The organism is Streptacidiphilus jeojiensis (assembly GCF_042510965.1).
Lineage (GTDB): Bacteria > Actinomycetota > Actinomycetes > Streptomycetales > Streptomycetaceae > Streptacidiphilus > Streptacidiphilus jeojiensis.
The window spans coordinates 56,124-113,394 of the sequence record NZ_JBEUKS010000016.1 but is presented as its reverse complement, the minus strand read 5'-3'; the positions used below and the strand labels follow the sequence as shown (position 1 = coordinate 113,394).

The following is a 57,271-nucleotide window of genomic DNA, read 5'->3' as shown; positions in this document are numbered from 1 at the left end:
CTCAGCACCGGTGACCCCCGCGCCGCCCGCCGTACCGGCCGCGCCGAAGGTCGCGGCGCCGCGGATCCCGGTGCCCCCGGCCCGGCCGCTGCCGGGCGCGCGTCCGACGGAGCGTTCCTCCGGTGAGGAGCCGGAGCCCGCGGCGCTTCCGGCGGCCGACCCCGACCTGCTGGTCGGGATGGTCCCGGACACCGCCCTGGACGGGGCCCGCTACGGAACCATGACCCTGCTCGCTGCCTCGGTCCGTGGTGACCGGGCCCGGCGCCGCGGCGAGGTCCGCGGCGACCGGCTGCTGACGCTGCGCTTCGGTGAGGGCAGTGAGGCGCTGTTGCTGGTGGTCATGGCGACCCCGCCCCCCGAGGAGAGCCCCTCGCTCGCCGACGACGCCTGCCGCCAGCTCGCCGCCTCGGTCGGCCGCAGCCGCGGCGAACTGCTGGCCGATCTCCGGGTGGGCGCGCAGGAGCGGCTGCGGTACGGGCTGCAGCGGCTCACCGCCCGGGCCGCGGTCCGGCTGCAGCGGGTGCCGCAGTCGGGCTCGTCCACCGAACTCAGCGGCACCGGCGGATCGTTGCACGCGCTGCTGGCCCCGCTGGACCCGACCAGCAGGCTGCGGGCGGGTTTCGGCCTCGGCCCCGGCGGCCTGCTGCTGCTCGGCGACGACGCCTGGTACGACGCCTACGCCGGACGCCGGCTGGTCGGCTCGCAGCAGCCGGCCGGGGCCGGCGCAGAGAAGCCCTCGGGGGCGCCGCGCAGCCCGGACCGTTTCCGCTTCCGGGTGGTGGTGCCGGAGCCCGGCGATGTGCTGCTGCTCTGCAGCGAGGGCCTGGACCGGCCGCTGCGCGAGGAGCCTGCGGTGTCCGACTTCCTCGCCGACCACTGGGCGCACCCGCATCCGCCGGGCCAGGTCGACTTCCTGCGGCAGATCCAGGTGCGCGCCGAGGGCTACACGGCGGACCGCACCGCGGCGGCGATCTGGGAGGACTGACCCGGCGGGCCGGGGGCGGGCGCGGTCAGTCCTCGGCCCGCCCGGGTACGGCGTCGGCGGGCACGGCGTCGGCCGGCACCGCGTCCGCGGGCTCGACGGCGACGGGCTCGACCGGGACGGGCTCGGCCGCGGGCTTGGCGAATTCCACGGCCGGAGCGGGAGGCACCGGAGCGGTCCCGTAGACCGGGGCCTGCATCGCCGCTGCCATCGAGTAGGGGTGTCCCGTCCCCGGTCCCTGCATGATCCGCACCTGCTGACGGCTGGTCACCCGACGCACCATCAGGATGCCGAGCACGGCGGCCGCGATCCGCAGCGCCCCGATCACGAACGCCCAGACGAACCATGCGGTGGAGACCGGGACGCTGATGTCGTCGCCCAGTTCGTTGCTGTGCCGCATCAGCATGGCCAGCGGGGCGTAGGGCAGTGCGAAGACCAGCTGGCTCAGGGCGAAGGTCAGCCACCAGAAGGTCACCAGCAGGGTGCGCGGCCGGCGCACCGGCTGCTCGGCCAGCGGCTCGGAGGCCCGCCAGATGTCCCCGGCCACCAGCCGGGGGAGCACCAGGTAGGCGAGCGGGACGAACCAGCCGCCGATCGCCCAGCCGGGGCGCAGCCGCTGCCGGCCCGGGGCCAGCACCGCGGAGAGCCTGGCGGACCTGAAGAACCAGATGATGAAGGTGACGGCGGTGCCGAGGACCAGCAGCAGTTCCAGCACCAGGAGCAGTGCGGCCCCGCCGTCGGTGGCGGTGGCCGCGTCCAGGTGGCTGCCGGAGCCGTCGGTGGCTATCGAGTGCGACAGCGCGAGGCCGTAGCCGTCCAGGCCGACGAAGAGCAGCGACACCAGCAGGCCGACGGCGAACAGGATCTGTACGGCCAGTGCCAGCCCGGTCGGCGCCGTGGGCACGGTGTAGGCGACCGGGTAGTAGGCCGAGGGCGGCTGGGCGCCGCCCCAGCCGCAGGCGGAGCACCGTCCGTAGGGGTCGAGATACGGGGACGAACAGGACGGACAGGGCAAGGTGACTCCACCTGGGAAAGGCCCGCTCATCGGCGGCGGGGCGGCTGATGCTACCGAGCGGCCGGGTGGCCGTCCATCGGCCCGCCCGGCCCGCTGCGGCGGCGTCACCGCAGGTGGAGCGAGTCGTCCAGGTATTCGCCGATGTGCGCCAGCGCCGCCTCCCGGCCGGCCCCGGGCACTCCGGTGACCACGGGCGTGCCGAAGCCGTCCAGCAGGGCGCCGAGCCGTACCGCGAAGCGCTCCGGATCGACGGCCCGGAACTCGCCGGCGGCGATGCCCTGGCGCAGCAGTGCCACCAGGTCCGTCCGCCAGGCGGCCTCGATCACGGCCTGCCCGGTGCGCATCGCCTCGACGGCGAGCGAGCGGCCCCAGACCTCCACCCACAGGGCCCAGCGCGGGTCGCCGATGCCGGTCGGCAGGTAGAGGGCGACGTAGTCGTCCAGCCGCCGGGCCGCCGGTGCGTCCGAGCGGAGCGCGGTGCGGCGGCGCTCGCCCAGTTCGGACTCGCTCCAGCCCAGGGTCTCCAGCAGCAGTTGGTCCTTGCTGCCGAAGTAGTAGAGGAGGTGTCCCGCGCTCATGCCCAGGCGCCGTCCGAGTCCGGCCATGGTCAGCGCGGCCAGCCCCTGCCCGGCGATGGCGTCCATCGCCGCGGCGAACACCTCCTCGCGCGGCGGCGCGGGGCGTCGGCCCTGCTCCCGGTCTGGCACGCCGGTCCCTCCGATGGCGTTGGAATGTCGTTCTAACCCAGTAAAGCAGCCGGACCGGAGCCGGACCGGCGCGCCCGTTCGAAATCATTCCGGCTCCGGGCGCATGGGATCGACCTGCCCGGGTACACGACCGCCCGAAGTCAGTCCTGATCAGTGAGCGATCGACCGCATGGAAGCCGTTCATGCCGGTCACATCCCAGGGAGGAGCACCATGAACAGCAGTACCAAGGTCATGACGAGGAGCACCGCCGCTGCCCCGCAGCGGTCCGCGGAACCCGTCGCGGACGTGGCACTGCCTGCCTTCGCCGACCCCGCCGCTGTCGTCCACCCCGCCGCTCTCCTCGACCCGTCCGGTGTCAGTCCCACCGACGCCCGGGCCATGTCCAAGGTGATGTTCGCCCGGCTGGCGACGCTGGAGGAGGGCACGCACGAGTACCAGTACGTGCGCAACACCCTGGTGGAGCTGAACATGGCGCTGGTCCACTTCGCCGCCGCGCGGTTCCGCACCCGCAGCGAGCCGATGGAGGACATCGTCCAGGTCGGCACGATCGGCCTGATCAAGGCCATCGACCGGTTCGACCCGGCCCGCGGGGTCGAGTTCCCCACCTTCGCCCTGCCGACCGTGCTCGGCGAGATCAAGCGCTTCTTCCGGGACACCAGCTGGGCCGTGCACGTGCCGCGCCGGCTGCAGGAGCTCCGGCTCGCCCTGGCCCGGGCCGGCGACGACCTCGCCCAGGCGCTGGACCGCTCCCCGACCGCGGCCGAGCTGGCCGCGCACCTCGACATCACCGAGGAGGAGGTCTGCGAGGGACTGGTCGCCAGCAACGCCTACTCGGTGAGCTCCCTGGACGCCCAGCCCGGCGAGGACGAGACCGAGGGCTCCTTCGCGGACCGGGTCGGCACCCTCGACCCCGGCTTGGAGGGCATCGAGAACCTGGAGTCGCTCAAGCCGCTGATGGCCGGGCTCAGCGAGCGCGAGCGGATCCTGCTGTCGCTGCGATTCGGAGCCGAACTGACGCAGTCCCAGATCGGCGCGGAGCTGGGCATCTCGCAGATGCACGTCTCCCGGCTGCTGACCCGGGCCCTGGACAAGCTGCGGGCGCACCTGCTCGTCGAGGAGTGACCGTGCCCGAGCTCGGAGCGGACGCGATCCCGCGCTTCGCCGTGCACCTGCGCGAGGTCGGAGCCGTCCCGGTGCTGGCCCTCACCGGCGAGTTGGACCACGACACCGCCCCGGCCCTGCGGGAGCGGCTGGCGGAGGCCCTGGCGCGGGCCGGACGGGCGGGGCGTCGTCCGACCGTGGTGGTGGACTGCTCCGAGCTGGCCTTCTGCGACTCCACCGGGCTCAATGTGCTGCTGGCGGCCCGACTGCAGGCCGACGGTCAGGGCGTGGTCATCCGGCTGGCCGCGCTGCGCGGCCATGTGGTCCGGATGTTCGACATCACCGGCGCCGGGACGGTGTTCAGCATCCATCCCGATCTCGACGACGCGCTGGCGGCCGCGTGATGGGCCAGGACACGGTCAGGCGCACCCCGGTCCTGCCACCCGGCGGCCAGATCCGGCGGCTGGCCCTGACCGGCACCGCGGGGCCGGTCGGACGGGCCCGCGACTTCTCCCGCAAGGCGCTGACCGACTGGGAGTGGCTGCCGGGGCGGACCGAGGAGCAGCAGGCGGTGGCCGAGGACGTGCTGCTGCTGGTCTCGGAACTGGTCACCAACGCCTGCCTGCACGCCGGCGGGCCGACCGAGCTGGCGCTGCGCTGCACCGGGGAGCGGCTGCGGGTGGAGGTCTCCGACCTCAGCCCGCAACAGCCCCACCCGCGCACCCCGCACCAGGCGGCCCGCCCCGGCGGCCACGGCCTGCACATCGTCACCCGGCTGGCCGAGGTCTGGGGCAGCGCCCCGTCCGAGCGCGGCAAGACGGTCTGGCTGGAGGTCCGGGCGGCCCGCTGAGGTTCAGGCCCGGGGCTGCTGCTGGGTGATGCAGTGGATGCCGCCCCCGTTGGCGAAGATCTCCCGGGCGTCGACCAACTCGACCTTCCGGTCCGGGAAGTGACGGGCGAACAGCTCGGCGGCGGCCTGGTCGCGGGGGTCGTCGAAGGCGCAGAGGACGACGGCGCCGTTGCAGAGGTAGTGGTTGATGTAGGAGTAGTCGACGGGTTCGCCGTCCTCCTCGAAGAGCACGGTGGGGGCCAGGAGTTCGACCACCTCCAGCCGGCGGCCGCGGGCGTCGGTGGAGGCGCGGAGCAGGTCGGCGATCTGCCGGGTCACCTCGTGGTCGGGGTGGGCCGGGTCGGGCTGGCTGTGCACCACGACGGTGCCGGGCTTGAGGAAGGCGGCGACGATGTCGATGTGGCCGCGGGTGCCGAAGCGCTGGTAGTCGCGGGTCAGGCCGCGCGGCACCCAGATCGCCTTGGTGGTGCCCAGGTGGGCGTGGATCTCCGCCTCCACCTGCTCCTTGGTCCAGTCCGCGTTGCGGCCCTCGCCGAGCTGCACGGTCTCGGTGAGCAGGACGGTGCCCTCGCCGTCGACGTGGATGCCGCCGCCCTCGTTGATCAGGCGGGAGGCGAAGCGGCGGACCCCGGCCAGGGCGCTGACCTCCTCGGCGATGTGCTGGTCGTGCTCCCAGCTGGCCCACTCCTGGGCGCCCCAGCCGTTGAAGACCCAGTCGGCGGCGGCCAGGCCGCCCTTGCCGTCGGTGAGGAAGGTGGGGCCGATGTCGCGCATCCAGGCGTCGTCCAGCGGCCGTTCGACGATCTCGACCTCGGCGGAGACGTAGCCGCGGGCGGCCTCGGTCTCGCCGAGGGCGACCACCAGCGTCACCGGCTCGTAGCGGACCACGGTGTTGGCGACGGCGGCCCAGGCCTCCCGGGCGGCGTGCAGGTCGTCACCGGTGAAGGTCTCGTTGGGGGTGGGGAAGGCCATCCAGGTGCGGTCGTGCGGCTGCCACTCGGCGGGCATCGAGTAGCCCAGCTCGGCCGGGGTCTGCGGGTCGGGGATCTGATGGTTCGTCATGGTGCTTGTCCTTAGAGGAAGTAGAGGCGGCTGAGGGAGACCGAGTCGGCCGGTACGGACTGCAGCAGCTCGCCGTCCAGGGAGACCAGCCCGGTGGCCGGGTCGACGTCGACGGTGCCGGTGCGGCCGTTGCGCAGCATGTCGCGCGGGCCGATGCCACGGGTGTTGCGGACCGCGACGCGCCGGCGCCGGGTCGGCATGGCGTCGCCGTTGTCGACGGCCGCCTGGGCGACGAAGGCCACCGAGATGTCGGCGGCGGTCGCCCCGTGCGCCCCGAACTGCGGGCCCAGCACCAGCGGTTCGCAGCGGTCGGTGGAGGCGTTGGGGTCGCCGGTGACCCCGTAGGCGGGGAAGCCGGACTTCAGCACCAGCTGCGGCTTGGCGCCGAAGTGGTCGGCACGCCAGAGCACCAGGTCGGCGAGCTTGCCGACCTCGATGGAGCCGATCTCGTGGGCCAGGCCGTGGGCGATGGCGGGGTTGATGGTGAGCTTGGCGATGTAGCGCAGCACCCGCTCGTTGTCGTCGCCGCCGCTGCTCTCACCGAACGAACCTGCACCGTCCATGGGGCCCAGCTCGTACTTCATCTTCCCGGCCAGGGCGAAGGTCCGGCGCACCGTCTCGCCGGCCCGGCCCATGCCCTGGGCGTCGGAGGAGGTGATGCCGATGACGCCCAGGTCGTGCAGCACGTCCTCGGCGCCCATGGTCCCGGCCCGGATCCGGTCGCGGGCCATCGCGGCGTCGCCGGGCAGGTCGACCTTGAGGTCGTGCGCGGAGACGATCATGCCGAAGTGCTCGCCCAGCGCGTCCCGGCCGAAGGGCAGGGTCGGGTTGGTGGAGGAGCCGATGACGTTGGGGACGCCGGCCATCTTCAGCACGTTGGGGACGTGTCCGCCGCCGCAGCCCTCGATGTGGAAGGCGTGGATGGTCCGGCCCGCCAGCACGGCCAGGGTGTCCTCCACGGACAGGCACTCGTTCAGCCCGTCGGTGTGCAGGGCCACCTGGACGTCGTGCTCCTCGGCGACCCGGAGCGCGGTGTCCAGCGCGCGGGTGTGGGCGCCCATGTCCTCGTGCACCTTGAAGCCGGAGGCGCCGCCCTCGGCCAGGGCCTCGACCAGCGGTGCGCCGTCCGAGGAGGAGCCGCGGGCCAGGAAGCCGATGTTCACCGGCCAGGCGTCGAAGGCGTTGAAGGCGTGCCGCAGCGCCCAGGGCGAGTTGACGCCGACGCCCCAGACCGGGCCGAACTCCTGGCCGATGATCGTGGTGACGCCGGAGGCCAGCGAGGCCTCCATGATCCGCGGCGACAGCAGGTGCACATGGGTGTCGATGGCCCCGGCCGTGGCGATCATGCCCTCGCCGGAGACGATGGTGGTGCCGGTGCCGACCACGACGTCCACCCCGTCCAGGGTGTCCGGGTTCCCGGCCCGGCCGATGGAGCAGATCCGGCCCTCGCGGATGCCGATGCTGGTCTTGCGGATGCCCTGCACGGCGTCGATGACCAGGACGTTGCTGATCACCACGTCGCAGGTGTCGCGGACGGCGGCGGCCTTGAGGTGCAGGCCGTCCCTGGCCGTCTTGCCGAAGCCGGCCAGGAACTCCTCGCCGGGCTGCTGGGAGTCGGACTCGACCCGGACGATCAGACCGGAGTCGCCCAGCCGGACCCGGTCGCCGGTGCGCGGGCCGTGCACGGCGATGTAGTCGGCGGGGGAGATGGTGCTGCTGGGCCCCGGGCGGCCGTGGCAGCCGTGGGCGTCGAAACCGCTGGCGGTCACTGGCCGTCCTCCTGGTACTGGGTCAGATATCCGGTGGCGCGGGCCTTCTCCAGTGCCGCCTCCCTGGCGCCGGGGGCGTCCAGCGGGCCGTCCACCAGGCCGGCGAAGCCGATGGCCACCCGGGCGCCGCCGATCGGCAGCAGTTCCACCTCGACGGTCGCCCCGGCGTCGAAGCGCACCGTGGAGCCGGCCGGTACCGCCAGTCGGGTGCCGTAGGCAGCGGCGCGGTCGAAGGCGAGCCGCGGATTGGCCTCGAAGAAGTGGAAGTGCGAGGTGACGCTGATCGGCACCGGCGAGGTGTTGCGCACCGGCAGCCGTACCGGAGCTTCGGGGGCCTGGTAGCCCTCGCCGGTGCCGGGCAGTGCGGCCCCGGGGGCGTCCGGGCCCAGCGATCCGGCGCCGCGGAACGGGTCGTCGATCACGCAGAGCCTGGTCCCGTCGTCGAAGACCGCCTCCACCTGCAGCGTGGTCACCACGTCCGGAACGCCGGGCAGCACGTCGTCGGCGGTCAGCACGGACCGGCCGGCCTCGACCGCCTCGGCCAGCCGCCGGCCGTCACGGGCGGCCTCGCAGACGGTGTCGGCGATCAGCGCGGTGGCCTCCGGCACATTCAGCCGCACCCCGCGCGCCCGCCGCGCTCGGGCCAGCTCGGCGGCGGTGAAGAGCAGCAGCCGGTCCCGCTCGGTCGGTGTCAGTCGCACAGTGCCTCGTCCCGGTCTTTAGAACGCCGTTCAAACCCTCGCTGGCATTGAACCCCGACCGACTGGTCGATGTCCAGCAAGGAGCCGGGACGCGCCGGACTCCGATTCCGGCATTGCCGCTGATACCTTCATCCGACAGGATGAAGCCCAGATAAACGTGACGTTTTTCCGCAGTCGCCGGCCAGGGGCCGCCGACCTCCGGGAGTCACGGAACCGACGACCGGCAGGGAGAGCAATGGCGTCCGCACCCCAGTCGCCGCGCCTGCCCACGGAGCTTCCGGGACTCACCTTCCTCTCCTCGTCCGGCGGTCTGATGGCAGCGAGCCTGCAGGGCGATTCGGAGTCCGGTGAGGCCACCCCCGCCTGGCTGGCGCCGGCCATGGCCGCCAACGGGATCGGCTCCTTCGACTGGGACCTGCACAGCGACATCGTCGACGGCGACGACCGAGCCTGCCTGATCCTCGGCATCCCGCTCGACGACGGCACCGGGCACCGACCCCCGCCGCTGAACTCCGAGTCCTTCCTGGCCATGCTGCACCCCGAGGACGCCCCGATCGTGCGGCGCCGGGTGGCCAGGGCGGTGGAGACGCTGGGCCAGTGCGGCGCCTACTACCGCACCGTCTTCGCCGACGGCGAGATGCACGCGGTGCGCTTCCGCGGCCGGGTCCTGGCCGACGAGCGCGGCAGGCCCTCGCACATGGTCGGCTTCGTCTGGGACGCCACCGCCGAGCTGCACAAACGCGTGCGCGCCGACCATCTGGCGGTGCTCCGCGAGGAGCGCACCCGCTTCATCAAGGAGGCCGCCCGGGCCCTGTCCGAGGCCACCAGCATGAACGACGTGGCCCGGGTCTTCACCGAGCTGCCGCTGCCGGGCATCCCCCCGGACGGGCTGATCCTGGCCGTGCTGGAGAACGGCCGGATCCAGATCCTGCGCTCCACCGGCTACGACCCGGACACCGCGCCGCCGCCGCACAACCACGTCCCGCTGGACGCCGACCACCCGGCGGCGCTGGCGCTGCGCACCCGCACCCCGGTGTTCATCTCCAGCCGGCCGGAGTACCAGCAGCGCTTCCCCGGCGCCTGGGCGCCGATGGTGCAGCACACCAGGCACAGCGCCTGGGCCTTCCTGCCGCTGATCGCCAGCGGCCGACCGCTGGGCGTCTGCCTGGTCAGCTTCGCCGAGGACCGCGAGCTGGACTCCGAGGACCGGACCCTGCTCAGCACCCTGGGCGGCATGGTCGCCCAGTCGCTGGCCCGGGCCCGGCTGCACGACGCCGAGCACGAGCTGGCCGCGGGCCTGCAGCGGGTGCTGCTGCCGCGCCGGGTGCCGCCGCTGCCCGGGTTCAGCACCGCGGTGCGCTACCTCCCGGCCGGGACCGGGCTGCAGATCGGCGGCGACTGGTACGACGTGGTGCCGCTGCCCGGCGGCCACGTAGGGCTGGTCATCGGCGACGTGCAGGGGCACGACGTGCACGCCGCCGGGGTGATGGGCCAGCTGCGGATCGCTCTGCGCGCCTACGCCGCCGAGGGCCACCCGCCGGCCGCGGTGATGGCCCGCGCCTCACGCTTCCTCGCCGACCTGGACACCGGGCACTTCGCGACCTGCCTCTACGCCGAGGTCAACGTCGACTACGGCGCCGTCTACGCGGTGCGCGCCGGGCACCTGGACCCGCTGGTGCGCCGCGCCGACGGCAGCGCCGCGGTCCAGCCGGTGGCCGGCGGGCTGCCGCTGGGCATCGACCCGGAGAGCGCCTACCCGGTCACCCGGTTCACCCTGGACCCCGGGGAGATGCTGCTGCTCTGCACCGACGGACTGGTGGAGACCCGCACCATCGACATCGACGAGGGCATGGAGCGGCTGCGCCGTACCATCGCCGGTCCGCACCCGGAGGGGCCCGCGGCCCTGGAGGCGCTGGCCGACCGGCTGGAGGAGCAGGCTGCCGACAGCCATGACCGGGACGACGACATCGCCCTGCTGCTGCTCCGCTGGGAGGGCCCGGCCGAAAGCCGCCCCCGGCAGCTGCGGCGCCGGATCCAGCAGGCCGACCTGGCCCAGATCTCCGAGGTGCGCGGCGAGCTGCGGGACGCGGTCCGGCGCTGGGGCGTCGGCGACCTGGCCGACACCGTGGAACTGCTGACCTCGGAGCTGGTCACCAACGCCCTGGTGCACACCGACCGGGACGCGGTGCTGACCGCCCGCCTCTACCAGGAGGGCGGCCCGGAGGGGTCGGCCCGGCTCCGGGTCGAGGTGGACGACGAGTCGGACCTGTGGCCCCGCCGCCGCACGCCCGGGGAGCAGGCCTCCTCCGGGCGCGGGCTGATGCTGGTCGAGGCGCTCTCCGACGCCTGGGGCGTCGACCCCCGGGGCAGCGGCAAGCGGATGTGGTTCGAGCTGATCCACCGTCAGCCGAAGGCCGCCGACCCGGAACCTCAGCCGTAGAGCTGTTCCAGGTCCTTGAGCTTCTGCTCCAGCGAGTCCAGCCGGGGCAGGGTGAGCGTGTCGTCCTCCGCCGAGAGGTCGAAGGTCCGCTCCTCCGGCCTGGGCCGCACCGGCAGCTCGACCACCGGCGGGACCGGGGTCGCGGGGGTCTCCGTCTCCAGCGGGTCGTTGTCGGCTATGACGGGCTCCGCGGCCGGGGAACGCTCACCCGCGGCCGTACGCGGGCCGGCCGGGGCCGGCAGCTCCGCCTGCGCGCGCAGCCCGCGGGACCAGCCGCGGCTGCTCAGCGCCCGCAGCTCGGCCCGCTCGTGCCGGGAGGCCCGGCGCTGCTCGTGCCGCTCGATCTCGCGCTGCCGCTTGTCGTCGCGGACCTCGTCGACCGCCTCGTCCAGGCTGCGCACGTTCTCCAGCAGCATCAGCGACCAGGCGGCGTAGGTCTCCCGGGGCGCCCGCAGCCAGCGCACGATGCGGATCTGCGGCAGCGGACGCGGCACCAGGCCCTGCTCGCGCAGCGCCGCCCGGCGGGTCTGCTTCAGCGCGCGGTCGAACAGCACCGCGGCCGAGAGCGACATCCCGGCGAAGAACTGCGGTGCGCCGTGGTGGTCCACCCCGCGCGGCGCGTGCACCCAGTTGAACCAGGCGGAGGCGGCCGCGAACAGCCACACCAGGATGCGCGAGCCCAGCGCCGCGTCGCCGTGGCTGGCCTCGCGCACCGCCAGCACCGAGCAGAAGCACGCCGCCCCGTCCAGGCCGAACGGCACCAGGTACTCCCAGCCGCCGGACAACCCCAGGTTCTGCACGCCGAAGCCGACCAGTCCGTGGAAGGACAGCGCGGCGGCCACCGCGGCGCAGCAGAACAGCAGCACGTAGGAGGCCGAGCCGTACAGGGCCTCCTTCTTGCGCCGCCGTTCCTCGCTGCGCTCCCACGAGTCGGTGCTCGCACGGGAAGCGGAGCCGCGCGACCGCAGCAGGGTCGCCAGCCCCGCGATGAGAAGCAGGCCCGTGACGGCAGCGACGCCCCACCCCAGCGTTGTGTCGGAAACTCTCATGCCCCTGCCCAAACCTCGGAGCTCAAACGTCCACGACCCCGGCCGGTGCCGAAGTGGGAACCATCCTGGCTCAAACCTCCGGGGCGCATGATGCTTTTGGGATGGATACACCGGAAGGGTGTATCCATCGTTGGTGTACACACCGGGTAGGGTGGCCGGATGTCCCCCGTGTCCACCCGCTCCCGCCTGCGGCTTCGCCCCTCCGAAGGGTCCGGGGCCGGGCGTCGCGGACCGGAGCGGCGACTCGGAACGCCGGCACTGCTGCTGCCTCCTGTGGTAGTGGCGTTGACGCTGGGCCTGTGGGGCATCGGCCGGGACCGCAGTCTCTGGGGCGACGAGGCGGTCAGCCTGGAGGTCGCGCACCGCAGCACCGGACAGATCTGGGCGCTGGTCCACCAGGTCGACGCCGTGCACGCGCTGTACTACCTGCTGCTGCACGGCATGTTCCAGCTCCACGACGGCGGCCCGGCGCTGCTGCGGCTGCCCTCGGTGCTGGGCACGGCGGCAGCGGCGGCCGGGGTCGCCCTGATCGGACGCCGGCTGGCCGGGCCCCGGGCCGGGCTCGCCGCCGGACTGGCCCTGCCGGTCTTCCCCGCGGTCCAGCAGTACGCGCAGGAGGGCCGCTCCTATGCGCTGGTCATGGCCGCGGTGGTGTTCAGCGGTCTGCTGCTGCTCCGGGCGGTGGAACGCCCCGGCCCCGGCCGCTGGGCCGGCTATGCGGCAGCGGCCCTGCTCACCTGCCTGCTGCACGAGTACGCGGCCCTGGCCATCGCCGCCCACGCGGTGACGCTGGTAGCGGCGCGGGTGCCGCGCCGGGTGTGGGCCGGTTGGGTGGCGGCCATGGTGGCGGTACTGGCCGGGCTGGCGCCGCTGGCCGTGGCCGGGGCGGAGCAGGCTCAGCAGGTCGCCTGGATCACCGCCCCGAGCACCGGGACGGTCCTCTTCGCCGCCGGGATGTGCCTGCTCGGCGGGCTCTGCGCGCTGGTGCCGCAGCGGCAGTCCGGCGCCGTCAGCCTGCGCGGCTTCGCGCTGCCGCTGCTCCTGCTGCCGCAGGCGGTGCTGCTGGGCGTCTCGCTGGTGCACCCGGTCTACCTGGACCGCTACGTCCTGTTCGAGTACGCGGGTCTGGCCCTGCTGGTGGGCTCGGCGCTGGACGCGCTCGGGCGGCGGCTGCCCCGGCTCGGCTGGCGCGCGCTGCTGGCCGTACCGCTGGCGCTGCTCCTGCTGCTGCCGGTGGAGACGCAGCTGCGGACCCCGCAGAGCCGGTCCGACGACCTGCAGGGCACCGCCAGGGCGGTCGCCGCGCTCGCCGAGCCGGGGGACGGGGTGCTCTTCATGCCGACCTCGCGGCGCCAGTCCGAGCTGGCGTTCCCGCAGGACTACGCGGGGCTGACCGATCTGGCGCTGTCCGCCCCGGTGGCCGGTTCGGCGACGCTGGGCGGCGTCGAGCTGACGCCGCAGCAGATCACGGACCGGATGGCGGACTTCACCCGGATCATCACCGTCCGCACCAAGGGCAAGGGGCCCTCGCCGACCGCGGCGGCCCGGGACCGGGCCAAGCAGGCGGAGCTGACCTCGGGGTTCCAGAAGTGCACCAGCCTGGAGGTCAAGGGCGTCGAGATCAGCCTCTACGCCCGGCCCGGCGCCTGCCCGTCCCGCTGATCGGCCGCTGCGCCGGGACCGCCGTCCTCGGCCAGCCACACCGGCACGCCCCCGAAGGTCCGGACCAGCCGGGCCGCCTCGGCCCGCAGCAGCACGGCCTCCGGGCTGGGGGAGACCTCGGCCAGCGAGGCCAGCGCGGGGGCGATGCCGATGGCGAAGCCGATCAGCTCGCGCAGCCGCAGCGACTCGGCGAAGCCGTGCCTGGCCCCGGCGAGGTTGCCGTCCTGCTGGGCGATGGAGGCGAGGTGCCGCCAGGTGTAGGACAGCAGCAGGTCGTCCCGCTGCTGCTCGGCCCCGGCGTGGGCGCGGCGGTAGGCGGTGCGGGCGGCGGCCGGGTCCTTCAGCAGGTTCTCGGCGACCAGGCCGCGGCGGAAGTCCAGCAGCGGACGGCCCGGCGCGTCCGGCGGGAGCATCGCGGAGGCCCGGCCGAGGGCCATCTGGGCCTCGTCCAGCCGGTCGTGCACCCGCAGCAGGGTCGCGCAGTAGGCGAGGTAGCCGCGGGCGCAGGCTGCGGCGGCCCGGGTGCCGTCGACCCGCGCGCCCGCCTCGGCCAGCCGCAGCGCGCTCTCGGCCTCGCCCCAGCCGCGGTTCTCGAAGAGCGAGCGCTCGATCAGCAGCTCGGCCCGGTCCAGCGCGGCCTCCGGGGAGTGCGCGGCGGCGGGCTCCAGCAGCGCGGCGGCCGGCTCCCAGCAGCCGCGGGAGCGCAGCAGCCAGACCGTGGCGCCGCCGTCGGGCGTGGCGGCCCCTGGAGCCGAGTCGTCGGGGACCGATCCGTCGGGGTTCGGGATCGCTGCCGTTCGCTGGTCCGACGCGCCTCGGTTGACCGACAAGGACGGCTCCCCTCCGTGCTGCTGGGCCGGTGGTGACGGAATTGCAACACGCAGTCGACCACCCGCGCCAGATCAATCACAGATCCAGTTCGAACTGACGTGGCGTCAGTTCGAGCCGCCGGTGCGGAGCAGTTCCCGCGCCGCGGAGTTCACCGGCTGCGGAACGCCCTCCAGATCCAGCTCGAACAGGGCCACCAGCAGCTGGTCCGCCCGGTTGCGGGACTCTTGGTTGTAGCCGGCCAGGGTGAACATCACCGGCTGCAGCTCGTCGGCGTGCAGGGTGTTCAGCCACAGGCACTCGACCGCGCGCAGGTCGGCCGGCTCGGTCCAGGTGTCGACCTGGGCCACGACCGTGGTCCCGAGCAGGCACACCCCTTCGCGGTCCTGCGAGTCGGACACCTCCAGGGTGCCGAAGCCCAGCCACTCCAGGTAGCGGGCCGCGGCCAGGATCGCGTCGTCCGAGTTCCGCACCGGATGCGGGACGAACGGCGGCCGCGAGGGCGCCGGGCGGCGGCCCACCGGGGGCTGCGCCGCGGGCGGCTGCCCCGGCTGCGGGCCGGACGGGTACGGGCCGGCCACGGGCTGTCCCGAGGGGTGCTGCACCGCGGGGCGCTGGACCGTCGGCGGCTTGGGCGGCGCGATCGGCACCGGCCTGCGGTCGGTGTCCACCGGCAGGCGCACAGTGGCCCCGCAGGAGCAGGTGAACTCGGGCTGCGGCCACTGCTCGGACCGTCCGCAGGACGGGCAGCGCATGCTCAGCCAGGAGTCCTCCCAGGAGCGGAACCGCACCTGGACCGGCACCCCGCCGCGCAGCAGCGGCACCTTGAGGCTGGCCCCGCAGGGGCACGGGAAGACGGACGGCTCGTAGGCGTGCTCCCGACGGCAGGACGGGCAGCGCACCGGGCGGGCAGCGGGCTGTGGCGCCCCCTGGCTGTCGGGCTGCGGCGTGGCGGGCATGACTAACCGTCCGTTCCGGTCGGGGCGGGCTGCGCCCTAACATCCTCGCTGATCCAAACGGGTTCGGGGAGGCCCTTTATCGGACGGGACGGTGCGGATCGCGGGTGATCAACCGCCGATGGCCGACATCGGACGGTCCGGCTGCCGGAAGTCGGCGCTGCCGATGGCGTGGCCGGGGCCCTTGCCGGCGATCGACTCGCGCCAGGCGGCCTCGACCGCGTCGTCGTCGGCACCGCCCCTGAGCAGGGCCCGCAGATCGGACTCGGTGGCCGCGAACAGGCAGTTGCGCAGCTGGCCGTCGGCGGTGAGCCGGACCCGGTCGCAGCCGCCGCAGAACGGCCGGGTCACGCTGGCGATCACGCCGATGACCGCGTCGGTCCCGACCACCCGCCACTCCTCGGCGGGCGCGTTGCCCTCGCGGGGCAGCGGCGCCAGCTCGAAGCGCTCGCCGAGCCGGGCCAGGATCTCGTCGGCGGTGACCATCCTGGCCCGGTCCCAGGCGCCCTGGGCGTCCAGCGGCATGGACTCGATGAAGCGCATCCGGTAGCCGTGCTCGACGGCGAAGGCGGCCAGCTCGGCGATCTCGTCGTCGTTGACGCCGCGCACCGGTACCGCGTTGACCTTCACCGGCGCCAGCCCCGCCACCTGGGCCGCGGCCAGGCCGAGCAGCACGTCCTGGAGCCGGTCGCGGCGGGTGATCGCGGCGAAGCGCTCCGGCCGCAGCGTGTCCAGGCTGACGTTGACCCGCCGCAGACCGGCCTCACGCAGGGCGGCGGCGCTGCGGGCCAGGCCGACGCCGTTGGTGGTGATCGACAGCTCCGGGGCGTTCGGCAGCGCGGCCAGCCGGGCGACCAGGCCCGGCAGCCCGCGCCGCAGCAGCGGCTCGCCGCCGGTGAGCCGGACCGTGCGGATGCCCAGCCGGCTGGTCGCCAGGGCGACCAGCCGCACCAACTCGTCGTCGGTCAGCAGTTCCGGTCGCGGCAGCCAGTCCAGGCCCTGCTCCGGCATGCAGTAGGTGCAGCGCAGGTTGCACCGGTCGGTGAGGGACACCCGCAGATCGGTGTGGACCCGGCCTAGACGGTCCGTCAGGGGGGAGGCGGTGGTGCAGGGCATTGGCCCAGTAGAACGGCCGCACCGGGCAACGGTCCAGCGGGTGAAGCCCCGGTGAACGGGGGAGGGGGCGGCGGCAGGGCTGTAGTTTCGTCCAACGCGGGGTCCGGGTCCCTCCCGGCAGACTGGACGCATGTCCTCCACACCTGTCGCCCTGCTGCTGGCCGCCGGCGAGGGACGCAGGTTGGGGCTGGGCCCCAAGGCGCTGCTGCCCTACCGGGGGCGTCCGCTGGTCGAGCATGCGCTCGCGGTGCTGCGGGCCGCGGGCTGCGAGCGGATCGTGGTGGTGCTGGGGGCGGGGGCCGGGGAGGTCCTGGCGACGGCCGAGCTGGGGGCCTGCACGGTCGTGCGCAACGAGGACTGGCGCACCGGGATGGGGTCCTCGCTGCGCGCCGGGCTGGGCGCGCTGCCTGCGGATGCGCCGGCGGTGCTGGTCTCACTGGTGGACACGCCCGGGCTGACGCCTGCGGCGGTGGCGCGGGTGCTCGCTGCGGAGGGGTTCGCCGCGGCGGCGTACGAGGGGCGGCGGGGGCATCCGGTGCGGATCCCTGCGGGGTACTGGGGGGAGGCGGCGCGGGGTGCGGTGGGGGACGCGGGGGCGCGAGCGCTGTTCGCTGCGCGGGCCTCGGAGCTTCTGTTGGTGGAGTGTGGGGACGTTGCTTCGGGGGACGACGTCGACACTGTTGACCAATGGGAGCGGTGGCGGGGTTAGCGCAGAGATCTGCTCGGTGCGTGGTTGATCGCGCAGTTCCCCGCGCCCCTGGCTGATTGCAACTGAGCCAGTTGCAGCCCCATAGGGGCGCGGGGAACTGCGCGAACAGCCATCTACGGTCAGTCAGCTGTCCCCAGAGCCTGACCCAAGCGCACGGCGATCTCCCGCATCTGCGGGATGAGCCCGCCGCTACGGGCTTCCAGCGCCTGCACCCGGGCCTCGGGCCCCGAGATGGAGAGCGCCGTGGGCGTGGGGGCGCCGGGGACCAGGACGGCGATGCAGCGGACGCCGATCTCCTGTTCCTGGTCGTCGACGGCGTAGCCTCCGGCCCGGACCGCGTCGAACTGGGCGAGCAGCCGGGCCGGGTCGGTGACGGTGTGTTCGGTGTGGGCGGGCAGCGCCGCGCTGCCGAGCACACCCGCCGCCTCCTCCCGGGGCAGCTGCGCCAGCAGGATCTTGCCGACGGCGGTGCAGTGCGGCTGCACCCTGCGGCCGACCTCGGTGAACATCCGCATGGAGTGCCGGGAGGGCACCTGCCCGACGTAGACGACCTCGCCGGCCTCCAGTACCGCGAGGTTCGCCGTCTCGCCGGTGGCCTCCATCAGTTCGGCCAGGTAGGGCCGGGCCCAGCTGCCCAGCAGCCGCCCCGCGGTCTCGCCGAGGCGGATCAGCCGGGGGCCGAGGGTGTACCGGCGGGCGGTGTCCTGGCGGACGTACCCCTGCTGGACCAGGGTGCGGACCAGGCGGTGGATGGTGGGCATCGGCAGTCCCGAGGCGGCCGCCAGATCGCTCAGCGTGCTCACCCCGCCCGAGTCGGCGAGCACCTCGAGCAACTGGAAGGCGCGCTCGACGGACTGGACGCCTCCGGAGCGGTCTGCCGGAGCGTCGATCGATGCGGGGGATGCCGCCACAGGACTACCTTCCAGGGCAGGGGTACGGTGTGCCGCGATCAACATCAACAAAGTGTTGAAATTCTGTATCGCGGAAACTAGCCTCCACCTTACAGAAGACCGAGGGTGCCGAGCACGCCTTTCGATCATCATCCTGAAGGAGCATTGGACCATGGCAGGACCGCAGGAAGCCGAACCCGCCTCCATCGTCGTCGCCGGCCTCCCGGTCGACCGGGGTGAGGAGGTGCTGACGCCGGAGGCGCTCGCCTTCGTCGCCGACCTGTCCCGCCGCTTCGGGCCGCGCCGCCGCGAACTGCTGGCGCTGCGCAAGGAGCGCCGCGCCCGGATCGCCGCCGAGGGCACCCTGGACTTCCTCCCCGAGACCGCCGCCGTCCGCAGCGGCAACTGGAAGGTCGCCGCCGCGCCCCGGGCCCTTCAGGACCGCCGGGTCGAGATCACCGGCCCCACCGACCGCAAGATGGTCGTCAACGCCCTCAACTCCGGTGCCAAGGTCTGGCTCGCCGACTTCGAGGACGCCACCGCGCCGACCTGGAGCAATGTCGTCGAGGGGCAGATCAACCTGATCGACGCCTTCGAGCGCCGGATCGACTTCAGCACCGGCGCCGGCAAGAGCTACGCGCTGCGCCCCGACGCCGAACTCGCCACCGTCGTGGTCCGCCCGCGCGGCTGGCACCTGGACGAGGCGCACCTGCTGGTGGACGGCGAGCCGGTGGCCGGCGCCTTCGTCGACTTCGGGCTGTACTTCTTCCACAACGCCGCCCGGCTGCTGGCCCGCGGCGCGGAGGACCCCAACTCGGGCCCGTACTTCTACCTCCCCAAGACCGAGAGCCACCTGGAGGCCCGGCTCTGGAACGAGGTCTTCACCCACGCCCAGGAGGCGCTGGGCATCCCGCACGGCACCGTCAAGGCCACCGTCCTGATCGAGACGATCACCGCGGCCTTCGAGATGGACGAGATCCTCTACGAGCTGCGCGACCACGCCGCCGGGCTGAACGCCGGCCGCTGGGACTACCTCTTCTCGATCATCAAGAACCTGCGCGACGCCGGTGAGCAGTACATCCTCCCGGACCGCAACTCCGTCGGCATGACCTCGCCGTTCATGCGCGCCTACGCCCAACTGCTGGTCCAGACCTGCCACAAGCGCGGCGCCCACGCCATCGGCGGGATGGCCGCGTTCATCCCCTCCCGCCGCGACCCGGCCGTCAACGCGGCCGCGATGGAGAAGGTCACTGCGGACAAGGAGCGCGAGGCCGGCAACGGCTTCGACGGCTCCTGGGTGGCCCACCCCGACCTGGTGCCGATCTGCCGGACCGCGTTCGACGCGGTGCTCGGCGACCGGCCCAACCAGAAGGACGTCCAGCCGGCCGGCACCGTCACCGCCGCCGAACTGCTGGACATCGCCGGTGCGGACGGGGAGTGCACGGCCGTCGGACTGCACAACGCGGTCCAGGTCGGCATCCGCTACATCGAGGCCTGGCTGGGCGGGTTGGGGGCGGTCGCCATCTTCAACATGATGGAGGACGCCGCGACCGCGGAGATCTCCCGCTCGCAGATCTGGCAGTGGATCTACAACGGGGTGGTGCTGGACGACACCGGCGTCAAGGTCACCCCGGAGCTGGTCCGCGAGCTGGTCGCCACCGAACTCGCGGAGCTGCGCAGCGAGTTGGGCGACGAGGCGTACCAGGCCGGCCGCTGGACCGAGGCCGCCGGGCTGTTCGAGCAGGTGGCGCTGGCGGAGGAGTTCCCCGACTTCCTGACCCTGCCCGGCTACGCCCTGTTGGGCTGAGCGGGGCAGCAACGACCGGCGGCGGTGACCGGGAACAAACCTGGGGAGGTCCTTCCTGGTCACCGCCGCCTGATTGCCTGTCGGCACGACCTGTCAGCGGCAGTTGGGCCGCCGGCCGTGGTTGGCCTTGCGCCTGCGCCAGCTGCGCTTGCGGGTCTTCTTCGACATGACGCCTCCCGAGGATCGTGTCCTACGGGGCAGATGATGGACCGTCAGAACAGTTGTGGCTAGGGCAGGGGCTTCTTTGGCTGCGGACCGTAGTGGGCTGGTCGCGCAGTTCCCCGCGCCCCTAACCCCCAGGGGCGCGGGGAACTGCGCGACAAACCATGCAGGTGCCGCACGCTACCGCCGGGGGTCCAGCACCAGCTTCCCCACGGTCCGCCGAGCGCGCAGCTCACTGTGGGCCCGGGCCGCCTCCGACATCGGGTACGCCTCGCCCACCAGCGGGTTGAGCTCGCCCGCGGCAACCATCCGCAGCAGCTCCGCCATCGGCTCGGCATGCAGCGCGGGCTTGCCCACACAGTGCATCAGCCAGAAGCCGACCACGGCGGTCGAGTGCGCCATCAGCTTCCCCGCGGCGACTGCCGTGGGCTCGGTGCGCGAGGCCATGCCGTAGGTCACCAGGCGTCCGAACGGCGCCAGCGCGGCCAGCGACGCGTCGAACACCGGGCCGCCGGTCATCTCCAGCACCAGGTCGACCTTGGCGCCCCCGTTGGCCTCGACCAGGCGCTCCTTCAGCCCCTCGGCCTCGGCCTCCACCGCGACGTCCGCGCCGAGCTCCAGGGCCAGCTCCCGCTTCTCCTTGCTGGACGCGGTGGCGATGATCCGTCCGGCCCCGAAGCGCCGGGCCAGCTGCACCGCCAGCGAGCCGGTGCCGCCCGCCGCCGCGTGCACCACCACGGTCTCGCCGGGGGCCATCCGTCCGGCCGTCCGCAGCAGGTGCCAGGCCGTCAGGCCCTGGACGACCAGCGCCAGTGCGGCCCCGTCGGACACTCCGTCGGGCACCTCGGTCGCCATGTTCTCCCAGGCCACGGCTTTCTCGGCGTAGCCGCCGGTGGCGGTGAGCGCGACCACCCTGCGGCCGTCGGCGGTCAGACCGACCACCTCGCCGCCGGGCACCATCGGCAGGGTGCTGCGGGAGAGGTAGGAGTCCTCCACCGAGTGGGTGTCCGCGTAGTTCACGCCGACCGCGGCGACGTCGATGAGCAGCTGCCCCGGCTTGGCCACAGGATCGGGCAGCTCGACCGGCCGCAGTACCTCGGGGCCGCCGAACTCGGTGATCTGGATCGCCCGCATACCTGACTCCTTACCAGTGGGTAACACCTTGGAGTCCCAACATACCGGCTGGTATGTCATCCGGGTACGCCGCGGCCCCGGATCCTCGCCGTGGATCCGGGGCCGCGGTCCCCGGCGGCGCGCAGGGCGCTGCCGGGGAGCCCGGGTGCCACACCGTCCAGCGGCACCCGGAGTTCAGGGGGGTTCTGCACCGGCTCAGGTGCGGGAGGCCAGCTCCTTGGCCGCGTCGGCGGCCGCCTTGGCGATCCGGTCCTCGTTGACCGTGGTCAGGAGGCCGTTCTCGACCACCGGGCGGCCGTTGACCAGGAGCAGGGTCAGCGGCGGCAGCGCGCCCAGGGTGAGCGCGGCGACCGGGTCGGCGATCGAGGAGTGCATCACCCCGTCGATCTTCCACAGCGCCAGGTCGGCCAGCTTGCCGACCTCGATGGAGCCGATCTCGTTCTGCCGGCCCAGCACCCGGGCGCCGCCCATGGTGCCGAGGCGCAGCGCCTTGCGCCCGGTCAGCGCGTCGGGGCGGCCGTGCAGCCGGTTGATCAGCAGCGCGTTGCGCAGCTCCGTACCCAGCTCGCCGGACTCGTTGGAGGCGGTGCCGTCCACGCCCAGGCCGACCGGGACGCCGGCCGCGAGCATGTCCGGGACCCGGGCGATGCCGGCCGCCAGGCGGGCGTTGGAGGACGGGCAGTGCGCCACCCCGGTGCCGGTCTCGGCGAACTTGGCGATGTCCGAGTCGTTCATGTGGACGCAGTGCGCCATCCAGACGTCCTCGCCCAGCCAGCCGGTGGACTCGAAGTAGTCGGTCGGGCCCATGCCGAACAGCTCCTTGCAGAACTGCTCCTCCTCGGCCGTCTCCGAGCCGTGGGTGTGCAGCCGTACGCCCTTGCGGCGGGCCAGCAGCGCGGCCTCGCGCATCAGCTCGGTGGAGACCGAGAACGGCGAACAGGGCGCGATGGCGATCTGCAGCATCGAGTCGAAGGAGGCGTCGTGGTAGCGGTCCACCGCCGCCTCCGAGGCGATCAGGATCTCCTCGGTCTGCTCCACCGCGTGGTCCGGGGGCAGGCCGCCGTCCTTCTTGCTGCGGTCCATCGAGCCGCGCAGCGCGGTGAAGCGCATGCCCAGCTCGGCCACCGCCTCGATCTCGGCGCCGAGGATGTCGCCGCCGTCCTTGGGGAAGACGTAGTGGTGGTCGCTGGCCGTGGTGCAGCCGGACTTCAGCAGGGCCGCGGTCGAGCCCTGGGCGGCGGCGTGGACCAGGCGGTCGTCGATCCGGGCCCAGGTCGGGTAGAGCGCGACCAGCCAGTCGAACAGGATGTTGTCCTGCGCCAGCCCGCGGGTGATCCACTGGTAGAAGTGGTGGTGGGTGTTGACCAGGCCCGGGGTGACCAGGTGGCCCTCGGCGTTGATCCGGCGCACCACGCCCTGCAGCCACTGCGGGGCGGGGCCCTCGCCGACCGACTCGATGCGGTTGCCGGCGATCACCACGTGCCCGCGGGTGTACTCGTTGTCGGCGGCGTCCACGGTGGCGATGGCCGCGTTCTCGATGACGATGCGCTCGTCGGAGGACGGGGGAATGGTTGTCATCTGCTGTCTCAGCTCCTCGGCGATGGCGGTGCGGGCTCCGGGTCCCACAAGAACCGCCGTCGGGTGGGGCTGCCCAGGGCGGGACGGCGGGAGAATCCCTGGGGTGGTGCTGGAGGAAGGCTATGCCACCGGGATGACCGGGGTCACGCCCTCGCGGTGCACCGTACCCTCGATCAGACCGTACGGGCGGTCCGCGGCGAAGTAGACCTCGTTGTTGTTCTTGAGGCCGAACGGCTCCAGGTCCACCAGGAAGTGGTGCTTGTTGGGCAGCTCCAGGCGGACCTCGTCCACCTCGGCGCGGTTGTTCAGGACCCGGCTGCCCATCGCGTACAGGGTCTGCTGCAGCGAGTAGGAGTAGGTCTCGGCGAAGGCCTCCAGCAGGTGGCGGCGTACGTGGGTGTACGAGCGCTCCCAGTTGGGCTGGGTCTCCTCGCCGCTCCAGGAGTGCGCCCAACGGGCCGTCACCTGGGTGGCCAGGATCCGGTCGTAGGCCTCCTTGAGGGTGGTGTACTTGTCCTTGATGTAGCCCCAGAACTCCGAGTTGGTGGAGTTCATGACGGTCAGTTCCTTGAGGCCGGTGATGACCTCGAAGCGGTCGCCGTCGTAGGTGATCTGCGCGGTGCGGATCTCGCCGCCGTTGCGGACGAAGGAGTGGCCGACCTCCTCGGACCCTATGAAGCGCGCCGAGTTGTCCGGCGTGCGGATCCGGTCCCAGGTGTACTCCTCGATCCGGATCCGGGCCCGGCGGATCGGCTCGTTGTTGTCGACGAAGTGCCGGGCCAGGTGGATGCCGAAGGCCTCGGCCGACTCGATGCCGTGCTCCTTGGCGAACGCGTACACCGTGTTCTTGGTGGTGTCGGTCGGCAGGCAGTTGGCGTTGGAACCGGTGAGGTGGACGTCGTCCAGGTCGCCGGAGAGGGCGACCGAGACGTTCAGGTCCTTGATCTCGTGGCGGGTCGTGTCCCGGTAGATGCGGACGACACGGGTCTCCGCCTTTCCGTACTGGTTCTGGCCAAGAACGTGAGCCATGGGATCTCTAGCTTCCTCGGTAGACGGAGTACCCGTACGGGTTGAGCAGCAGGGGTACGTGGTAGTGGGCCTGGGCCGGGTCGACGTCGAAGACGATGGAGACCTCGGGGAAGAAGGGGCCCTCGGTGGTGAAGTTCAGCCGCAGCACCGTCCCCGCCGCCGTGTCCGGGACCGGCAGGTCCTTGCAGCGGCCGTCGGCGTCGGTGCTGGAGCCGCCGAGGACGGTCCAGCCGCCCCCGGCCCCCCGCTGGGCCAGCTCGACCGGGACGCCCTCGGCGGGGCGGCCGGTGCTGGTGTTCAGCACATGGGTGGAGATGGACGTCATGATGCTCCGTCAGTCCTCGGTGAGAAGGCGGTCGATACGGATGTCGTTGATCTTCCGCAGCTCGCCGCGGACGGTCTCGCGCTCGGTCGCCGCGTCGTTGCCGTAGCGCTCGCGCAGGGCGCCGAGCATCGTCCCGGCGGTGCGGCCGGTGGCGCAGATCAGGAAGACATGGCCGAACTTCGCCTCGTAGTCGGCGTTGGCCTGCGCCAGCTCGTCCAGCAGGGTGCGCTCGGCGCCCTGGACGCCGGACTGCTCGCGCTCGGAGGTCGCGTCCCCGGCCTTGGGCTGCCCGATCCGGGCGTGCCCCGCCATCGCGTCGCTCAGGTCGGCGGCGCTGAGCCCGGCCATCGCCGCGGCGTTGGCGGCGTGCACGGCTTCGGGGTCGGCCCAGGGGCCGGCGGCGCGGACCAGCTTCGCCCAGGTGGGGCTGGTGCAGATCTCGTCGAGCCCGGCTTCGAGCCGGGAGAGCGCGGAGGTGGACAGGGCCACGGATGACCTCCTACGAGGGGGGTGTCACCAAAAGCTAGGTCCACCACCGCCGTACGTCAACAGTTTGTTGAAAAAGTGTTGCGCGTCGGCGTTCAGGCGTCCTTCGTGGTCGCCTGCTGCCGGTTGAGGTAGTTGTAGACCGTGAAGCGGCTGACGCCGAGCGCCGCCGCGACGGTCTCCACGCCGTGCCGGATGGTGAAGGCGCCGCGCTCCTCCAGCTGTGCCACCACCCGCTGCTTGCTGGCGCGGTCCAGCGCGGTCAGCTCGACGCCGCCGAACTGCCGGCGCACCTCGCCGAGCAGCCGGTCCAGCGCGCTCTCCAGTCCGGGCAGTCGCACGGCGACGGCCGGCTGCTCCTCCCATTCCAGCAGCACGTCGTCCGGCCGGGCCTCGGCCGGGCTGACCGCGGTGGCGCCGACGGCGTCCAGGAGCGGCTTGATGGCCTGTGCCAGCGGGTGCTCCTCGCGGCTCATGCGCCGTCCTCCTCTCGCTCGGCTATCGGCCGGCCGGCCTCGTCCAGAGTGCTGACCTGGAGCGAGATCCGGGTGGCGCCGCTGGCCAGGGTCTCCCGGAGCAGCCGCTCCACGGCCGCGAGGGCGGCCGTGGCCTCCCCCTCCGCACTGGTGCCGAACGGGCCGACGTCGACCGTCAGTCCCGCCTCGTCCACGGCGCGACGGGCGGCCTTGGCATGGTCGGGGAAGCCGTCGAGTTCGAACGGCTCTGTCGTGAACTCCACCTTCAATCGCACGGGCGCAGCGTATCCGACCGCTGTGCGGTCGGGCGGAGTGCCGATCGGCCATTTTCAACATTTTGTTGCGGCGACCCTTGACAGTGCCTCGCGGCCTCGTGCGATAGTTCCATCAAGCAGAAACGAGCTTCCGTATCGTGGAATTGAATGGGTGACCGCATGACCGCCGCCGCGCAGAAGCAGCACAACTGGCTCGACCAGCGCTGGACCGTGAACCTGTCGATCCTCTTCACCGAGCTCCCGCTGTTCGAGCGCCCCGCCGCGGCGGCGGCAGCCGGCTTCGACGCCGCCGAACTCTGGTGGACCCTGGACGGCCCCACCCCGCCCGACAGCGACCTGGACGCGCTGCGCCGCGCCTTCACCGATGCCGGCGTGCAGCTCACCGGGCTCAACTTCGACGCCGGGAACATGGCCGCGGGCTCCAAGGGCCTGCTCTCCCGACCGGCCGAGTCCCAGCAGTTCCGCGACAACATCGCGGTCGCGGTCGGCCTCGCCGACTCGCTCGGCTGCCGCTCGCTGAACGCCCTCTACGGCAACCGGGTGGAGGGGGTGGACCTCAAGGTCCAGGACGAACTGGCGCTGGAGAACCTCACCCTGGCCGCGCACGCCGCGCACGGCATCGGCGCGACCCTGCTGGTCGAGGCGCTGAACGCGCCGGAGGCGCCACTGTACGGGCTGCTCTCCAGCAAGGACGCGGTCGCGGTGGTGGACCAGGTCAACGCGGTCACCGGACTCGACAACACCCGCTTCCTCTGCGACCTCTACCACCTGGCCCGCAACGGCGAGGACCTGCTCGCGGTCATCGACACCTACGCCGACCGCATCGGCCACGTACAGGTGGCCGACGCCCCGGCCCGCAACTTCCCGGGCTCCGGCGAACTGGACTTCCCGTCCCTGCTGAGCCGTCTCGACGGCGTGGGCTACACCGGCTACGTCGGCCTGGAGTACAAGGCCGGACCGGAGCAGGACCCCTTCGCCTGGCTGCCCCGGGACCTGCGCACCAGTGCACGGGCGTAGGTGGCTTGTCGCGCAGTTCCCCGCGCCCCTAGGGGGCTGCAACTTTCCCTCGCGTCATTGACCACCGCCAAGGGGCGCGGGGAACTGCGCGGCCAACCATCGCAGACCCGTACCCTCCCACTCCCCTCAACTTGCACCCCCTGAGGAGCACCACATGACAGCCCGCACCATCGCGTTCATCGGCCTCGGGATCATGGGCAGCCCGATGGCTGCCAACCTGGTCAAGGCCGGGCACACGGTCACCGGGTACAACCTGACCCAGCCGGCCATCGACAAGCTCGTGGCCGACGGCGGTCGCGCAGCGACCAGCATTGCCGAGGCCGTCGCCGAGGCCGAGGTGGTCATCACCATGGTCCCCGCCGACCCGCAGGTCGAGCAGGTGATCCTGGGCGAGGGCGGTGTCCTGGAGAACGCCAAGCCCGGCACCCTGGTCATCGACATGAGCAGCATCACCCCGCAGACCTCCATCAAGGTTGCCGAGGCCGCCGCCGCGAAGGGGATCCGCACCTTGGACGCCCCGGTGTCCGGTGGCGAGGCCGGTGCGATCGAGGCGGTTCTCTCGATCATGGTCGGCGGCGGCGCCGCCGACTTCGCCGAGGCCAAGCCGCTGTTCGACGCGCTGGGCACCACGGTCATCCACGTCGGCCCGGCCGGCGCCGGACAGACCGTCAAGGCCGCCAACCAGCTGATCGTCGCGGTCAACATCCAGGTCGTGGCCGAGGCCGTGGTCTTCCTGGAGAACGCCGGCGTCGACCTCCAGGCCGCGCTGGACGTGCTCGCGGGCGGCCTCGCCGGTTCCACCGTGCTGAACCGCAAGAAGGCCAACATGGTCGACCGCCAGTTTGCCCCGGGCTTCCGGATCGACCTGCACCACAAGGACATGGGCATCGTCACCGCCGCCGCCCGCGCCGTCGAGGCGCCGCTGCCGGTCGGCTCCCTGGTCGCCCAGCTGGTCGCCTCGGCCCGGGCCAACGGCGACGGCTCGCTGGACCACTCGGCACTGCTGCGCGGCGTCGAGCGCCTCGCCGGACGGAAGGTCAACTGACATGGCCCGTATGACTGCCGCCCAGGCGGCTGTTGAGATCCTCAAGGCCGAGGGTGTCACCCACATGTTCGGTCTGCCGGGTGCGGCGATCAACCCGTTCTACTCCGCGATGCGGACCAACGGCGGGCTGACCCACATCCTGGCCCGCCACGTCGAGGGCGCCTCGCACATGGCGGAGGGCTACACCCGGGCCAAGGCCGGCAACATCGGCGTCTGCATCGGCACCAGCGGCCCGGCCGGCACCGACATGATCACCGGTCTCTACTCGGCCAGCGCGGACTCCATCCCGATCCTGTGCATCACCGGGCAGGCGCCGGTCTCGAAGCTCCACAAGGAGGACTTCCAGGCCGTCGACATCACCTCGATCGCCAAGCCGCTGACCAAGATGGCGATGACCGTGCTGGAGCCGGCCCAGGTGCCCGGCGCGTTCCAGCAGGCCTTCCACCTGATGCGCTCGGGCCGTCCCGGCCCGGTCCTGATCGACCTGCCGATCGACGTCCAGATGGCCGAGATCGAGTTCGACATCGAGACCTACCAGCCGCTGCCGGTCTACAAGCCGTCCGCGAGCCGCGCCCAGATCGAGAAGGCGCTGGACCTGCTGCAGGCCTCGGAGAAGCCGCTGATCGTCTCCGGCGGCGGCGTCATCAACGCGGACGCGGCCGACCTGCTGGTCGAGTTCGCCGAGCTGACCGGCGTCCCGGTGGTCCCGACCCTGATGGGCTGGGGCAGCATCCCGGACGACCACGAGCTGACGGCCGGCATGGTCGGCCTGCAGACCTCGCACCGCTACGGCAACGCGACCATGCTGGCCTCGGACTTCGTCCTGGGCATCGGCAACCGCTGGGCCAACCGCCACACCGGCGGCATCGACACCTACACGGCCGGACGCACCTTCGTCCACGTCGACATCGAGCCGACCCAGATCGGGAGGGTCTTCGCCCCCGACTTCGGCATCGTCTCCGACGCCAGGGCCGCGCTGGAGCTCTTCGTAGAGGTGGCGCGCGAGCGCAAGGCGGCCGGACAGCTCAAGGACCGCAGCGGGTGGGCGGCGAGCTGCCAGGAGCGCAAGGGCGAGCTGCTGCGCAAGACCGACTTCGAGAACGTCCCGGTCAAGCCGCAGCGGGTGTACCAGGAGATGAACCTGGCCTTCGGCCGGGACACCCGCTACGTCACCACCATCGGCCTCTCGCAGATCCAGGCCGCGCAGATGCTGCACGTCTACGGGCCGCGCAACTGGATCAACGCCGGCCAGGCCGGGCCGCTGGGCTGGACCCTGCCGGCCGCGCTGGGTGTCGCCACCGCCGACCCCGAGGGCACGGTCGTCGCGCTCTCCGGCGACTACGACTTCCAGTTCATGATCGAGGAGTTGGCGGTGGGGGCGCAGTTCCAGATCCCCTACGTCCACGTCGTCGTCAACAACGCCTACCTGGGCCTGATCCGCCAGGCGCAGCGCAACTTCGACATGGACTACCACGTCCAGCTGTCCTTCGAGAACGTCAACGCCCCCGAGGTCAACGGCTACGGCGTGGACCACGTCAAGGTCGCCGAGGGCCTGGGCTGCAAGGCGATCCGGGTCTTCGACCCGAGCGAGCTCGGTGCCGCGTTCGAGCAGGCCAAGAAGCTGATGGCCGAGTTCAGGGTGCCGGTGGTCGTCGAGGTCATCCTGGAGCGCGTCACCAATGTGTCGATGTCGGGCAGCGACATCGACAAGGTGAACGAGTTCGAGCCGATCGCCGAACGCGCCTCGGACGCCCCCAGCGCCCTGCTCAACACCCTGGGCTAGCCCCCACCGACTCCCCCCGCGCCGGTAGATCCATTCCGGTCGTGCCCGCCGACGCGGGGGGCTCCAAGCTTCCTCTCGGCGGCGTGACCCATCCCATGATGGAATCCGGTCGTGCCCGCGCCGCCGGGAGGAGACCCACCATGTATGGCGCAAACCGGAAGATTGAGGACGCGATGACCCAGCAGCAGGAGACCACCGGTCATGTGGTCGTCGCACCCGACAAGTTCAAGGGCAGCCTGACCGCTGCCGAAGCCGCCGAGCACATCGCCGCAGGCATCCTGCGGACCGCGCCCGGCACCGACGTCCGCACCCTCCCTGTCGCCGACGGCGGCGAGGGTACGGTGCTGGCCGCGCTCGCGGCGGGCTACCGCCGCGTCGCACTGACGGTCAGCGGCCCGACCGGCGAGCCGGTCGAGGCGGCCATAGCCGTCCGCGAGGACACCGCCGTGGTGGAGGCCGCGCAGGCCAGCGGGCTGACGCTGCTCCCCGGCGGGGTTCCGGCGCCGCTGACGGCGAGCAGCTACGGCACCGGGCAGTTGGTCGCCCGGGCGCTGGACCTCGGCTGCACCCGGATCGTCCTCGGCCTGGGCGGAGTCGCCTGCACCGACGGCGGCGCCGGCCTGGTCCAGGCTCTCGGCGCGACGCTGCAGGACGCCGACGGCACCGACCTCCCCCCTGGCGGCGCCGCCCTGAGCCGGCTGCACCACCTCGACCTCGGACCCGTCGCGGGAGCGCTCCGCGGGGTCGAGGTGGTGATCGCCAGCGACGTCGACAACCCGCTGCTCGGCGAGCGCGGCGCCCCCGCCGTCTACGGCCCGCAGAAGGGCGCGGGCCCGGCGGACGTGGCCGAGCTGGACGCGGCCCTCGCGCACTGGGCCGACGCCGTCGCCAAGGCCACCGGCACCGAACTGCGCGAGGCCCCGGGGGCCGGCGCCGCCGGCGGACTGGGCTTCGGCGCGATGACGCTGCTGGGGGCCCGCATGCGGCCCGGGATCGAGCTGCTGCTCGATCTGCTGGGCTTCGACCGGGCCGTGCGGGGAGCCGGCCTGGTCGTGACCGGTGAGGGATGCCTGGACGTGCAGACACTGCACGGCAAGGCCCCCGCCGGGGTCGCCGCGGCGGCCGCAGGGGCGGGGGTCCCGGTGGTCGCCGTGGCAGGCCGACTCGAACTCGACGCGCCCGCCTGGCGCGGCGCCGGCTTCGCCGCCGCCTACGAACTCGCGGCGCTGGCCGGTCCGGGGGCGACGGCGGCCGAGAGCATCGCCCGTGCCGCCGAGCTGGCCGAGCTGGCGGGGGAGCAGATCGCTCAACGCTTCCTGCTCTGATCGCCGGGCGATGTGGAGATTCGAACGTTGACGTTTTGTTGAAGCCGCCCGTAGTCTCCCCCTACCACCTGAGCCGCAGCATCCGTTCCGCGCCGCAGCACCGATCCCGGAGGTTGAGTTGACCCAGGTCTTCCGATCCCGTCGCGCCGTCCTCCCCGAGGGCGAGCAGGCCGCCGATGTCGTGGTCCGCGAGGGGAAGATCGTCGAGGTGCTGCCCTACGGGCAGGCCGACGGTGGCCAGATCGACGGTGCCCGGACCGACCTGGTCGACCTGGGCGACCTGGCCCTGCTGCCCGGTCTGGTCGACAGCCACGTGCACGTCAACGAGCCGGGGCGGACCGAGTGGGAGGGCTTCGCCACCGCCACCCGCGCGGCCGCCGCCGGCGGCGTGACCACCATCGTCGACATGCCGCTGAACTCCATCCCGCCGACCACCACGGTCGCCAACCTGGAGGCCAAGCGCAAGGTCGCCGACGGCCAGACCTTCGTCGACGTCGGCCTCTGGGGCGGTGCGATCCCCGGCAACACCGCGGATCTCGAACCGCTGTACCGGGCCGGGGTGTTCGGCTTCAAGAGCTTCCTCGCCCCGTCCGGGGTGGACGAGTTCCCGCATCTGACGGGCGGTCAACTCGAAGAGGCCCTCGCCGAGCAGGCCCGGATCGGCGCCCTGGCCATCATCCACGCCGAGGACCCCGCCGTCCTGGATGCCGCACCGCAGCAGCCCGGCCCGCACTACTCGGACTTCCTGGCCTCCCGGCCGGACGACGCCGAGGCCACCGCGGTGGCCGGCCTGCTGGCCGCCGCCCGGCGCACCGGCGCCCGGGTGCACATCCTGCACGTCTCCTCGGCCGCCGTGCTGCCGCTGCTGCGGCAGGCCCGCGCCGACGGCGTCCAGGTCACCGCCGAGACCTGCCCGCATTACCTCACACTGGCCGCCGAGCAGGTCCCGGACGGCGACACCGCCTTCAAGTGCTGCCCGCCGATCCGCGACGAGTCCAACCGCGACCTGCTCTGGCAGGCCCTGGCGGACGGGGAGTTCGCGGCGGTGGTGTCCGACCACTCGCCGTCCACGCCGGACCTCAAGCACCTCGCCCGCTACGGCGGCAACGGCGACTTCGCCGCCGCCTGGGGCGGCATCGCCTCGCTCCAGCTCGGCCTGCCGGCCATCTGGACCGAGGCCCGCCGCCGCGGCTTCGCCCTGGCCGACGTGGTGCGCTGGATGAGCTCCGGCCCGGCGGCCCTGGTCGGGCTGTGTACGAAGGGGGCCATCGCCCCCGGCAAGGACGCCGACCTGGTCGCCTTCGACCCCGACGCCGCCTTCACCGTCGACCCCGAGGGCCTGCACCACCGCAACCCCGTAACCCCGTACGCAGGCCGTTCGCTGACTGGCGCCGTCCGTACCACCTGGCTTCGCGGCCAGGTCGTGGACGTCGACGCTGACGCCCGTCCGATCGGCCGCATCATCGCCCGAGGAGAAGCATGACCGAGAGTCAGCAGCCCGCCGCCTTCACCGAGTTGGTCAACCTCGCGGCCCGCGGTCTGGGCGCCGGCGTGGTGGACGCCAATGACGAGCTGTTCGCCGAGAAGGAGAACCTGATCGTCGCTGCGGCCGCCGAGTTCCGGCCGCACACCTTCGGGCACAAGGGCCAGATCATGGACGGCTGGGAGACCCGCCGCCGCCGGGGCGCGGGCGCCGACGAGCCGCACCCCACCGACGACGACCACGACTGGGCGGTGGTCCGGCTGGGCGCGGCCGGCGTGGTCCGCGGCGTCATCGTCGACACCGCCCACTTCACCGGCAACTACCCGGAGACCGCCTCGGTCGAGGCCGCCTCCGTCCCCGGCCACCCCTCCCCGGCCGAGCTGGCCGCGGCCGAGTGGACCGAGATCGTGCCCCGCACCGCGCTCAAGGGCGACACCGCCCACGAGTTCGCGGTCGACAGCGAGCAGCGCTTCACCCACGTCCGCCTCAACATCTGGCCGGACGGCGGCGTGGCGCGGCTCCGGGTGCACGGCGAGGTCGTCGCCGACCCGCGCGACCTGGACGGGCTGACCTTCGACCTGGCCGCGCAGGAGCACGGCGGCGTCGCCACCGGCGCCTCGGACCGCTACTTCTCCTCCCCGCACAACCTCAACTCGCTGGGCCGCGCGGCGGTCATGGGCGAGGGCTGGGAGACCCGGCGGCGCCGCAACAAGGACAACGACTGGGTCGAGCTGAACCTGGCCGACACCGGCGAGGTGCTGGCGATCGAGCTGGACACCACCCACTTCGTCGCCAACTGCCCCGGCTGGGCCTCGGTATCCGGCCGCGACGCCGCCACCGGCGAGTGGTTCGACCTGCTGCCGCGCACCCGGCTCCAGCCCGACACCCGGCACCGCTTCCGGGTCGCCCCGCAGCGTCCGGTCGACGGCGCCCGGCTGAACGTCTTCCCGGACGGCGGCGTGGCCCGGCTGCGCCTCACCGGCCGGCTCACCGAGGCGGGACGGGCGGCTCTGGCGCTGCGCTGGTTCAACCTGGTGCCGGTCGAGGAGGCGGTGCAGGCCCTGACCGAGGCCGGCCTGACTCGAACTGAGGCTGCGTCAGTAACCGGAGCCCGCCCGCTCACTGACGCCGCGTCGGCGCAGTCGGCTGTCGCCGCGCTGGCGCCCGCCGACACCCCCGACGGCGCGGAGACCTCCCGCCGCCGGGCCGCGATCTGGCGGCTGCTGGGCGTCTGAGACGACGGCCCGCCCAGCAGCTGCCGCACCACCCTTCACCTTTCCCTGAGCCACTACCGAGGTACCGCCATGCCTGAAACCAGCACCGCCAAAATCCTCACCACCGAGTCCGGCGCCCCCGTCGCCGACAACCAGAACAGCGCCCAGGCCGGCATCGGCGGCCCGGTGCTGATCCAGGACCAGCAGCTGATCGAGAAGCTCGCCCGGTTCAACCGCGAGCGCATCCCGGAGCGCGTGGTGCACGCCCGCGGTTCCGGCGCCTACGGCTACTTCGAGGTGACCGACGACGTCACCCCGTACACCCGTGCCAATTTCCTGAACACGGTCGGCAAGCGCACCGAGGTCTTCCTGCGCTTCTCCACCGTGGCCGGCAACCTCGGCGCCGGTGACGCGGTGCGCGACCCCCGCGGCTTCGCGCTGAAGTTCTACACCGAGGAGGGCAACTACGACCTCGTCGGCAACAACACCCCGGTGTTCTTCATCAAGGACCCGATCAAGTTCCCCGACTTTATCCACTCCCAGAAGCGCGACCCGTTCACCGGCGTGCAGGAGGCGGACAACGTCTGGGACTACTGGTCCTACTCGCCCGAGTCGCTGCACCAGATCACCTGGCTCTTCGGCGACCGCGGCATCCCGGCCTCCTACCGCCACATGAACGGCTACGGCTCGCACACCTACCAGTGGGTCGCCGCCGACGGTGCCGCCTACTGGGTGAAGTACCACTTCAAGACCAACCAGGGCGTGCGCAGCCTGGACGCCGGCCAGGCGGCCGAGCTGGTCGGCCAGGACGCCGACAGCCACCAGCGCGACCTGCACCAGGCCATCGAGCGCGGCATCTTCCCGTCCTGGACGGTGCACGTGCAGCTGATGCCGGTGGCCGAGGCGGCCGACTACCGCTTCAACCCGTTCGACCTCACCAAGGTGTGGCCGCACGCGGACTACCCGCTGCACAAGATCGGGCGACTGGTCCTGAACCGCAACCCCGACAACGTCTTCGCCGAGGTCGAGCAGGCCGCGTTCTCGCCGAACAACTTCGTCCCCGGCATCGGCCCCTCGCCGGACAAGATGCTCCAGGGCCGGCTGTTCGCCTACGCGGACGCGCACCGGTACCGCCTGGGCGTCAACCACACCCAGCTCGCGGTCAACGCCCCCAGGGCCACCACCGCGCAGAACTACGGCCGGGACGGCCTCGGCGCGGCCAACACCGCGGGCCGGGCCAAGAACTACGAGCCCAACTCCTACGACGGCCCGCGCCAGACCGACCAGGCCCTGGCCGCCCCGACCGCGGTGCACGGCTGGACCGGCACCCATGCGGCCCTGGCGCACGCCAAGGACGACGACTTCTTCCAGGCGGGCGAGCTGTACCGGCTGATGTCGGACGGCGAGAAGGAGCGTCTGATCGCCAACCTGGCCGGCTCCATCGGCTCGGTCGGCCGCGACGACGTGGTCGAGCGGGTCCTGCCGTTCTTCCATGCGGCCGACGCCGACTACGGCCGGCGGCTGCAGGCCGCCGTCGAGGCGATCCGCAACGCCGACGAGGCCTGATCCCCGGCTGATCGGTTGCCGACCGGCAGCCGATCGGCGGCAGTGAACCAGCGGACCCCGGTGCAGCGTCGCACCGGGGTTCGCTCTTCTGTTCTATTCTGCGATTCCGGTAGCGGAGTGGCAGCGGACGGTGAAGAGTGTCCCCCGGGGGGACCGTCCGCACGTCTCATTCCGGAGGCTCGCACCGATGCCCGAAGTCAAAGCCCCATACGCACCTGGAACCCCCTGCTGGGTGGACCTGATGGTCCCGGACCAGCAGGCCGCACTCGACTTCTACCGCGACATCCTCGGCTGGCAGGGCGAGCCCGGGGCCGCCGAGACCGGCGGCTACGCGGTCTGTACCTACAAGGGCCTGCCGGTCGCCGGCATCGGCCCGACCATGGACGAGTCCACGCCCACCGTCTGGACCACCTACCTGGCCACCGGCGACGCCGAGGCCACCGCGGCCGCCATCGGCAAGGCCGGCGGCACCATCATGATGCCGCCGATGGACGTGATGACCCTCGGCCGGATGATGGTCGCGGTCGACCCGGCCGGCGCGGTCTTCGGCGTCTGGCAGCACAAGGACTTCATCGGCGCGCAGCTCGTCAACGAACCGGGCGCGCTGGCCTGGAACGAGTGCAACTCCCGCGACGCGGAGGCCTCCGGCGCCTTCTACAAGACCGTGTTCGGCCTCGGCGTCGGCCCGATCCCCGGCGCGCCCGAGGGTCCCGGCGGCTACCTCACCATCCAGGTCGACGGACGCCCGGTCGGCGGCATCAACCCGATGACCGACGAGAACTTCCCGGAGGAGGTCCCCTCGCACTGGATGACCTACTTCTGCGTCGACGACACCGACAGCACCGTGGACGCCGCCGTCAAGCGCGGCGCCAACGTCACCTCGGCGCCGCAGGACACCCCCTTCGGCCGGATGGCGGCGCTGACCGACCCCTGGGGCGCGTCCTTCTCGATCATCCAGGACATGCCCACGGGCTGACCCCGGACCATCGGACTGACGTACGGTCATTCCCGCTTTCCGTGCAAGCCATGCCCATCAGCCGTGTCGCTGATTACTCTGATGGGCATGGCGGCACAGAACAGCACCCGTCCGGCCGATGCGGCCCCACCTTCCGGGGCCCCGCGCGGCCCGGTCGCGCGTGCGCTGCGGCTGCTGGAGGCGGTGGACCGGCACCCGCACGGGAGCACCCCGGTCGAGCTGGCCGCCGAGGTCGGGCTGCCGATCGAGGCGGCCCGGCGGCTGCTGCGCACCCTGGAGCGCGAGGGCTACCTGCAGCGTCTGGACGACGGCGCCTACGTCATCGGCGGTGCGCTGGCCCTGCTGGGCGAGGGCAGCCGCGAGCTGATGATCCAGTCCCGGCTGCTGGCCAAGCTCTCCTCACTGCGGGACGAGCTCGGCGCCGCCGTCTACTTCAGCCGGTACCAGGACGGCGAGGTCTCCGTGGACGTGGTGGTGGACAGTCCGTCCACCCCGAGCGTCCACGAATGGGTGGACTTCCGGGCCACCGGCCACGCCAGCGCCCTGGGCAAGTGCCTGCTCGGCCAGCTGGACCACGACGGCCGCCGGGACCACTTCTTCCGCCACCCGGCCGCCCGGTTCACCCCCAGCACCGAGATCGACCAGACGGTGCTGCTGCACCGGCTGGACCGCCAGCCGGCTACGGTGCCGGTGCTCGACCTCCAGGAGTACGCCCTCGGGACGGTCTGCGCGGCGGTGCCCGTCACGGCCGGGGGAAGCGTCGGCGCGCTCGGCTTCTCGCTCCCGCTGGACCAGTCCTTCCGGCTCCGTGAGACCGCCGAGACCCTCGCCTCCCGCGCCGCCCCGGTGCTGCTGGCGCTGTCGCTCTGAGATTTCCGCCCGGCCGGAGAACCCGCAGGCCCCAGCCCTGTCCATGGGGGTCGCCGCGACATACGTTGAAGGTATGACACGCGGACGAGAACTGGCACTGCTTGCCTGGGACGACCGGACCGGCGAACTGGACGGTGGACCCGAGCTCGGCTGCGCCCTCGCCGGGGCGGAACTCCTCGATCTGCTGGAGGCGGGACGGCTCGGCATCCGCGGCGCCAATCTGACGCTGCTCGGCCGGACCCAGACCGAACCGCACACCGGCGACCCGCGGTTCGACCGCGCGATCGCGGTGATCAAGCTGATCCCCGAACCCAAGGTGGTCCAGGCCTGGATCAAGCGGCATGCGCCGGAACTCAGGGACAGCTACCGCGCCCTGCTGGAGGACGAGGGCACCATAGCCCCCCGGCGCGGCCGCCGCCTCGGCCTGATCCCGACCTCCCGCACCGCGCTCGCGGACCCGTCCGAACGCGACGGGCTGATCGCCCGGCTGTCGCTGCTCGCGACCGAGGACGAGCCCTTCGCGGCGCTGGCCCACCGGGCCGGCCTCACCCCGCTGCTGTTCCCGGGCCCCGAGCAGGAGGAGCTCCGTGAGTCGATCGCCGAGACCACCCGCTCCCTGAGCGAGGCACTGCCGGCAGCCGCGGACCCGGAGGTGCTCGCCGACCCGGACACCGCCGTCCGCACGGTGCTCCGCCAGGTCCGCGACGCGGTGGTGCAGCTGCGCACGGCCGGCCCGAAGAAGCGCGGCGGCTACGACTCGTTGTCGCACAACTCGCCGGGCGACTCCACCACCAGCATCGCCGGCCTCGGCGGCGGAGGCATCTGATCCGACGCCGACGGCGAGGGCGCGGCCACCAGGGGCCGCGCCCTCGCCGTCAACGGACCGAGGACTGGGAACTGCTGCTGACGGCTGGTCAGCCGACCATGTCCTCGAGTCGCTTGCCCTTGGTCTCCTTCACGAACTTGGCCACGAAGGGGATCGAGAGGGCGGCGAAGACCGTGTAGATGACGTAGGTCGTGGTGAGGTTCCAGCCCGCGAGGCTCGGGAAGGTCGCGGTGATCACCCAGTTGGCGATCCAGTTGGCTGCGGCGCCGACACCCAGCGCGGCGGCGCGGATCCGGTTCGGGAACATCTCGCCGAGCATGACCCAGACCACGACGCCCCAGGACATCGCGAAGAAGAAGACGAACGCGTGGGCGGCGATCAGCGCCACCATGCCCTGGCCGTGCGGCAGCGTCTCCCCGGACTTGGCCGAGAACGCCCAGGCCTCAAAGGCCAGCGAGACGGCCATGCCGGAGGAGCCGATCAGGGCGAGCGCCCGGCGTCCGATCCGGTCGACCAGGATCATCGCGACGACGGTACCGACGATGTTCACGATCGAGGTGGTGAACGAGTAGAGGAAGGACGAGCTCGGGTCGATGCCGACCGACTGCCACAGCGTGTTCGAGTAGTAGAAGGCGACGTTGATGCCGACCAGCTGCTGGAACACGGCCAGGCCGATGCCGACCCAGACGATCGGCTTGAAGCCGAAGCGGGCCCCGAGCAGGTCCTTGAAGGTGGACTGGTGCTCGGACTCCATGCCGGCGCGGATCTCGGCGACCCGGGCGTCCAGGTCCCGGCTCTCGCCCTCGACCTCGGCGATGACGGCCTTGGCGCGGTCGGTCTTGCCGACCGAGATCAGGAAGCGCGGGGACTCGGGGATGGCGAACGACAGCAGCCCGTAGACCACGGCCGGGACCACCATCACGCCGAGCATGACCTGCCAGGCCTCCAGGCCCAGCAGGTGGCCGCGGTCGTTGCCGCCGGCGGCGTTGAGCAGGCCCCAGTTGACGAGCTGGGAGATGGCGATGCCGATGACGATGGCTGCCTGCTGGAACGAGGCCAGCCGGCCGCGGTAGGCCGGCGGCGCGACCTCGGCTATGTAGGCGGGGCCGATGACGGAGGCCATGCCGATGCCGAAGCCGCCGATGACGCGCCACAGCGCGAGGTCCCACACGGCGAAGGAGAGCGCCGAGCCGACGGCGCTGACGGTGAACAGCACGGCGGCGATCTGCATGACGCGGATGCGCCCGATCCGGTCCGCGACCCGCCCGGCCACGGCGGCGCCGATGGCGCAGCCGATCAGCGCGATGGCGACGACCTGGGCCAGCTCGGCGGAGCCGATGCCGTACTTGCTCTGGATCGCACCGGTGGCGCCGTTGATGACGGAGCTGTCGTAGCCGAAGAGGAAGCCGCCCATGGCAGCGGCGGCGGTGATGAAGATGACGTGGCCCAGACTGTCGCCGGCGCTGCGAGGGGGCCTGGCGGACGTGGGCAGGGTGGTGCTGGTCACTGCGGTGCTCCTTGGCGTCCGGCATCCTCGCCGGACTTGAAGGCTGTGGCTTGAAGACTTTGGTCAACCAGCTGAGAATATGCCTTCAAGATGTGAAGTCAAAGTGACCTAAATTCGGGCAGGTGGGAGTACATGACACGTCACAAGTTGAACAAAACGCGCTCCGCCGCGTCCACCGTCTGTTCCAGCAGCACCGCGATCGTCATCGGGCCGACTCCGCCGGGGACCGGGGTGACCAGGGCGGCTCGTTCCATCGCGCCGGCGAAGTCGACGTCGCCCACGTTGCCGGGGTTGTAGCCGGCGTCGACGACGACGGCGCCGGGCTTGAGGTCGCGGCCCTTGATGAACTCGGGCCTGCCGACGGCGGCCACCACGATGTCGGCGGCGGCCAGGTGCGAGGCCAGGTCGACGGTCCGGGAGTGGCAGTAGGTGACGGTGGCGTCGCGGGCCAGCAGCAGCATGCCCATCGGCTTGCCCAGGATCGGGCTGCGGCCCACCACGACGGCCTGACGGCCGCTCAGTTCCACGCCGTGGGCGTCGAGGAGACGGATGATGCCGCCCGGGGTGCAGGAGGCGAAGCCGGGCTCGCCGAAGGCCATGGCGGCGAAGGAGTGCATGGTGACGCCGTCGACGTCCTTGGCCGGGGCGATGGCCTCGAAGGCGGCCCGCTCGTCGATGTGCGCGGGGACCGGGTGCTGCAGCAGGATGCCGTGCACGCCGGGGTCGTCGGAGAGCGCTCGCACCGCGGCGACCAGCTCCGCCGTCGTGGTCTCGGCGGGCAGCCGGACCAGGCGGGAGTCGATCCCCGCCTTGGCGGAGCGGTTGCGCTTCATGGTGACGTAGGTGACCGAGGCCGGGTCGTCGCCGACCAGGACGGTGGCGAGGGCGGGCCGGACGCCGTGCTCCTCGAACAGGGACTGCGCCCGCCGGGCGCAGCGTTCGACGATCTGCCGGGCGAGGGCGGTACCGGACATGAGCTGGGCGGACATGGGCGGATCCCGGTGCTGGAAGGGTGTGCCCAGGCGCGCGGCTTCGCTCCGAAGGCGGGTCGCTCCCCGGTGGTGGTCCACCCAAGCGCCAGTTACGGCCCGCCCGGGAAGCATAGGTCATCCGCCTCGCGGGCCCGGGGGCCTCACGCGATCCGGCGCGGCAGGTCGCTGACCCGCAGCGGGTGGTCGTGGTGGATCGGGCCGCTGTGGCTGCTGAGCGGCAGGCAGGTGCCGCCGCGGCGGTGGGCGACGATCTCGGCGGCGACGGCGACCGCCGTCTCCTCCGGGGTGCGGGCGCCGAGGTCCAGCCCGATGGGGGAGCGCAGCCGGTTCAGCTCGACCTCGGTCAGGCCGGCCTCGCGCAGCCGGTCCAGCCGCTCCAGGTGGGTGCGGCGCGACCCCATCGCGCCGACGAAGCCCAGCGGCAGCCGCAGCGCCCGCTCCAGCAGCGGGATGTCGAACTTGGCGTCGTGCGTCAGCACGCACAGCGCGGTGCGGCCGTCCACCCGTCCGGCGGCGACCTCGGCGTCCAGGTAGCGGTGCGGCCAGTCGACGACGACGGCGTCGGCGCTGGGGAAGCGGCGCTCGGTGGCGAAGACCGGCCGGGCGTCGCAGACGGTGACGTGGTAACCGAGGAAGCCGCCGATGCGGGCGACCGCCGCGGCGAAGTCGATGGCCCCGAAGACGATCATCCGGGGGGCGGGGACGTGCGACTCGACGAAGAAGGTGACGGTCCGTTCGGAGTCGGCATCGGTCTCCGCCGAGGTGGCGTCGGGGGTGCACGGCCGGCCGTCCAGGGCCAGGGTGAACTGCCCGGTGCGCCCGGCGTCCAGCATGGCCCGGCCGTGGGTGGCGGCGGCCCGTTCCAGCGCCGGGTACCGGCCGAGGGTGCCGTGGTGGGTGTCGCCGGTGACGGCCAGGGCGGAGCCGAGCAGGGCGGCCGGTCCGGCGACGGCGCGGACCAGGGCCACCGGGGTGCCCGAGTGGATGTGGGCGAGGGCGGCGTCCAGCCCCTCCGAGGCGCCGGGGACGACCGGCTGGACGAAGACGTCGATGATGCCGCCGCAGGTCAGACCGACGGCGAAGGCGTCCTCGTCCGAGAAGCCGAAGCGGTGCAGCTCCGGCTTCCCGGACGCGAGCGCGGACTGGCACAGCTCGTAGACCGCCCCCTCCACGCATCCCCCCGACACGCTGCCGACGGCCTCGCCGTCGCTGTCCACGGCCAGCGCCGCCCCGGGATCGCGCGGGGCGCTCCCGGAGACGGACACCACGGTGGCCACGGCGAAGGAGCGACCCGCTGCATGCCAGGCGTCGAGCTGCTCGGCGATGTCCTGCATGGGTGGCTCCTTCGGAACGTGGAGGGGGATGGGGGGAGGAGGGCCGGCTAGTGGATGCCGAGCCAGGCCTTCAGCGGGTGCAGGGCGAAGAAGACGACGAACACCAGCGAGAGCGACCACATCAGTACGCCGGGCTCGCGCCACTTGCCCGCGCCGGCCTTGATGACCACGTAGGAGATGACACCGGCGCCGACACCCGCGGTGATCGAGTAGGTGAACGGCATCAGCGCGATGGTGAGGAAGGCCGGGATGGCCACCTCCCGGTCGCCCCAGTCGATGTGGCGGGCCTGGGTGAGCATCATCGAGCCGATCACGACCAGGGCGGCCGCGGCGACCTGGCCCGGGACCATGCCCGCCAGCGGGGTGAAGAAGAGCATGAAGGCGAAGACCGCGCCGGTGACCACGCTGGCGAAGCCGGTCCTGGCGCCGTCGCCGACGCCGGTGGCGGACTCGATGAACACCGTCTGGCCCGAGGCGCCGGCCAGGCCGCCGATCGCGCCGCCGGCGCCGTCCACCAGCAGGGCCTTGGACAGTCCGGGCATCCGGCCCTGCTTGTCGGCCAGCCCGGCCTCGGTGCCGATGCCGATGATGGTGGCCATCGCGTCGAAGAAGCCGGCCAGGACCAGGGTGAAGACCGCGAAGCCCGCGCTCAGCGCGCCCATGCCGTGCGAGCCGAAGGCGCCGAACAGGTCGATGTGGCCGAAGAGCCCGAAGTTCGGGGCGGAGACCGGGTTGCCGGGCCACTTGGGCACGGACAGGCCCCAGGTGCTGGCCGGCAGGTTCAGCGCCGCCTGCAGGATCAGCGAGAGCACGGTGCCGATGGCGATGCCGATCAGGATCGCGCCGCGGACCTTGCGGACCTGGAGCACGAAGATCGACAGCAGCGTGATCGCGAAGATCAGCACCGGCCAGCCGGTCAGGTTGCCGATGGAGCCGAGCTGGACCGGGGTGTCGGAGTGCGCCGCGTCCGGGACGCGGGTCACGAATCCGGCGTTGACCAGGCCGATCAGTGCGATGAACAGCCCGATGCCGATGGTGATCGCGTGCTTGATCGCCAGCGGGATGCCGTTCATGATCATCTCTCGGAGTCCGGAGACGACCATGATCACGATCAGCGCGCCGTAGATCACGCAGAGGCCCATCGCCTGCGGCCAGGTGACGTGCGGGGCCATCACGGCGGCGAGGGTGTTGGAGACGCTGAGCCCGGCCGCCGCGGCGAGCGGGGCGTTGCCGACCACGCCGAGCAGGATGGTGGTGACCGCCGCCGCCAGGGCGGTGGCGGTGGTGACCTGAGCGTGGTTCAGATGGGCGCCGTTGACGTCCGCGACCGAGAGGATGATCGGGTTCAACAGCAGGATGTAGGCCATCGCCATGAAGGTGGTGAGGCCGCCGCGGATCTCGTTGCCGATGGACGAGCCACGGGCGCTGATCTTGAAATAGGCGTCCAGCGCGTTCTTCGGCGCGGGATGGGCCGACGACGGGGACGGGGACGAGGTGGCGTCCGCGTCGGTCTCGGCGGTAACTCTGGATTCCGTGGGGATCTGGGTCACGGGTTCCACTCCCAAGGTTCATAGGGGGTTGGGGTGGGGCTCGCGGCCGGCCTGATGGCCCGTCTGGTAGGGGAACAGGGGACGGTGCGGCTCGCAGGTGGTGCTGTCCGTCCGTACGGCTCCGGCGAGAGCGGTGTACGGGCGGTGGTGCTGATCCGGTCGTGCGCCTGGTGGTTCATGCCTGTACCTCGGTACTGCGGCTCGGTACTGCGGTGGTGCGGATACTGCGGCTACTGCGGTGGTGCAACCCCGGGGCGGATCTGTGGGAAGACAGGACGGCCGCCCCGGGGAGGTTCATGACGGACCCTCAGGTCCCGGTGATGTGTTCCGGACGGACCGGCACCCGGTTCAGGGCCAGGCCGGTCGCGGCGCGGATGGCCGAGACGATGGCCGGCGTGGAGGAGAGGGTGGGGGCCTCGCCGACGCCGCGCAGCCCGTACGGGGCGTTGGGGTCGGCCAGTTCCATGATCTCGACCGGCTGCGGCGGGGTGTCCAGGATGGTGGGGATCAGGTAGTCGGTGAAGGAGGGATTGCGCACCTTCCCGTCCTTGGTGATGATCTCCTCCATCACGGCCAGGCCCAGGCCCTGGGTGGAGCCGCCCTGGATCTGGCCGATCACCGACAGCGGGTTCAGCGCCTTGCCGACGTCCTGGGCGGCGGCCAGCTCGACCACCTTCACCAGGCCCAGCTCCACGTCCACGTCCACTACCGCGCGGTGCGCGCAGAAGGTGTACTGGACGTGGCCGAAGCCCTGCCCGGTCTCCTTGTCGAAGGGGACGGTGGGCCGGTGGTGGTGCTCGCGGGTCAGGTCGATCGCCTGGTCGCCGAGCAGGTCCACCATGGAAATCAGCACGCCGGCCGAGGCGGAGACGACCTTGCCGCCGATCAGCGAAAGGTCGTTGTAGGTCCAGCCGTAGCGCGAACGCCCCAGGTTGAACAGCTCGTTGCGGACCGCCTCGGCGGCCAGCTTCACCGCGCCGCCGGTCATGTAGGTCTGCCGGGAGGCGGAGGTGGAGCCCGCCGAGCCGACCTCGGTGTTGGCCGGGTGGATGGTGACCTGCTCCACGCCCAGCTCGGTGCGGGCGATCTGGCCGTGCACGGTGACGCCGCCCTGGCCGACCTCGGCCATCGCGGTGTGCACCATGGCGACCGGCTCGCCGCCGATGACCTCGAGACGGACCCGGGCGGTGGAGTAGTCGTCGAAGCCCTCGGAGAAGCCGACGTTCTTCAGGCCCACCGCGTAGCCCACGCCGCGGACGATGCCCTCGCCGTGCGAGGTGTTCGACAGCGCGCCGGGCAGCTCGCGGATGTCCAGGTGGTGCTCGGTGTCCAGCGGCGGCGGCAGCGGCAGGTCCTTGACCTTCTGCAGCAGCTCGGCCACCGGCGCCGGGGCGTCGATGACCTGACCGGTCGGCAGGTGCGAGCCCTGCGAGACGGCGTTCAGCTGGCGCAGCTCCACCGGGTCCATGCCCAGCTCCGCGGCCAGCCGGTCCAGCTGGGTCTCGTAGGCGAAGCAGGCCTGGACCGCGCCGAAGCCGCGCATCGCGCCGCAGGACGGGTTGTTGCTGTAGTAGGCGATGGCCAGCACGTTGACGTTGGGCACCTCGTAGGGGCCCACGCTCAGCGAGGAGGCGTTGCCGACCACGGCCGGGGAGGCGGAGGCGTAGGCGCCGCCGTCCAGCACGATCCGGGCGTCCATGTAGACGAGCCTGCCGTCGCGGGTGGCGCCGTGCTCGTAGCGCATCTTCGCCGGGTGGCGGTGGACGTGCCCGAAGAAGGACTCCTCGCGGGAGTACACGATCTTGACGGGCTTTCCGGTGCGCTGCGCCAGCAGGCAGGCGTGGATCTGCATGGACAGGTCCTCGCGGCCGCCGAAGGCGCCGCCGACGCCGGCCAGGGTGAGCCGCACCTTGTTCTCGGGCAGCCCGAGCACCGGCGCCACCTGCTGGCGGTCCACGTGCAGCCACTGGGTGGCGATGTACAGGTCGATGCCGCCGTCCTCGGCGGGCACCGCCAGGCCGGACTCCGGGCCGAGGAAGGCCTGGTCCTGCATGCCGACCTCGTACTCGCCGACCACCACGACGTCGGCCATGGCCCGGACGTCGTCGTTCACGCCGAGGCCGGAGACGACCTTCTGGGAGTGCACCACATTGCCGGAGGCGTGGCCCCGGTACTCCTCGGGCTCGTGGACGTAGCCGAAGGTCTCCGGGTTCTGGCAGTGCTCCTCGGTGGTGATCGGGGCGAGCACCTCGTACTCGACCTTGATCTTCGCCAGCGCCCGGCGCGCGGTCTCCGGGTGGTCGGCGGCGACGATGGCGACGGCCTCGCCGTGGTAGCGGACCTTGCCGAAGGCCAGCGCAGGCTGGTCCTGGATCTCCAGGCCGTAGTACTTGCTGCCGGGGATGTCCTCGTGGGTCATCACCGCGTACACGCCGGGCTGGGTCAGCGCCTCGGTGGTGTCGATGGAGAGGATCCGGGCGTGGGCGTGCGGCGAGCGCAGCGCCATGCCCCAGAGCATGTCCTCGTGCCACAGGTCGGAGGAGTAGGCGAACTCGCCCCTGACCTTCAGCGTGCCGTCGGGCCGCAGCGGGGAGCCGCCGATGCCGTCCGGGTGCGCGGTGGTGATGTCCTGGAGGTTCTTCTCGCCGCGGATGGTCCGCGTGGCGGAGTTGCGGGCACTCACTGGGACACCTCCGAGCTGTTGCTGCACTTGCGGGCGGAGGCGAGGCGGACCGCGTCCATGATCTTCTCGTAGCCGGTGCAGCGGCAGAGGTTGCCGGACAGGGCCTCGCGGATGTCGCTGTCGCTGGGCTGCGGCTCGCGCTCCAGCAGGTCGTGGGTCTGCACCAGCAGGCCGGGGGTGCAGAAGCCGCACTGGACGGCGCCGGCGTCGATGAACGCCTGCTGCACCGGGTCCAGGCCGTTCTCGTCGTCGGCCAGGCCCTCGACGGTGCGGACCTCGCGGTCCTGCACCTGGCCGGCCGCGACCAGACAGCTGCAGACCGGCGAGCCGTCCAGGTAGACCGTGCAGGAGCCGCACTCGCCCTGCTCGCAGGCGTTCTTGGAGCCCGGCAGGCCCAGCCGCTCGCGCAGCATGAACAGCAGGCTCTCGCCCTCCCAGACGTCGTCGGCCTCGACCGGCCGACCGTTGGCGTTGAAGGTCACCCTCATGCTGCTGCGCTCCTCAGGGACTGCGTGTACTCGTTCCAGGTCCAGGTCAGGGTCCGCCGGGCCATCACCGCGAGGGCGTGGCGGCGGTAGGCCGCGCTGCCGCGCACGTCGTCGATGGGGGAGGCGGCGGCGGAGACCAGTTCGCCGAAGCGCTGGACGGCGGCCGGGCCGATCAGGCCGCCGCTCTGCCACAGGCCGCGCTCGGCCAGCTCGTCGGCGAGGAACTGCTCGGCCTCGGGGGCCCGGCGCGGGGTGGGCGCGGCGGAGCCGATGCCGGTGCCGACCGTCCCGTTCTTCGGGTGCAGCGCGAAGCCGAACGCGCAGACCGCGATGACCATGGCGTTGCGGGTGCCGATCTTGGAGAACTGCTGCGGCCCGTCCGCGACCGGGATGCGGACCGCGCGGATCAGCTCGTCCGGCTGCAGGCTGTTGCGCTTGACCCCGACGTAGAAGTCGTCGATGGCGATCAGCCGGGTACCGCGCACCGACTCGGCCTCGACGAACACGTCCTTGCCGGCCGCCAGCAGGGCGGGGTGGGCGTCACCGGCGGGGGAGGCGCCGCCCAGGTTGCCGCCCACGCTGCCGCGGTTGCGGATCTGCGGGGAGCCGACCGTGTTGCCCGCGATGGACAGGCCCTGCAGCGGTCCGGACAGCTCCTTGGTGATCCGGGCGTAGGGCACCGCGGCGCCCAGCCGGATCACCTCCCCGTCCTGGCCCTCGTAGGTTCCTGACTCCCACTCGGTGAGCTCGGTGATGCGGTTCAGGTCGAGCAGGGCGCCGGGGCGGTGGCGGTCGAAGTTGAGCTCGACCATCACATCGGTGCCGCCGGAGATCGGCAGCGCGGACGGGTTCTCGGCCTTCGCCGCGAGTGCCTCGTCCCAGGTGGCGGGCCGCAGGAACTCCATGCGGTGACTCCTTTGTCAGACGTGCGGTGTGTCGTGCTGTGGGGGTCTGCTGCAGCTGTGCGGGGTTGTGAGCAGTAGACAAGCGCCGGGGGGTGTGTCGGCAGTCACTGATGGCATGAACCCCTCGGTACGGAGCCACCGGAGCCGCTGTACTTTTCTCCAACCGATGGCCCTCCGTTCACGGCGTCGTCACCGGGCGGACCCGCGTCGGAATTCAGGGGCTGAGCTGCCACCCCGAGGCGTAGTGTCTGGCGGATGAGCAACCCCTTCCTGAGCCCCAGCCCCCTGCCGTTCGAGCTGCCGCCGTTCGCCGAGATCCGCGAGGAGCACTACCTCCCCGCCTTCGAGGCGGGCATGGCGGAGCAGCTCGCCGAGGTCGCCGCCATCAGCGGCAGTTCAGGGACCGGCAGCCCGGAGCCGCCGACCTTCGAGAACACCATCGAGGCTCTGGAGCGCTCAGGCGCCGTGCTGAGCCGGGTGTCGCTCGCCTTTTCCAACAAGACCGCGTCCGACACCACTCCGGGCCTGCAGGCGTTGGACGCCGAGATCAGCCCCCGGCTGGCCGAGCACAGCGATGCGATCAACCTGGACCAGGCCCTCTTCGCCCGGATCGACGCGCTCTACCAGCAGCGCGCCGAGCTGCGGCTGGACCCGGAGTCGGAGCATCTCCTGCAGCGCTACCACGACCGCTTCGTCCGGGCCGGGGCGCGCCTGGGCGAGGCCGAGCGGGACCGGTTGCGGCAGATCAACGCCGAGCTGGCCTCGCTGGGCACCGCGTTCGAGCAGAACGTCTTCGCCGACACCAGGGCGGCCGCCCTGGTCCTGGACAGCGCCGAGGAGCTGGCCGGACTCCCCGAGCTGGCCGTCGCGGCCGCCGCCGAGAACGGCCGTGCGCTGGGGCGCGACGGCAAGTACGTGCTCAGCCTGCAGAGCTTCAGCAACCAGCCCGAGCTCGCGTCGCTGGACGATCCCGCGGTGCGCCGCCGGCTGCTGGCCGCCTCGCTCGGGCGCGGCGCCGGGTCCAACCCCGACCTGATCCGGCGGATGGTGGTGCTCCGCGCCGAGCGCGCCGCGCTGCTGGGCTTCGCCAACCACGCCGAGTACGTGGTCGCCGACCAGACGGCCGGCAGCACCGAGGCCGTGGAGACCATGCTGACCGGACTGGTCCGCCCGGCGGTCGCCAACGCCCGCCGCGAGGCCGAGGCGCTGGCCGCCGAGGCTGGCGTGGAGCGGATCGAGGCCGCCGACTGGAAGTACTGGTCCGAGAAGGTCCGCAAGGCCCGCTACGACGTCGACGCCTCGGTGATGCGGCCCTACCTGGAGCTGGAGTCGGTGATCCGCAACGGCGCGTTCTTCGCCGCCGAGCAGGTCTACGGGCTGAGCTTCACCGAGCGCACCGACCTGGTCGGCCACCACCCCGACAGCCGGGTCTTCGAGGTCAAGGACGCCGACGGCAGCCCGGTCGGGCTGTTCATCGGCGACTGGTTCGCCCGCGAGTCCAAGCGCGGCGGCGCCTGGATGAACGAGGTGGTGCTGCAGTCGCACCTGCTGGGCACGCTGCCGGTGGTGGTGAACAACCTGAACATCGTCAAGCCCCCGGCCGGTGAGCCCGCGCTGCTGAGCTGGGACGAGGTCACCACCCTGTTCCACGAGTTCGGCCACGCGCTGCACGGCCTGCTCTCCGACGTCCGCTACCCGCTGGCCTCCGGGACCCAGGTGGCCCAGGACTTCGTCGAGTACCCCTCGCAGGTCAACGAGATGTGGGCGGACTGGCCGCTGGTGCTGGCCAACTACGCCAAGCACCACGTCACCGGCGAGCCGATGCCGGCCGAGCTGGTCACCCGGATGAAGCAGGCCGAGGCCTTCGGTGAGGGCTTCCGGACCGTGGAGTACCTGGCTGCGACGCTGCTCGACTGGGCCTGGCACACCGTCCCGGCCGGGACCGACCCCGGGGACGTCGAGGCCTTCGAGACCGCGGCGCTGGAGCGGTACGGCATCGCGATGCCGGAGATCCCGGTGCGCTACCGCAGCGGGTACTTCGCGCACATCTTCGCGGGCGGGTGGTACGCGGCCGGGTACTACGGCTACATCTGGTCCGAGGTGCTGGACGCGGACACGGTGGAGTGGTTCAAGGAGAACGGGAAGTCGATCCGGGAGAGCGGGGAGATCTTCCGCAGGGAGCTGCTCGCCGTCGGCGGGAGCAAGGACGCGATGGCGGCGTTTGCGGGGTTCCGGGGGAGGGGGCCGGAGGTTGAGCCGTTGTTGGTGCGGAGGGGGTTGACCGGCTGATCCGCTGTGGGTGGCTGGGCGCGCAGTTCCCCGCGCCCCTGGGGTGCGTTCGGGGTTGCTCCATGGTGGGTTGGGTCGGGTAACGTGCGGCAACGCGCTTGCCACAAAACGTCAACCCGGAGGTATCCCCGTGCGGATCGGAGCACTGCTCGCGCCTGCCGCACCGCGGCTGCGCCTGCTGGCCGGGCGCGAGGAGCTGGACCGGGTGGTGTCCGGGGTGATGACCACCGACCTGCATGACCCCGGGCGGTACCTGCAGGGCGGTGAGCTGGTGCTCACCGGGATGCTGTGGCGCAGCGGCGCCGAGGACTCGGAGCGGTTCGTCCGGGGCCTCGCCGCCGCCGGCGCCGTCGGGCTGGCGGCGGGCGAGGCCGAGGTCGGGCCGGTGCCCGAGGACCTGGTCGCGGCCTGCGAGCGGCACCGGATGCCGCTGTTCGCGGTGCCCGAGGACGTGGCCTTCGCGCAGCTCACCGAGTACGTGGTGCGGCAGGTGTCGGCGGACCGGGCCGCCGACCTGTCGGCGCTGGTGGACCGGCACCGGGTGCTGGTCTCCGCCAGCGGCGGGGCCGGTCTGGACGCGGTGCTGGAGCTGCTCGGCGGCGATCTGGACCTGGACTGCTGGGTGCTGACCCCCAGCGGTCGGGTGGTCGCCGGACCACCCGACCGGCTCAACGAGGCCGAACGGGACCAACTGGTCCGGGCCCATCTGGACGGCCAGCGCCGCCGTCCCGGCCCGTCGGTCCGGGCCCGGGTCGGCAGCCGGCAGTTCTCGGTGCTGCCGGTCGCCGCGGAGGGCACCGGGCTGCTGGCGCAGTGGCTGCTGGCGGTCGAGGGCGACGTCACCGAGTGGACGCCCAAGCGGCAGCAGCTCGCCGAGAACCTGGCCCGGCTGGCCGGGGCCGAGCGGGAGCGCCGGGACGAGAGCCGAAGGCTGCGGATCCGGCTGGCCGACGAGGTGATCACGCTGCTGCAGCGGGACGCCCCGCCGGAGGAGCTCAGCCGGGCGCTGGAGGCCTCGCTGGCGATGGCGCAGACCGCCCTGGGCACCCCGATGCCGGACTCCTGGGTGGTGGTCTCGGCCGAGGGCCAGGGGTTGCCCGAGGGCGCCGCCCGGGCCGCCCTGGTCGAGGCGCTGACCGGCGCGGACGACCGGGCCCTGATCGGCGGCGGCGGAACCGGCGCGATCCTGCTGGTCCCCGAGCCGGCCGACGGCAGCACCATGGCGGAGCTGCTGCGCGCCCTGCTGGCGCCGCTGGAGGCGGGGCTCGGCGCGGACGGACGGCTGACCCTGGGCGCCAGTGCCCCGGCCGCCTCGGCGGGCGGGCTGCGCGGCGCGCTGGAGGAGGCCCGGCACGCCCGCCGGATCGCGTCCTCCCGGGTCGGCCGGATCTGCGTCAGCGGCCCCGAGGAACTGGCCTCGCACGTGCTGCTGCTCGCCGCGGTCCCGGACGAGGTGCGGCGGGCCTTCCGCAGCAGGCTGCTGGACCGGGTCATCGGCTACGACCTGGAGCACCAGGCCGACCTGGTCCGCACCCTCGGCGCGTTCCTGCGCTACGACGGCTCCTGGACCCGCTGCGCCGCCGCGCTGCACGTGCACGTCAACACGCTGCGGTACCGGATCGGGCGGATCGAGGAGCTGACCGGGCGGGACCTGTCCAAGCTGGAGGACCGGGTGGACTTCTACCTGGCCCTGGAGCTGTCCTGACGCCACCCGCCCGGGTGAACGCGGACGGCGGCTGACGGCGGGTCAGCGCAGACTGGGGCCATGCGCCGTCCCCTCCTGCCCGCCGCCGCAGCCGTAATGGCCTCGGCCCTCATGCTGACGGGCTGCAGCAGCACCGGCGGGCTGCGGGCCGAGGAGGCCGCCCGTTCGGCCGCGGCGGCCGGCGGCGGCTCCGGGGTCACCACCCCGCGCTGGACCTTCGCCATGGTCACCCACGCCGGCAGCGGCGACTCCTTCTGGGACACCGTCCGCAAGGGCTCGGAGCAGGCCGCCGCCAAGGACAACATCAACTTCCTCTACTCCAACGACGCCAACACGGCCAACCAGGTGCAGCTGGTGCAGGCCGCGATCGACCAGAAGGTCGACGGACTGATCGTCACCCTGGCCAAGGGCGACGCCATGAAGGACGTGCTGGCCAAGGCGGAGGCGGCCGGGATCCCGGTGATCAGCGTCAACTCCGGCGAGGAGTACGCGGCGAAGTTCGGCGCGCTGACCCATGTCGGCCAGGACGAGTCCACCGCCGGGAAGGCCGCCGGGGCCGAGCTGAAGCAGCGCGGGCGCCGGAGCGTGCTGTGCGTCATCCACGAGCAGGGCAACGTCGGCCAGGAGCAGCGCTGCAACGGCGCCAGGGCCGGCTTCGGCGGCCCGCTGCAGGTGCTCTACGTCAACGGCACCGACCTGCCGGACGCCAAGGCGGCGATCTCGGCGAAGCTGCAGGCGGACGCCTCGGTGGACACCGTGCTGACGCTGAGCGCGCCGCTGGCCGCCACCGCGCTGCAGGCGGTCGGCGACGCGGGCCGGGCGGCCGGGAGCACCGAGACCGACACCTTCGACCTCAGCAGCCAGGTGGTGGCCGGGCTGAAGTCCGGGACGGTCGGCTTCGCCGTGGACCAGCAGCCCTATCTGCAGGGCTACGAGGGCGTGGACCTGCTCTGGCTCTACAAGTACAACCTCAATGTGCTGGGCGGCGGCAGCCCGGTGGCGACCGGGCCGCAGATCCTCACCGCCAAGGACGCGCCCGCGCTGGCCCAATACGTCGCCAGGGGGACCCGATGAGCGGTCCTGACCTGCTGTCAGCGGGGGACGAGCGGCTGGCTCCCCGGTCCGCGGTGCGCCGGCTGATGGCGCGTCCGGAGCTGGGCGCGCTGGTCGGCGCGGTGGCGGTGTTCCTCTTCTTCGCCGTCGTCACCAGCACCTTCCTCACCCCGGGCGCGCTGGGCACGGTGCTCTACTCGGCCTCCACCATCGGCATCATGGCGGTGCCGGTGGCGCTGCTGATGATCGGCGGCGAGTTCGACCTGTCGGCCGGGGTGCTGGTCACCACCGCGGCGCTGGCCTCGTCCATGGTGTCGTACCAGTTCACGGCGGTGACCTGGGTCGGGGTCGGGGTCTCACTGGTGGTCACGCTGGGCATCGGGCTGTTCAACGGCTGGGTGCTGACCCGGACCCGGCTGCCCAGCTTCATCGTCACCCTGGGCACCTTCCTGATGCTGACCGGCGCCAACCTGGGCGTGACCCAGCTGGTGGACGGCACGGTGGCGACCAAGTCGATCGCCGACATGCAGGGCTACCGCTCCTGCGCCTGGCTGTTCGCCGGCTCCTTCACCGTGGGCGGGCTGACGGTCCGGGCGACGGTGTGGTGGTGGCTGGGCCTGGTGCTGGTCGCCGGCTGGCTGCTGCTGCGGACCCGCTTCGGCAACTGGGTCTTCGCGGTGGGCGGGGACGCCGACGCGGCCAGGGCAGTGGGGGTGCCGGTCGGCCGGACGAAGATCGCGCTGTATCTGGGGGTGGCGCTGTGCGCCTGGATCCTGGGCCAGCACCTGCTGTTCTCCTTCGACACGGTGCAGTCCGGCGAGGGCGTCGGCAACGAGCTGATCTACATCGTCGCCGCGGTCATCGGCGGCTGCCTGATCACCGGCGGCTACGGCTCGGCGGCCGGCTCGGCGCTGGGGGCGGCGATCTTCGGGATGACCAGCAAAGGCATCGTCTACGCGCAGTGGGACCCGGACTGGTTCAAGTTCTTCCTCGGCGCGATGCTGCTGCTGGCCACCCTGCTCAACTCCTGGGTGCGGCGCCGGGCGGAGCACAGATGACCACCCCGCCTGCTCCCCTGCTGGAGCTCTCCGGGATCGGCAAGAACTACGGCAGCGTGCTGGCGCTGCGCGACGTCGACCTGGTGGTCGACGCCGGTTCGATCAGCTGTGTGCTGGGTGACAACGGCGCCGGCAAGTCCACCCTGATCAAGGTGGTCGCCGGGCTGCACGCCCATGACACCGGCTCGTACCGGATCTCGGGCGAGGAGGTGCACCTCTCCTCGCCGCGGCAGGCCCTGGACCGGGGCATCGCCACCGTCTACCAGGACCTGGCCGTGGTGCCGCTGATGCCGGTCTGGCGCAACTTCTTCCTCGGCTCGGAGCTGCAGCGCGGCCGCGGTCCTACGGCCAGGCTGGACGTCGCCGCGATGCGGGCCACCACCCGGGAGGCGCTGCTGCGGATGGGCATCGACCTGCGCGACGTGGACCAGCCGATCGGCACCCTCTCCGGCGGCGAGCGGCAGTGCACCGCGATCGCCCGGGCGGTCCACTTCGGCGCGAAGGTGCTGGTCCTGGACGAGCCCACGGCCGCGCTGGGGGTGAAGCAGTCCGGGGTGGTGCTCAAGTACGTCGCCGCCGCCCGGGACCAGGGGCTGGGCGTGGTGCTGATCACCCACAACCCGCACCACGCCTACCTGGTCGGAGATCGCTTCCTGCTGCTGAAAAGAGGGAGGATGGCCGGCAGCCACACCAGGGCGGAGATCACCCTGGAACAGCTGACGGCCGAGATGGCCGGAGGCTCCGAGCTCGCCGAACTCAGCCATGAGCTGCGGCGCGCCGGGGTGGTGCCAGCAGATCCCGGTGAAGGAACGGAACCGACCACGTGACCACCCCGCGTACCCCGTACACCCGCGTCTCCGGACTCAGCGCCGCCAGGCGCCGGACCGCCCCGCGCCGCGACGGCGCCCCCCGCCCCGGGCTGCTGCGGCTGCCGACCGTGGGCATCGACATCGGCGGCACCAAGATCGCCGCCGGGGTGGTGGACGGCGAGGGACGGATCCTGGAGCAGCTGCGCACCGAGACGCCGCACAAGAGCAAGAGCCCCAAGGTGGTCGAGGACACTATCACCGAGCTGGTGCTGGACCTGGCGGACCGTCATGACGTGCACGCGGTCGGCATCGGCGCGGCCGGGTTCGTGGACGCCGACCGGTCCAGGGTGCTCTTCGCCCCGCACCTGTCCTGGCGCAACGAGCCGCTGCGGGAGGCGCTGAGCTCGCGGCTCAGGCTCCCGGTGGTGGTCGAGAACGACGCCAACGCCGCCGCCTGGGCCGAGTGGCGCTTCGGCGCCGGCGCCGGCACAGACCACCTGGTGATGGTGAACCTGGGCACCGGCATCGGCGGCGCCATCGTCCGCGACGGCTGGCTGGAGCGCGGGCGGTACGGCATGGCCGGGGAGTTCGGCCATATGACGGTGGTGCCGGGCGGGCTGCGCTGCCCCTGCGGCAACCGGGGCTGCTGGGAGCAGTACTCCTCCGGCAACGCCCTGGTCCGCGAGGCAAGGGAGCTGGCCGCGGCCGAGTCGCCGGTGGCCCAGCCGCTGCTGGACCGGGTCGACGGCGATGTCGCGCTGATCACCGGCCCGCTGGTGACCGAGGCGGCGCAGCAGGGCGACGCGGTGGCGGTGGAACTGCTCCAGGAGATCGGGCACTGGCTCGGTCTGGGCATCGCCAACCTGGCCGCGGCGCTGGACCCGGGCCGCTTCGTGATCGGCGGCGGGGTCTCCGCGGCGGGTGAGCTGCTGATCGGCCCGGCCCGCGAGGCGTTCCGGCGCAACCTGACCGGACGCGGCTTCCGGCCCGAGGCGGACATCGTGCTGGCCCGGCTGGGCAACGAGGCCGGGCTGGTCGGCGCGGCCGACCTGGCCCGGCAGGTGGCGCGCCGGTTCCGCACCGTGAAGCGCAGCCGGGTGGAGCGCCGCTCCGGCGGATGAACGATCAATTGCCTTGAGCCGCAACTGAACTGATCATGCGTCAGTCAACATGGGGTAATTTTTCGCCCGGAAATACTGACGCAACGTCAGGGAAACCGAACCGCTGGACCTTCCGGTTGGATGTGCGCGGCTGGGCCGCGCCGCTCGACCCCGACGGGAGGCACTGCGCAGTGATTCCCTATCCAAGTTGGCTCAACTCGGGTGACAACACGTGGCAGTTGGTGGCCGCGACGCTGGTCGGCCTGATGAGCATTCCCGGTATCGCGATCCTCTACGGCGGCCTGGTCCAACGCAAATGGGCCGTCAACACCATGCTCATGGCGTTCAGCGCGTTCTCCATCGTGCTGGTCGCCTGGGTGCTCTACGAGTTCAAGATGAGCTTCGGCAGCCCGCTGCACATGGGCCCGGGCATCCTGCGCGCCGCCGTGGGCAAGCCCGGGACCATCACCGGGGCCAAGGCGGAGATCGGCCAGGCCAACATCCCGCTGGTCAGCGGGGCCGGTCTGATGCCCGCCTTCCGCTTCCCGCAGTCCACCCTGGCCTACTTCCAGTTCGCCTTCGCGGCGATCACCCCGCTGCTGTTCCTCGGCAGCGTCATCGGCCGGATGAACTTCAGGGCCTGGCTGCTCTTCGTGCTGCTCTGGTCCGGGATCGTCTACTCGGTCAACGCCTTCCTGCTCTGGGGCGGCGGCTGGTGGGCGCAGATGGGCGCGCTGGACTACTCCGGCGGCTATGTGATCCACCTCGCCGCCGGGACCTCGGGCTTCGTGGCAGCCGCGGTCGTGGGACCGAGGCTGGCCAGAGACAGAGCCAGGGCCGTGCCCAACAACCTGCCGCTGGTGGCCTGCGGTGCGGGCTTCCTGTGGCTCGGCTGGAACGGCTTCAACGGCGGCGACATGTACTTCGGCGGCCAGAACGCGGCGGCGGCCGTGCTGAACACCAATCTGGCCACTGCGGTCGCCCTGCTCGCCTGGGTGCTGCTGGACATGTTCGCCGGCGCGCAGCGCAAGCCCACCTTCCTGGGCGCGGTCAACGGCATGATCGTCGGCCTGGTCTCGATCACCCCGGCGGCCGGTTTCGTCACCGGCACCGGCGCGATCCTGGTCGGGCTGATCGCCTCGGTCCTGGTCTGGCTGTCCTGGAACAAGCTGGCCAAGCTGAAGTTCATGAGCCGGGTGGACGACGCCCTGGGCGTGGTGCACACCCACGGTGTGGCCGGACTGGTCGGCGGGCTGCTGGTCGGCCTGTTCGCGGATCCGGCGATGGCCATCTACTACAACAAGGACGGCAGCGCCGTCTCCGTCTCCGGTCTCTTCCACGGCCACCCCAAGCAGCTGGCGCTGCAGGCCGGGGCGGCCGGGACGATCATCGTCTGGGACGGCCTGATGACCTTCGTGATCCTCAAGGTGATCGGACTGTTCGTCAGACTCCGTTCCCCGGACGAGGTGTTGGAGCTCGGCGACCTCGCGGCCCACGACGAGGAGGCGTACCCGAGCGAGGAGGGCCTGGCGGCCGTGGGCGCCGGCGCCGCCAGCACCGGCCCGCCGCCGACGGAGTCCCCGGCATCGGCCAAGAGCGCCGAACCAGCCGCTGAACCGTGAAACTGATCACGGCCGTCCTCCCGACGGCCGGCTTCGAACAGGTGCAGCAGGCGCTGCGGACCCTGGGTATCCCCGGGATCACCGTCAGCACCGTGATGGCTCCACCACTCGGACGAGTACAGGGAACTCCCAGGTTCGAGGTCTACCGGGGAGTACGCCGGCAGATCGCCCTGCGGCCCGCCGTGCGGATGGACATCGTCACCACCGACCTGGACGCCGTGGACGTGGTCCAGGTCATCACCGTCGCCGCCGGGGGCACCGGTGGCGCAGTATGGGTCCTGCCGGTCGACACCATCGTCAGGATCCGCACCAAGGAGCGCGGGGAGGCCGCGCTGTAGCGCGACCGCAGGCGGAGGCGGCGGGCCCCGACCGAGGAGTGTTCACCCTGGAATCAGGGGTAGTTCACCCGTGCAGGTCGGGGCCCTGTCCGTTCGGCCGGGGCACTGTTCGCCGTCTTGACCAAGACACGCTACTCTCGGCGCTCATGCCGGGCTGCTGGCGCGGACACAGCTATATCCCGGCGGGCTTTAAGCTTTCGGCTAGAGGTCCACAGGCTCCATACGCGAAGGTGTCACCCTTTATGGACAAGCTGGTACAGCACTCTTCCCACGACGCGTCCGACGACGACGGCGCGCCGACGGCACTCCCCGAGTACACCGAGCGACTGGCGACCCTCGAAGGTTCCGGCATCAAGCGGTTGCTGCCCACCCAGGCGCCCTATCGGTGGAACATCCGGCGGCTGGGTCTCGGACGGGTGCTGGACGTGGGGTGCGGCCTCGGGCGCAATCTGCAGAACTGCTCGCCGGACAGCGTGGGCGTGGACCACAACGAGCACTCGGTGGCGACCGCCCGGGCCCGCGGACTCAACGCCTACACCCCCGAGGAGTTCAACGCCTCGGAGGACGGCGAACCCGGGCGCTTCGACAGCCTGCTCTGCGCCCATGTGCTGGAGCACCTGGAC

51 protein-coding genes and 1 riboswitch (2 of these 52 only partly in view) are annotated in these 57,271 nt (G+C 72.2%); of the genes, 27 read left to right on the top strand and 24 right to left on the bottom strand.

Features of this window, described 5'->3' with window-relative positions; all coding sequences use genetic code 11:
* Positions 1–985 carry the 3' portion of a hypothetical protein gene (locus ABUW04_RS34080; protein WP_380568305.1) on the top strand. It extends 518 nt beyond the left edge of the window, so 985 of the gene's 1,503 nt are visible here — the last part of the coding sequence; its start codon lies beyond the left edge, outside the window; the stop codon is at positions 983–985.
* 25 nt (positions 986–1,010) lie between these two features.
* Here the strand turns inward: ABUW04_RS34080 and ABUW04_RS34075 are convergent, their stop codons facing one another.
* Both ABUW04_RS34075 and ABUW04_RS34070 read right to left on the bottom strand, forming a co-directional pair.
* Positions 1,011–1,997, bottom strand: a complete 987-nt coding sequence (locus tag ABUW04_RS34075; protein ID WP_380568304.1) for a DUF4328 domain-containing protein — start codon at positions 1,995–1,997, stop codon at positions 1,011–1,013.
* 104 nt (positions 1,998–2,101) lie between these two features.
* Entirely contained in the window at positions 2,102–2,704 is a 603-nt protein-coding gene (locus tag ABUW04_RS34070) for a TetR/AcrR family transcriptional regulator (protein WP_030248133.1), read from the bottom strand.
* 211 nt (positions 2,705–2,915) lie between these two features.
* Between ABUW04_RS34070 and ABUW04_RS34065 the strand changes: the two genes are divergently transcribed.
* From ABUW04_RS34065 to ABUW04_RS34055, 3 genes are read left to right on the top strand one after another with little or no spacing between them, the layout of a single operon-like run.
* The gene (locus ABUW04_RS34065; protein WP_380568302.1) at positions 2,916–3,827 is read left to right on the top strand and encodes an RNA polymerase sigma factor SigF; all 912 of its coding nucleotides are present in this window, start codon (positions 2,916–2,918) and stop codon (positions 3,825–3,827) included.
* A 2-nt stretch (positions 3,828–3,829) separates the two neighbouring features.
* Positions 3,830–4,210, top strand: a complete 381-nt coding sequence (locus ABUW04_RS34060; protein WP_380568301.1) for an STAS domain-containing protein — start codon at positions 3,830–3,832, stop codon at positions 4,208–4,210.
* Entirely contained in the window at positions 4,210–4,656 is a 447-nt protein-coding gene (locus ABUW04_RS34055; RefSeq protein ID WP_380568300.1) for an ATP-binding protein, read from the top strand. The genes ABUW04_RS34060 and ABUW04_RS34055 overlap by 1 nt, the downstream gene beginning before the upstream one ends.
* Positions 4,657–4,659: 3 nt before the next feature.
* Here ABUW04_RS34055 and ABUW04_RS34050 read toward each other — a convergent pair whose 3' ends face one another.
* From ABUW04_RS34050 to ABUW04_RS34040, 3 genes are read right to left on the bottom strand one after another with little or no spacing between them, the layout of a single operon-like run.
* Positions 4,660–5,718: an agmatine deiminase family protein gene (locus ABUW04_RS34050; RefSeq protein ID WP_380568299.1), complete on the bottom strand. Its 1,059-nt coding sequence runs from the start codon at positions 5,716–5,718 to the stop codon at positions 4,660–4,662.
* A gap of 11 nt (positions 5,719–5,729) precedes the next feature.
* A complete protein-coding gene (locus tag ABUW04_RS34045; protein ID WP_030248126.1) occupies positions 5,730–7,427 on the bottom strand; it encodes an urease subunit alpha in 1,698 nt (565 codons plus the stop codon).
* A 56-nt stretch (positions 7,428–7,483) separates the two neighbouring features.
* A complete protein-coding gene (locus tag ABUW04_RS34040; RefSeq protein ID WP_380568298.1) occupies positions 7,484–8,188 on the bottom strand; it encodes an urease subunit gamma in 705 nt (234 codons plus the stop codon).
* Between the two features lie 235 nt (positions 8,189–8,423).
* Between ABUW04_RS34040 and ABUW04_RS34035 the strand changes: the two genes are divergently transcribed.
* The gene (locus tag ABUW04_RS34035; RefSeq protein ID WP_380568297.1) at positions 8,424–10,628 is read left to right on the top strand and encodes a SpoIIE family protein phosphatase; all 2,205 of its coding nucleotides are present in this window, start codon (positions 8,424–8,426) and stop codon (positions 10,626–10,628) included.
* On the opposite strand, the gene ABUW04_RS34030 is transcribed toward ABUW04_RS34035, so the two are convergent.
* On the bottom strand, positions 10,619–11,677 hold the full coding sequence (locus ABUW04_RS34030; protein WP_030248121.1) for a DUF2637 domain-containing protein: 1,059 nt from the start codon (positions 11,675–11,677) through the stop codon (positions 10,619–10,621). The two genes, ABUW04_RS34035 and ABUW04_RS34030, sit on opposite strands and share 10 nt — an antisense overlap.
* A 279-nt stretch (positions 11,678–11,956) precedes the next feature.
* On the opposite strand from ABUW04_RS34030, the gene ABUW04_RS34025 reads away from it, so the two are divergent.
* Positions 11,957–13,339, top strand: coding sequence for a glycosyltransferase family 39 protein (locus tag ABUW04_RS34025; protein WP_380568296.1), 1,383 nt, complete (start codon positions 11,957–11,959; stop codon positions 13,337–13,339).
* Here ABUW04_RS34025 and ABUW04_RS34020 read toward each other — a convergent pair.
* The 3 genes from ABUW04_RS34020 to moaA all read right to left on the bottom strand — a co-directional run bounded on the left by ABUW04_RS34020 (position 13,306) and on the right by moaA (position 16,239).
* Entirely contained in the window at positions 13,306–14,169 is an 864-nt protein-coding gene (locus tag ABUW04_RS34020) for a hypothetical protein (protein ID WP_380568295.1), read from the bottom strand. The genes ABUW04_RS34025 and ABUW04_RS34020 overlap by 34 nt on opposite strands.
* Before the next feature lie 105 nt (positions 14,170–14,274).
* Positions 14,275–15,126, bottom strand: a complete 852-nt coding sequence (locus ABUW04_RS34015; protein WP_051724722.1) for a hypothetical protein — start codon at positions 15,124–15,126, stop codon at positions 14,275–14,277.
* A gap of 108 nt (positions 15,127–15,234) precedes the next feature.
* A complete protein-coding gene (gene moaA / locus ABUW04_RS34010; RefSeq protein WP_380568294.1) occupies positions 15,235–16,239 on the bottom strand; it encodes a GTP 3',8-cyclase MoaA in 1,005 nt (334 codons plus the stop codon).
* Positions 16,240–16,369: 130 nt separating this feature from the next.
* Between moaA and ABUW04_RS34005 the strand changes: the two genes are divergently transcribed.
* Complete coding sequence (locus ABUW04_RS34005; protein ID WP_380568293.1) at positions 16,370–16,948, top strand: nucleotidyltransferase family protein; 579 nt, start codon at positions 16,370–16,372, stop codon at positions 16,946–16,948.
* Between the two features lie 119 nt (positions 16,949–17,067).
* Here ABUW04_RS34005 and ABUW04_RS34000 read toward each other — a convergent pair whose 3' ends face one another.
* On the bottom strand, positions 17,068–17,904 hold the full coding sequence (locus ABUW04_RS34000; protein WP_084713301.1) for an IclR family transcriptional regulator: 837 nt from the start codon (positions 17,902–17,904) through the stop codon (positions 17,068–17,070).
* Positions 17,905–18,010: 106 nt separating this feature from the next.
* On the opposite strand from ABUW04_RS34000, the gene aceB reads away from it, so the two are divergent.
* Positions 18,011–19,645, top strand: a complete 1,635-nt coding sequence (gene aceB, locus ABUW04_RS33995; protein WP_380568292.1) for a malate synthase A — start codon at positions 18,011–18,013, stop codon at positions 19,643–19,645.
* A 342-nt stretch (positions 19,646–19,987) separates the two neighbouring features.
* Here the strand turns inward: aceB and ABUW04_RS33990 are convergent, their stop codons facing one another.
* From ABUW04_RS33990 to ABUW04_RS33960, 7 genes are all read right to left on the bottom strand, one after another.
* The gene (locus tag ABUW04_RS33990; RefSeq protein ID WP_380568291.1) at positions 19,988–20,941 is read right to left on the bottom strand and encodes a quinone oxidoreductase family protein; all 954 of its coding nucleotides are present in this window, start codon (positions 20,939–20,941) and stop codon (positions 19,988–19,990) included.
* A gap of 195 nt (positions 20,942–21,136) precedes the next feature.
* Positions 21,137–22,510 (bottom strand): 8-oxoguanine deaminase, encoded by a 1,374-nt coding sequence (locus ABUW04_RS33985; protein ID WP_380568370.1) that lies wholly within the window; start codon positions 22,508–22,510, stop codon positions 21,137–21,139.
* 129 nt (positions 22,511–22,639) lie between these two features.
* Positions 22,640–23,548: a factor-independent urate hydroxylase gene (gene pucL, locus ABUW04_RS33980; protein ID WP_030248100.1), complete on the bottom strand. Its 909-nt coding sequence runs from the start codon at positions 23,546–23,548 to the stop codon at positions 22,640–22,642.
* A gap of 7 nt (positions 23,549–23,555) precedes the next feature.
* A complete protein-coding gene (uraH, locus tag ABUW04_RS33975) occupies positions 23,556–23,873 on the bottom strand; it encodes a hydroxyisourate hydrolase (protein WP_030248099.1) in 318 nt (105 codons plus the stop codon).
* A 9-nt stretch (positions 23,874–23,882) separates the two neighbouring features.
* On the bottom strand, positions 23,883–24,362 hold the full coding sequence (gene uraD / locus ABUW04_RS33970; protein WP_380568290.1) for a 2-oxo-4-hydroxy-4-carboxy-5-ureidoimidazoline decarboxylase: 480 nt from the start codon (positions 24,360–24,362) through the stop codon (positions 23,883–23,885).
* A gap of 92 nt (positions 24,363–24,454) precedes the next feature.
* Positions 24,455–24,835, bottom strand: coding sequence for a helix-turn-helix domain-containing protein (locus ABUW04_RS33965; protein ID WP_030248094.1), 381 nt, complete (start codon positions 24,833–24,835; stop codon positions 24,455–24,457).
* Positions 24,832–25,110, bottom strand: a complete 279-nt coding sequence (locus ABUW04_RS33960) for a thiamine-binding protein (protein ID WP_380568289.1) — start codon at positions 25,108–25,110, stop codon at positions 24,832–24,834. Before ABUW04_RS33960 ends, ABUW04_RS33965 begins: the two co-directional genes overlap by 4 nt.
* Positions 25,111–25,257: 147 nt before the next feature.
* Between ABUW04_RS33960 and ABUW04_RS33955 the strand changes: the two genes are divergently transcribed.
* The 10 genes from ABUW04_RS33955 (at position 25,258) to ABUW04_RS33910 (ending at position 37,215) form a co-directional block, all read left to right on the top strand.
* On the top strand, positions 25,258–26,127 hold the full coding sequence (locus tag ABUW04_RS33955; RefSeq protein ID WP_380568288.1) for a TIM barrel protein: 870 nt from the start codon (positions 25,258–25,260) through the stop codon (positions 26,125–26,127).
* 154 nt (positions 26,128–26,281) lie between these two features.
* On the top strand, positions 26,282–27,172 hold the full coding sequence (locus ABUW04_RS33950) for a 2-hydroxy-3-oxopropionate reductase (RefSeq protein ID WP_380568287.1): 891 nt from the start codon (positions 26,282–26,284) through the stop codon (positions 27,170–27,172).
* A gap of 1 nt (position 27,173) precedes the next feature.
* On the top strand, positions 27,174–28,955 hold the full coding sequence (gene gcl, locus ABUW04_RS33945) for a glyoxylate carboligase (RefSeq protein ID WP_030248087.1): 1,782 nt from the start codon (positions 27,174–27,176) through the stop codon (positions 28,953–28,955).
* A gap of 203 nt (positions 28,956–29,158) precedes the next feature.
* Complete coding sequence (locus tag ABUW04_RS33940) at positions 29,159–30,280, top strand: glycerate kinase (protein ID WP_380568369.1); 1,122 nt, start codon at positions 29,159–29,161, stop codon at positions 30,278–30,280.
* Positions 30,281–30,383: 103 nt separating this feature from the next.
* Positions 30,384–31,763, top strand: a complete 1,380-nt coding sequence (allB, locus tag ABUW04_RS33935; RefSeq protein ID WP_380568368.1) for an allantoinase AllB — start codon at positions 30,384–30,386, stop codon at positions 31,761–31,763.
* A complete protein-coding gene (alc, locus tag ABUW04_RS33930; protein ID WP_380568286.1) occupies positions 31,760–32,998 on the top strand; it encodes an allantoicase in 1,239 nt (412 codons plus the stop codon). The genes allB and alc overlap by 4 nt, the downstream gene beginning before the upstream one ends.
* A gap of 69 nt (positions 32,999–33,067) precedes the next feature.
* On the top strand, positions 33,068–34,543 hold the full coding sequence (locus ABUW04_RS33925; protein WP_380568285.1) for a catalase: 1,476 nt from the start codon (positions 33,068–33,070) through the stop codon (positions 34,541–34,543).
* Between the two features lie 187 nt (positions 34,544–34,730).
* The gene (locus ABUW04_RS33920; RefSeq protein WP_030248078.1) at positions 34,731–35,519 is read left to right on the top strand and encodes a VOC family protein; all 789 of its coding nucleotides are present in this window, start codon (positions 34,731–34,733) and stop codon (positions 35,517–35,519) included.
* Between the two features lie 87 nt (positions 35,520–35,606).
* On the top strand, positions 35,607–36,389 hold the full coding sequence (locus ABUW04_RS33915) for an IclR family transcriptional regulator (RefSeq protein WP_084713368.1): 783 nt from the start codon (positions 35,607–35,609) through the stop codon (positions 36,387–36,389).
* 73 nt (positions 36,390–36,462) lie between these two features.
* Positions 36,463–37,215, top strand: coding sequence for a GOLPH3/VPS74 family protein (locus tag ABUW04_RS33910; RefSeq protein WP_030248073.1), 753 nt, complete (start codon positions 36,463–36,465; stop codon positions 37,213–37,215).
* An 88-nt stretch (positions 37,216–37,303) separates the two neighbouring features.
* Here the strand turns inward: ABUW04_RS33910 and ABUW04_RS33905 are convergent, their stop codons facing one another.
* The 7 genes from ABUW04_RS33905 to ABUW04_RS33875 form a co-directional block, all read right to left on the bottom strand.
* Positions 37,304–38,722: a sugar porter family MFS transporter gene (locus tag ABUW04_RS33905; RefSeq protein ID WP_232241959.1), complete on the bottom strand. Its 1,419-nt coding sequence runs from the start codon at positions 38,720–38,722 to the stop codon at positions 37,304–37,306.
* 140 nt (positions 38,723–38,862) lie between these two features.
* Positions 38,863–39,711, bottom strand: a complete 849-nt coding sequence (locus ABUW04_RS33900) for a bifunctional 5,10-methylenetetrahydrofolate dehydrogenase/5,10-methenyltetrahydrofolate cyclohydrolase (protein ID WP_380568284.1) — start codon at positions 39,709–39,711, stop codon at positions 38,863–38,865.
* Positions 39,712–39,731: 20 nt separating this feature from the next.
* Positions 39,732–39,817: riboswitch (ZMP/ZTP riboswitch) on the bottom strand.
* Between the two features lie 37 nt (positions 39,818–39,854).
* On the bottom strand, positions 39,855–41,048 hold the full coding sequence (locus ABUW04_RS33895) for an XdhC family protein (RefSeq protein ID WP_380568283.1): 1,194 nt from the start codon (positions 41,046–41,048) through the stop codon (positions 39,855–39,857).
* A gap of 47 nt (positions 41,049–41,095) precedes the next feature.
* Complete coding sequence (locus ABUW04_RS33890) at positions 41,096–42,598, bottom strand: NCS2 family permease (protein WP_380568282.1); 1,503 nt, start codon at positions 42,596–42,598, stop codon at positions 41,096–41,098.
* Between the two features lie 307 nt (positions 42,599–42,905).
* Positions 42,906–45,251: a xanthine dehydrogenase subunit D gene (gene pucD, locus ABUW04_RS33885; protein WP_051724764.1), complete on the bottom strand. Its 2,346-nt coding sequence runs from the start codon at positions 45,249–45,251 to the stop codon at positions 42,906–42,908.
* Between the two features lie 26 nt (positions 45,252–45,277).
* A complete protein-coding gene (locus tag ABUW04_RS33880; RefSeq protein ID WP_380568281.1) occupies positions 45,278–45,769 on the bottom strand; it encodes a (2Fe-2S)-binding protein in 492 nt (163 codons plus the stop codon).
* A complete protein-coding gene (locus ABUW04_RS33875) occupies positions 45,766–46,674 on the bottom strand; it encodes an FAD binding domain-containing protein (RefSeq protein WP_030248060.1) in 909 nt (302 codons plus the stop codon). The genes ABUW04_RS33880 and ABUW04_RS33875 overlap by 4 nt, the downstream gene beginning before the upstream one ends.
* Before the next feature lie 255 nt (positions 46,675–46,929).
* On the opposite strand from ABUW04_RS33875, the gene ABUW04_RS33870 reads away from it, so the two are divergent.
* The 9 genes from ABUW04_RS33870 to ABUW04_RS33830 form a co-directional block, all read left to right on the top strand.
* A complete protein-coding gene (locus ABUW04_RS33870) occupies positions 46,930–48,963 on the top strand; it encodes a M3 family metallopeptidase (protein WP_380568280.1) in 2,034 nt (677 codons plus the stop codon).
* Between the two features lie 130 nt (positions 48,964–49,093).
* On the top strand, positions 49,094–50,668 hold the full coding sequence (locus tag ABUW04_RS33865) for a PucR family transcriptional regulator (protein WP_380568279.1): 1,575 nt from the start codon (positions 49,094–49,096) through the stop codon (positions 50,666–50,668).
* 60 nt (positions 50,669–50,728) lie between these two features.
* Positions 50,729–51,742, top strand: a complete 1,014-nt coding sequence (locus tag ABUW04_RS33860) for a sugar ABC transporter substrate-binding protein (RefSeq protein WP_380568278.1) — start codon at positions 50,729–50,731, stop codon at positions 51,740–51,742.
* The gene (locus ABUW04_RS33855) at positions 51,739–52,779 is read left to right on the top strand and encodes an ABC transporter permease (RefSeq protein ID WP_380568277.1); all 1,041 of its coding nucleotides are present in this window, start codon (positions 51,739–51,741) and stop codon (positions 52,777–52,779) included. Before ABUW04_RS33860 ends, ABUW04_RS33855 begins: the two co-directional genes overlap by 4 nt.
* Positions 52,776–53,606 (top strand): ATP-binding cassette domain-containing protein, encoded by an 831-nt coding sequence (locus tag ABUW04_RS33850; RefSeq protein WP_380568276.1) that lies wholly within the window; start codon positions 52,776–52,778, stop codon positions 53,604–53,606. Before ABUW04_RS33855 ends, ABUW04_RS33850 begins: the two co-directional genes overlap by 4 nt.
* Positions 53,603–54,709, top strand: coding sequence for an ROK family glucokinase (locus ABUW04_RS33845; protein ID WP_084713297.1), 1,107 nt, complete (start codon positions 53,603–53,605; stop codon positions 54,707–54,709). Before ABUW04_RS33850 ends, ABUW04_RS33845 begins: the two co-directional genes overlap by 4 nt.
* A gap of 170 nt (positions 54,710–54,879) precedes the next feature.
* Positions 54,880–56,310 (top strand): ammonium transporter, encoded by a 1,431-nt coding sequence (locus ABUW04_RS33840; RefSeq protein WP_030248043.1) that lies wholly within the window; start codon positions 54,880–54,882, stop codon positions 56,308–56,310.
* Positions 56,307–56,648 carry a P-II family nitrogen regulator gene (locus tag ABUW04_RS33835; protein ID WP_030248040.1) on the top strand — a complete coding sequence of 114 codons (342 nt, stop codon included), beginning with the start codon at positions 56,307–56,309 and terminating at the stop codon, positions 56,646–56,648. The genes ABUW04_RS33840 and ABUW04_RS33835 overlap by 4 nt, the downstream gene beginning before the upstream one ends.
* 242 nt (positions 56,649–56,890) lie before the next feature.
* Positions 56,891–57,271, top strand: the 5' portion of a protein-coding gene (locus ABUW04_RS33830) for a class I SAM-dependent methyltransferase (protein ID WP_380568275.1). The gene runs 261 nt beyond the window's last position; only the first 381 of its 642 coding nucleotides appear in the window; it begins with the start codon at positions 56,891–56,893; the stop codon falls past the right edge of the window.

Excerpts from the sequence above, each read along its gene's own strand:
- ABUW04_RS34065 (WP_380568302.1), top strand. The coding sequence starts at position 2,916 with ATGAACAGCAGTACCAAGGTCATGACGAGGAGCACCGCCGCTGCCCCG.
- ABUW04_RS34055 (WP_380568300.1), top strand. The coding sequence starts at position 4,210 with ATGGGCCAGGACACGGTCAGGCGCACCCCGGTCCTGCCACCCGGCGGC.
- ABUW04_RS34050 (WP_380568299.1), bottom strand. The coding sequence starts at position 5,718 with ATGACGAACCATCAGATCCCCGACCCGCAGACCCCGGCCGAGCTGGGC.
- ABUW04_RS34035 (WP_380568297.1), top strand. The coding sequence starts at position 8,424 with ATGGCGTCCGCACCCCAGTCGCCGCGCCTGCCCACGGAGCTTCCGGGA.
- ABUW04_RS34030 (WP_030248121.1), bottom strand. The coding sequence starts at position 11,677 with ATGAGAGTTTCCGACACAACGCTGGGGTGGGGCGTCGCTGCCGTCACG.
- ABUW04_RS34015 (WP_051724722.1), bottom strand. The coding sequence starts at position 15,126 with ATGCCCGCCACGCCGCAGCCCGACAGCCAGGGGGCGCCACAGCCCGCT.
- moaA (WP_380568294.1), bottom strand. The coding sequence starts at position 16,239 with ATGCCCTGCACCACCGCCTCCCCCCTGACGGACCGTCTAGGCCGGGTC.
- ABUW04_RS34005 (WP_380568293.1), top strand. The coding sequence starts at position 16,370 with ATGTCCTCCACACCTGTCGCCCTGCTGCTGGCCGCCGGCGAGGGACGC.
- ABUW04_RS34000 (WP_084713301.1), bottom strand. The coding sequence starts at position 17,904 with ATGTTGATCGCGGCACACCGTACCCCTGCCCTGGAAGGTAGTCCTGTG.
- aceB (WP_380568292.1), top strand. The coding sequence starts at position 18,011 with ATGGCAGGACCGCAGGAAGCCGAACCCGCCTCCATCGTCGTCGCCGGC.
- ABUW04_RS33990 (WP_380568291.1), bottom strand. The coding sequence starts at position 20,941 with ATGCGGGCGATCCAGATCACCGAGTTCGGCGGCCCCGAGGTACTGCGG.
- pucL (WP_030248100.1), bottom strand. The coding sequence starts at position 23,548 with ATGGCTCACGTTCTTGGCCAGAACCAGTACGGAAAGGCGGAGACCCGT.
- uraH (WP_030248099.1), bottom strand. The coding sequence starts at position 23,873 with ATGACGTCCATCTCCACCCATGTGCTGAACACCAGCACCGGCCGCCCC.
- ABUW04_RS33965 (WP_030248094.1), bottom strand. The coding sequence starts at position 24,835 with ATGAGCCGCGAGGAGCACCCGCTGGCACAGGCCATCAAGCCGCTCCTG.
- ABUW04_RS33955 (WP_380568288.1), top strand. The coding sequence starts at position 25,258 with ATGGGTGACCGCATGACCGCCGCCGCGCAGAAGCAGCACAACTGGCTC.
- ABUW04_RS33950 (WP_380568287.1), top strand. The coding sequence starts at position 26,282 with ATGACAGCCCGCACCATCGCGTTCATCGGCCTCGGGATCATGGGCAGC.
- gcl (WP_030248087.1), top strand. The coding sequence starts at position 27,174 with ATGGCCCGTATGACTGCCGCCCAGGCGGCTGTTGAGATCCTCAAGGCC.
- alc (WP_380568286.1), top strand. The coding sequence starts at position 31,760 with ATGACCGAGAGTCAGCAGCCCGCCGCCTTCACCGAGTTGGTCAACCTC.
- ABUW04_RS33925 (WP_380568285.1), top strand. The coding sequence starts at position 33,068 with ATGCCTGAAACCAGCACCGCCAAAATCCTCACCACCGAGTCCGGCGCC.
- ABUW04_RS33920 (WP_030248078.1), top strand. The coding sequence starts at position 34,731 with ATGCCCGAAGTCAAAGCCCCATACGCACCTGGAACCCCCTGCTGGGTG.
- ABUW04_RS33915 (WP_084713368.1), top strand. The coding sequence starts at position 35,607 with ATGGCGGCACAGAACAGCACCCGTCCGGCCGATGCGGCCCCACCTTCC.
- ABUW04_RS33910 (WP_030248073.1), top strand. The coding sequence starts at position 36,463 with ATGACACGCGGACGAGAACTGGCACTGCTTGCCTGGGACGACCGGACC.
- ABUW04_RS33900 (WP_380568284.1), bottom strand. The coding sequence starts at position 39,711 with ATGTCCGCCCAGCTCATGTCCGGTACCGCCCTCGCCCGGCAGATCGTC.
- ABUW04_RS33895 (WP_380568283.1), bottom strand. The coding sequence starts at position 41,048 with ATGCAGGACATCGCCGAGCAGCTCGACGCCTGGCATGCAGCGGGTCGC.
- ABUW04_RS33880 (WP_380568281.1), bottom strand. The coding sequence starts at position 45,769 with ATGAGGGTGACCTTCAACGCCAACGGTCGGCCGGTCGAGGCCGACGAC.
- ABUW04_RS33875 (WP_030248060.1), bottom strand. The coding sequence starts at position 46,674 with ATGGAGTTCCTGCGGCCCGCCACCTGGGACGAGGCACTCGCGGCGAAG.
- ABUW04_RS33870 (WP_380568280.1), top strand. The coding sequence starts at position 46,930 with ATGAGCAACCCCTTCCTGAGCCCCAGCCCCCTGCCGTTCGAGCTGCCG.
- ABUW04_RS33860 (WP_380568278.1), top strand. The coding sequence starts at position 50,729 with ATGCGCCGTCCCCTCCTGCCCGCCGCCGCAGCCGTAATGGCCTCGGCC.
- ABUW04_RS33855 (WP_380568277.1), top strand. The coding sequence starts at position 51,739 with ATGAGCGGTCCTGACCTGCTGTCAGCGGGGGACGAGCGGCTGGCTCCC.
- ABUW04_RS33850 (WP_380568276.1), top strand. The coding sequence starts at position 52,776 with ATGACCACCCCGCCTGCTCCCCTGCTGGAGCTCTCCGGGATCGGCAAG.